This window comes from Massilia rubra (assembly GCF_011682065.1).
GTDB classification, from domain to species: Bacteria; Pseudomonadota; Gammaproteobacteria; order Burkholderiales; family Burkholderiaceae_D; genus Telluria_A; species Telluria_A rubra.
Genome location: NZ_VUYU01000039.1, coordinates 1 through 57,671, shown reverse-complemented (window position 1 = coordinate 57,671; position 57,671 = coordinate 1). Strand labels below are relative to the sequence as shown.

At 62.0% G+C, this 57,671-nt stretch carries 46 protein-coding genes, 3 tRNA genes and 1 pseudogene (1 of these 50 running past the window's edge); 45 read left to right on the top strand and 5 right to left on the bottom strand.

Annotated features, from left to right (window positions below; genetic code table 11):
- From F0185_RS31785 to F0185_RS31775, 3 genes are all read right to left on the bottom strand, one after another.
- Positions 1 to 84: the beginning of a DUF8082 domain-containing protein gene (locus tag F0185_RS31785; RefSeq protein WP_166895743.1), read on the bottom strand. Its footprint begins 507 nt before the window's first position; the window shows 84 of its 591 coding nt (coding positions 1-84); its start codon is at positions 82 to 84; its stop codon lies beyond the left edge, outside the window.
- Positions 85 to 105: 21 nt separating this feature from the next.
- Entirely contained in the window at positions 106 to 1,182 is a 1,077-nt protein-coding gene (locus F0185_RS31780) for a cache domain-containing protein (RefSeq protein ID WP_167232350.1), read from the bottom strand.
- A 404-nt stretch (positions 1,183 to 1,586) separates the two neighbouring features.
- Entirely contained in the window at positions 1,587 to 2,663 is a 1,077-nt protein-coding gene (locus F0185_RS31775; protein WP_167232347.1) for a cache domain-containing protein, read from the bottom strand.
- A 668-nt stretch (positions 2,664 to 3,331) separates the two neighbouring features.
- On the opposite strand from F0185_RS31775, the gene aceA reads away from it, so the two are divergent.
- From aceA to F0185_RS31750, 5 genes are all read left to right on the top strand, one after another.
- Positions 3,332 to 4,630, top strand: a complete 1,299-nt coding sequence (aceA, locus tag F0185_RS31770) for an isocitrate lyase (RefSeq protein ID WP_099877013.1) — start codon at positions 3,332 to 3,334, stop codon at positions 4,628 to 4,630.
- 333 nt (positions 4,631 to 4,963) lie between these two features.
- Positions 4,964 to 6,091, top strand: a complete 1,128-nt coding sequence (locus F0185_RS31765) for a 23S rRNA (adenine(2030)-N(6))-methyltransferase RlmJ (protein ID WP_229477291.1) — start codon at positions 4,964 to 4,966, stop codon at positions 6,089 to 6,091.
- Between the two features lie 54 nt (positions 6,092 to 6,145).
- On the top strand, positions 6,146 to 7,405 hold the full coding sequence (locus tag F0185_RS31760) for an EAL and HDOD domain-containing protein (protein WP_167232342.1): 1,260 nt from the start codon (positions 6,146 to 6,148) through the stop codon (positions 7,403 to 7,405).
- 238 nt (positions 7,406 to 7,643) lie between these two features.
- Positions 7,644 to 11,888, top strand: a complete 4,245-nt coding sequence (locus F0185_RS31755) for an RHS repeat-associated core domain-containing protein (protein ID WP_167232341.1) — start codon at positions 7,644 to 7,646, stop codon at positions 11,886 to 11,888.
- Positions 11,885 to 12,226 carry a hypothetical protein gene (locus F0185_RS31750; RefSeq protein ID WP_167232339.1) on the top strand — a complete coding sequence of 114 codons (342 nt, stop codon included), beginning with the start codon at positions 11,885 to 11,887 and terminating at the stop codon, positions 12,224 to 12,226. The genes F0185_RS31755 and F0185_RS31750 overlap by 4 nt, the downstream gene beginning before the upstream one ends.
- A 255-nt stretch (positions 12,227 to 12,481) precedes the next feature.
- On the opposite strand, the gene F0185_RS31745 is transcribed toward F0185_RS31750, so the two are convergent.
- Entirely contained in the window at positions 12,482 to 13,237 is a 756-nt protein-coding gene (locus F0185_RS31745) for an SAM-dependent methyltransferase (protein ID WP_167232337.1), read from the bottom strand.
- A 5-nt stretch (positions 13,238 to 13,242) separates the two neighbouring features.
- On the bottom strand, positions 13,243 to 13,845 hold the full coding sequence (locus F0185_RS31740; RefSeq protein WP_167232335.1) for a Maf family nucleotide pyrophosphatase: 603 nt from the start codon (positions 13,843 to 13,845) through the stop codon (positions 13,243 to 13,245).
- Positions 13,846 to 14,025: 180 nt separating this feature from the next.
- On the opposite strand from F0185_RS31740, the gene F0185_RS31735 reads away from it, so the two are divergent.
- From F0185_RS31735 to F0185_RS31535, 40 genes and pseudogenes are all read left to right on the top strand, one after another.
- Positions 14,026 to 14,523 carry a YceD family protein gene (locus F0185_RS31735; protein ID WP_187362707.1) on the top strand — a complete coding sequence of 166 codons (498 nt, stop codon included), beginning with the start codon at positions 14,026 to 14,028 and terminating at the stop codon, positions 14,521 to 14,523.
- 220 nt (positions 14,524 to 14,743) lie between these two features.
- The gene (gene rpmF, locus F0185_RS31730; RefSeq protein ID WP_008449924.1) at positions 14,744 to 14,926 is read left to right on the top strand and encodes a 50S ribosomal protein L32; all 183 of its coding nucleotides are present in this window, start codon (positions 14,744 to 14,746) and stop codon (positions 14,924 to 14,926) included.
- Between the two features lie 196 nt (positions 14,927 to 15,122).
- Entirely contained in the window at positions 15,123 to 16,184 is a 1,062-nt protein-coding gene (gene plsX, locus F0185_RS31725; protein ID WP_167232333.1) for a phosphate acyltransferase PlsX, read from the top strand.
- 10 nt (positions 16,185 to 16,194) lie between these two features.
- A complete protein-coding gene (locus tag F0185_RS31720; protein WP_308624943.1) occupies positions 16,195 to 17,181 on the top strand; it encodes a beta-ketoacyl-ACP synthase III in 987 nt (328 codons plus the stop codon).
- Between the two features lie 99 nt (positions 17,182 to 17,280).
- A complete protein-coding gene (gene fabD, locus F0185_RS31715) occupies positions 17,281 to 18,228 on the top strand; it encodes an ACP S-malonyltransferase (RefSeq protein ID WP_167232331.1) in 948 nt (315 codons plus the stop codon).
- A gap of 45 nt (positions 18,229 to 18,273) precedes the next feature.
- The gene (gene fabG, locus F0185_RS31710; protein ID WP_167232329.1) at positions 18,274 to 19,011 is read left to right on the top strand and encodes a 3-oxoacyl-ACP reductase FabG; all 738 of its coding nucleotides are present in this window, start codon (positions 18,274 to 18,276) and stop codon (positions 19,009 to 19,011) included.
- A 179-nt stretch (positions 19,012 to 19,190) separates the two neighbouring features.
- Entirely contained in the window at positions 19,191 to 19,430 is a 240-nt protein-coding gene (gene acpP, locus F0185_RS31705) for an acyl carrier protein (protein ID WP_018059410.1), read from the top strand.
- Positions 19,431 to 19,458: 28 nt separating this feature from the next.
- Entirely contained in the window at positions 19,459 to 20,706 is a 1,248-nt protein-coding gene (gene fabF / locus F0185_RS31700; protein ID WP_166895724.1) for a beta-ketoacyl-ACP synthase II, read from the top strand.
- A gap of 188 nt (positions 20,707 to 20,894) precedes the next feature.
- Positions 20,895 to 21,392, top strand: coding sequence for a protein YgfX (locus F0185_RS31695; RefSeq protein ID WP_308624939.1), 498 nt, complete (start codon positions 20,895 to 20,897; stop codon positions 21,390 to 21,392).
- Between the two features lie 69 nt (positions 21,393 to 21,461).
- Positions 21,462 to 22,064, top strand: coding sequence for an RNA polymerase sigma factor RpoE (rpoE, locus tag F0185_RS31690; protein ID WP_166895720.1), 603 nt, complete (start codon positions 21,462 to 21,464; stop codon positions 22,062 to 22,064).
- Positions 22,065 to 22,126: 62 nt separating this feature from the next.
- Positions 22,127 to 22,780: an RseA family anti-sigma factor gene (locus tag F0185_RS34335; RefSeq protein ID WP_187362706.1), complete on the top strand. Its 654-nt coding sequence runs from the start codon at positions 22,127 to 22,129 to the stop codon at positions 22,778 to 22,780.
- Positions 22,781 to 23,240: 460 nt separating this feature from the next.
- The gene (locus tag F0185_RS31680) at positions 23,241 to 24,713 is read left to right on the top strand and encodes a DegQ family serine endoprotease (protein ID WP_167232308.1); all 1,473 of its coding nucleotides are present in this window, start codon (positions 23,241 to 23,243) and stop codon (positions 24,711 to 24,713) included.
- A 61-nt stretch (positions 24,714 to 24,774) separates the two neighbouring features.
- Positions 24,775 to 25,035 carry a glutaredoxin family protein gene (locus tag F0185_RS31675; protein WP_166895713.1) on the top strand — a complete coding sequence of 87 codons (261 nt, stop codon included), beginning with the start codon at positions 24,775 to 24,777 and terminating at the stop codon, positions 25,033 to 25,035.
- A 258-nt stretch (positions 25,036 to 25,293) separates the two neighbouring features.
- The gene (gene lepA / locus F0185_RS31670) at positions 25,294 to 27,087 is read left to right on the top strand and encodes a translation elongation factor 4 (RefSeq protein ID WP_166895712.1); all 1,794 of its coding nucleotides are present in this window, start codon (positions 25,294 to 25,296) and stop codon (positions 27,085 to 27,087) included.
- Positions 27,084 to 27,998 carry a signal peptidase I gene (gene lepB, locus F0185_RS31665; protein WP_167232306.1) on the top strand — a complete coding sequence of 305 codons (915 nt, stop codon included), beginning with the start codon at positions 27,084 to 27,086 and terminating at the stop codon, positions 27,996 to 27,998. The genes lepA and lepB overlap by 4 nt, the downstream gene beginning before the upstream one ends.
- Positions 27,999 to 28,016: 18 nt before the next feature.
- Positions 28,017 to 28,424, top strand: a complete 408-nt coding sequence (locus F0185_RS31660; protein WP_167232304.1) for a DUF4845 domain-containing protein — start codon at positions 28,017 to 28,019, stop codon at positions 28,422 to 28,424.
- Between the two features lie 26 nt (positions 28,425 to 28,450).
- On the top strand, positions 28,451 to 29,287 hold the full coding sequence (rnc, locus tag F0185_RS31655; protein WP_229477290.1) for a ribonuclease III: 837 nt from the start codon (positions 28,451 to 28,453) through the stop codon (positions 29,285 to 29,287).
- On the top strand, positions 29,284 to 30,186 hold the full coding sequence (era, locus tag F0185_RS31650) for a GTPase Era (protein WP_166895706.1): 903 nt from the start codon (positions 29,284 to 29,286) through the stop codon (positions 30,184 to 30,186). Before rnc ends, era begins: the two co-directional genes overlap by 4 nt.
- An 18-nt stretch (positions 30,187 to 30,204) precedes the next feature.
- Positions 30,205 to 31,020, top strand: a complete 816-nt coding sequence (gene recO / locus F0185_RS31645) for a DNA repair protein RecO (RefSeq protein ID WP_167232302.1) — start codon at positions 30,205 to 30,207, stop codon at positions 31,018 to 31,020.
- Positions 31,021 to 31,059: 39 nt separating this feature from the next.
- On the top strand, positions 31,060 to 31,815 hold the full coding sequence (gene pdxJ / locus F0185_RS31640) for a pyridoxine 5'-phosphate synthase (RefSeq protein WP_167232300.1): 756 nt from the start codon (positions 31,060 to 31,062) through the stop codon (positions 31,813 to 31,815).
- A 14-nt stretch (positions 31,816 to 31,829) separates the two neighbouring features.
- Positions 31,830 to 32,222 (top strand): holo-ACP synthase, encoded by a 393-nt coding sequence (gene acpS / locus F0185_RS31635; RefSeq protein WP_166895699.1) that lies wholly within the window; start codon positions 31,830 to 31,832, stop codon positions 32,220 to 32,222.
- Positions 32,223 to 32,248: 26 nt separating this feature from the next.
- Positions 32,249 to 34,135 (top strand): excinuclease ABC subunit UvrC, encoded by a 1,887-nt coding sequence (uvrC, locus tag F0185_RS31630; RefSeq protein ID WP_187362705.1) that lies wholly within the window; start codon positions 32,249 to 32,251, stop codon positions 34,133 to 34,135.
- A gap of 122 nt (positions 34,136 to 34,257) precedes the next feature.
- Positions 34,258 to 34,842 carry a CDP-diacylglycerol--glycerol-3-phosphate 3-phosphatidyltransferase gene (gene pgsA / locus F0185_RS31625; protein ID WP_167232298.1) on the top strand — a complete coding sequence of 195 codons (585 nt, stop codon included), beginning with the start codon at positions 34,258 to 34,260 and terminating at the stop codon, positions 34,840 to 34,842.
- Between the two features lie 92 nt (positions 34,843 to 34,934).
- Positions 34,935 to 35,010: transfer RNA gene (locus F0185_RS31620), tRNA-Gly, on the top strand.
- Between the two features lie 76 nt (positions 35,011 to 35,086).
- Positions 35,087 to 35,162, top strand: a tRNA-Gly gene (locus tag F0185_RS31615).
- A gap of 66 nt (positions 35,163 to 35,228) precedes the next feature.
- Positions 35,229 to 35,302 (top strand) — tRNA-Cys (locus F0185_RS31610).
- Positions 35,303 to 35,481: 179 nt separating this feature from the next.
- Positions 35,482 to 35,913, top strand: a complete 432-nt coding sequence (locus tag F0185_RS31605) for a hypothetical protein (RefSeq protein WP_167232266.1) — start codon at positions 35,482 to 35,484, stop codon at positions 35,911 to 35,913.
- Between the two features lie 523 nt (positions 35,914 to 36,436).
- A complete protein-coding gene (gene pigA / locus F0185_RS31600; protein WP_167232296.1) occupies positions 36,437 to 37,585 on the top strand; it encodes a prodigiosin MBC biosynthesis dehydrogenase PigA in 1,149 nt (382 codons plus the stop codon).
- A 127-nt stretch (positions 37,586 to 37,712) separates the two neighbouring features.
- Positions 37,713 to 42,089 carry a prodigiosin ligase PigC gene (gene pigC, locus F0185_RS34330; protein WP_187362704.1) on the top strand — a complete coding sequence of 1,459 codons (4,377 nt, stop codon included), beginning with the start codon at positions 37,713 to 37,715 and terminating at the stop codon, positions 42,087 to 42,089.
- Positions 42,090 to 42,141: 52 nt separating this feature from the next.
- Positions 42,142 to 44,583 carry a prodigiosin MAP biosynthesis protein PigD gene (gene pigD / locus F0185_RS31585; protein WP_167232294.1) on the top strand — a complete coding sequence of 814 codons (2,442 nt, stop codon included), beginning with the start codon at positions 42,142 to 42,144 and terminating at the stop codon, positions 44,581 to 44,583.
- A 112-nt stretch (positions 44,584 to 44,695) separates the two neighbouring features.
- The gene (gene pigE, locus F0185_RS31580) at positions 44,696 to 47,209 is read left to right on the top strand and encodes a prodigiosin MAP biosynthesis aminotransferase PigE (RefSeq protein WP_167232292.1); all 2,514 of its coding nucleotides are present in this window, start codon (positions 44,696 to 44,698) and stop codon (positions 47,207 to 47,209) included.
- A 19-nt stretch (positions 47,210 to 47,228) separates the two neighbouring features.
- A complete protein-coding gene (locus tag F0185_RS31575) occupies positions 47,229 to 48,245 on the top strand; it encodes a methyltransferase (protein WP_223164615.1) in 1,017 nt (338 codons plus the stop codon).
- Between the two features lie 44 nt (positions 48,246 to 48,289).
- On the top strand, positions 48,290 to 48,571 hold the full coding sequence (locus tag F0185_RS31570) for an acyl carrier protein (RefSeq protein WP_167232288.1): 282 nt from the start codon (positions 48,290 to 48,292) through the stop codon (positions 48,569 to 48,571).
- Positions 48,568 to 50,508, top strand: a complete 1,941-nt coding sequence (locus F0185_RS31565; protein WP_167232286.1) for an aminotransferase class I/II-fold pyridoxal phosphate-dependent enzyme — start codon at positions 48,568 to 48,570, stop codon at positions 50,506 to 50,508. Before F0185_RS31570 ends, F0185_RS31565 begins: the two co-directional genes overlap by 4 nt.
- Before the next feature lie 152 nt (positions 50,509 to 50,660).
- Complete coding sequence (locus F0185_RS31560; RefSeq protein WP_167232284.1) at positions 50,661 to 52,289, top strand: D-alanine--poly(phosphoribitol) ligase; 1,629 nt, start codon at positions 50,661 to 50,663, stop codon at positions 52,287 to 52,289.
- Positions 52,282 to 55,011: a beta-ketoacyl [acyl carrier protein] synthase domain-containing protein gene (locus F0185_RS31555; protein ID WP_167232282.1), complete on the top strand. Its 2,730-nt coding sequence runs from the start codon at positions 52,282 to 52,284 to the stop codon at positions 55,009 to 55,011. Before F0185_RS31560 ends, F0185_RS31555 begins: the two co-directional genes overlap by 8 nt.
- Positions 55,012 to 55,026: 15 nt before the next feature.
- Positions 55,027 to 55,347 carry a RedY/HapK family protein gene (locus F0185_RS31550; protein ID WP_167232280.1) on the top strand — a complete coding sequence of 107 codons (321 nt, stop codon included), beginning with the start codon at positions 55,027 to 55,029 and terminating at the stop codon, positions 55,345 to 55,347.
- On the top strand, positions 55,344 to 56,090 hold the full coding sequence (locus F0185_RS31545; protein WP_167232277.1) for a 4'-phosphopantetheinyl transferase family protein: 747 nt from the start codon (positions 55,344 to 55,346) through the stop codon (positions 56,088 to 56,090). Before F0185_RS31550 ends, F0185_RS31545 begins: the two co-directional genes overlap by 4 nt.
- Positions 56,091 to 56,099: 9 nt before the next feature.
- On the top strand, positions 56,100 to 57,251 hold the full coding sequence (locus F0185_RS31540; protein ID WP_167232268.1) for a nitroreductase family protein: 1,152 nt from the start codon (positions 56,100 to 56,102) through the stop codon (positions 57,249 to 57,251).
- A gap of 160 nt (positions 57,252 to 57,411) precedes the next feature.
- A pseudogene (locus F0185_RS31535) lies at positions 57,412 to 57,543 on the top strand (IS6 family transposase); the annotation flags it as partial.
- Between the last annotated feature and the right edge of the window lie 128 nt (positions 57,544 to 57,671).

The window sequence follows — 57,671 nt, the reverse complement described above, 5'->3', positions numbered from 1 at the left end:
CGCAGTCCCACTGACGCGCTGCGAGCAAAAGCCAGCGATCTGGTCGACCACGTCGATAAATGGCATGAATTCCGGTTGTGACATATCAGTAACCTCTCATCGGTATCAAACCTTCTTACGCAGGCGATCCATTGCCAGCTGGATGCTCACGCCGAGGCGATCAATGGCACGGGCCAGCGAACCGATCTCGTCGCCGCGGGCCGTTTGCGGAATGTTGACTTTCAGTTCGCCGTTGCTGAGCTGAACGGCAATCGCGGTCAGATCGTTGATCGGACGGGTCAGGGCCTTGCCGAAGAAAATGGCGACGCCGATGACCAGGAGGACGGCCGCGGCGATCAGGATGCGCGCGTCGCGTTGCATCTTGTGCATGGTGGCGAAGGCTTCATCGTAGTCCTGTTCAATCAGCAAAGTCCAGCCTTGTGGCAATTTACGCATGAAACCCATGACTTTACGGTCTTCGGCGGTATAAGCGACCGGCGCGTCGACGATGCCGGCCACTTTGAGCGCCGGGTAGGCGCTGAAATCTTGCAGCGCGGTACGCACCTTGGACGAGTCGCCGTGGGCGATGACCTTGTTGTTGCCGTCGAGCAGGATCGCGCGGCCAGTCTCGCCGATGCGGATATCGGTCACGATCTTGGAAATATCGGCCAGGTTCATCGACATGGCCAGCACCCCGACCAGGGCGGCGTTGACGTCGCGGATCGGGGTGGCCACGATCAGCGCCGGCTTGCCGGTGGTTTTGCTGATCGCTACCTGGCGGCCGACCGGCTGGCCCTTCATCACGGCCTGGAAGTACGAACGGTCGCCGTAATTGATCGGGGCGCCGCCGTCATTACGGGCCGTGTTCGAACCATCCGGTGCGATCGTAAACATCAGGAACGACCATTCGTAGGCCTTGCCGGTCGCTTTCAGGATCGGCACCTGGCGCTCGGTCTTCATCGACACCACGTCGGCCAGGCGGCTGGTCTGGCCCATGGCGTGCAGATTGGTCTCGTCCCACGCGTTGATGCCATTGGCAACGGTGTTCATGGTCAGGACCAGGCTTTGCGACACGTTATCGGTCAGTTCGCGCTGCGCCGCCCTTTCGCTGATCAGCCACAGCGTACACAGCGGGATCAATGTGGCTGCGAGCAAGGTAATCAGTACCTTGTGAAAAATATTGAGAGTAAATTTTGAGTTCATACTGCGCCTTCGTAATATAGGTCTGCTTGACGTGGCAGATCGGCCAGCGTATCGGACATCAAGATACCGATTGCTGGGCCGACATTAAAACAAGGTGTCGGACTTTTGTATCTGGCAATCCCGTTCGCTTGGCGCGCAACGGGATCGGACATTCGGGGGGCACTGTTGGAAGGATTGCACTGTCCGTCATGGAGCGCGCCGCCCTTGTTCAGCGACATCGGAGCGCGATCTTCAGCAGTGGATTAGGGTTGCTCGTAAGCACATTATTATACCGGTCTTTACCAAAAGCATGGGTTTTCGGGCAATTCTCGTTGTATTTCGTGAGAATGACATCGTATTGTGTCTTTGGTGCAACAATTTCTTTCGCTGAAGATAGAACAGGCGGCAACATGCCGCCGTCTCGCTCAGCTCTTCTTGCGCAGGCGATCCATGGCCAGCTGAATACTGACGCCGAGGCGTTCGATGGCGCGCGCCAGGGCGCCGATTTCGTCGCCGCGTTCGGTCTGCTCGATGGTGACCTGCAATTCACCATTGCTGAGCTGACGGGCGATCGTGGTCAGTTCGTTGATCGGACGGGTCAGGGCCTTGCCGAGGAAAATCGCGACGGCGATCACCAGCACGATGCTGATCGCGATCAGGATGCGCGCCTCTTTTTCCATGCGCTTCATGGTAGCGAACGCTTCGTCGTAGTCTTGTTCAACCAGCAAGGTCCAGCCTTGCGGCAATTTGCGCATGAAACCGATCACCTGGCGGTCTTCCGAGGAATAGACGACAGGGGCGTCGGCCAGGCCGGCCACCTTGAGTGCCGGATAGGCGCTGAAATCCTGCAGCGCGGTACGTACCTTGGAGGAGTCGCCGTGGGCGATGACTTTGTTGCTGGCGTCGAGCAGGATGGCGCGGCCGGTTTCGCCGATGCGGATATCGGTCACGATCTTGGAAATATCGGTCAGGTACATCGACATGGCCAGCACGCCGACCAGGTTGGCGTTGGGGTCCTTGATCGGGGTGGCCAGGATCAGCGCCGGCTTGCCGCTGGTCTTGCCCATGACCACCTGGCGGCCGACCGGCGCGCCCTTGATGACTTGCTGGAAGTAGGAGCGGTCGCCGTACGGGGTCAGGGCGCCGCCATCGTTACGGCCGACGTTGGAGCCGTCCGGCGCGATCGTAAACATCAGGTACGACCATTCGTAGGCGGTGCCGGTGACCGACAGGATCGGGTTCTGCAACTCGGCCTTCATGGAAATCATGTCGTCCAGGCTGCTGGCCTGGGTCATGGCGCGCACGTTGGTGCTGTCCCAGGCTTCGATGCCGTCGGCCACGGTATCCATGGTCAGGACCAGGGATTGCGAGACATTCTTCGTCAACTGGCTCTGCGCTGCCTTATTGCTGACCAGCCACAGGGTAATCAGGGGTATCAAGGTCACCGCCAGCAGGGTGATGAGTACTTTGTGGAAGATGTTAAGAGTAAATTTTGAGTTCATGAGGTGCATTCGTAATGTAGGTCTGCTTGACGTGGCAGATCGGCCAGCGTATCGGACATCAAGATACCGGTTGCTGGGCCGACACTAAACAGCGTGCCGGGCTTTTATCTGGCAATCATCCCGCTCCTCGACGCAAGGGGCTAGGGATGAGGAAATGTTGGCAGGAGTTGCACTGTGCGCCATGGAGTGCGTCGCAATCTGCCTGGAGACATCATGTGCGTCGGGTGGCAGTGACTAAGGATTGCCTGAGAGCACATTATCCTACGGGGCACCAAGGGAAGCATGGGTTTTCGCGTGATTCCTGTTGTTTTCCGTGAGTATTATACCCTCGTGTGTCTTCTGTGCAACACCAGATGCCCTATTTTGGTGCGCCTTCGGTCGTGCCCTGCCGCCGATCGGCATCCCCGCCGCAAAAAGGCTGCCGGATTTCATCAGGCGCGGAGGGTATTTCATAATGCGAAATGACGTGGTGCGTTTGCACCATCGCGCTCTTCCATTTAGAGAAATTCCATCCCGTATCATGAAAAACAAATTTCAAGTAATTGATTTTTAAGGAATTAAATTTAGTTATATGTCTTATATAAGAGTGTTGTTGCAGCGCGCAAAACGGTCTATCATTTGTTCAAGGCATTTCATTTCTTAACTCGGCTTTCAATTAGGAGAACACCATGGCAACTCGTGAACAGCAAGTAGCAGAACTGCAAAAAGATTGGGACACCAACCCGCGCTGGAAAGGTGTTGTACGTAACTACACCGCCGCGGACGTGGTGCGCCTGCGCGGCTCGCTGAAGATCGAGCACACGCTGGCCAAGCGCGGCGCGGAAAAACTGTGGGACCTGGTGAACAACGAGCCCTTCGTCAACGCCCTCGGCGCCATGACCGGCAACCAGGCCATGCAGCAGGTCAAGGCCGGCTTGAAAGCCATCTACCTGTCCGGCTGGCAAGTTGCCGGCGACGCCAACGTGGCCGGTGAAATGTATCCCGACCAATCGCTGTACCCAGCCAACTCGGTGCCGCTGGTTGTGCGCCGCATCAACAACACCTTCCAGCGCGCCGACCAGATTCAATGGTCCGAAGGCAAGGATGACATCGATTACTTCGCACCGATCATCGCCGATGCCGAAGCCGGTTTCGGCGGCGTGCTCAACGCCTACGAACTGATGAAGTCGATGATCGACGCGGGCGCCGCCGGCGTTCACTTCGAAGATCAGCTGGCATCGGTCAAGAAATGCGGCCACATGGGCGGCAAAGTGCTGGTGCCAACCCGCGAAGCCGTTGAAAAGCTGACCGCCGCGCGCCTGGCGGCCGACGTGATGGGCACCTCGACCCTGGTGATCGCCCGTACCGACGCCGAAGCGGCCGACCTGTTGACATCCGACGTGGACGACAACGACCGTGAATTCTGCACCGGCGAGCGCACCGTGGAAGGCTTCTATAAAGTCCGTCCGGGCATCGAGCAAGCCATTTCGCGCGCCATTGCCTACGCTCCGTTCGCCGACCTGGTCTGGTGCGAAACCGGCAAGCCGGACCTGGCTTTCGCCAAGCAGTTCGCCGACGCCGTGCACGCCAAGTTCCCTGGCAAGATGCTGGCCTACAACTGCTCGCCATCGTTCAACTGGAAAAAGAACCTGGACGACGCCACCATTGCCAAGTTCCAGAAAGAACTGGGCGCCATGGGTTACAAGTTCCAGTTCATCACCCTGGCCGGCTTCCACGCCCTGAACTACGGCATGTTCAACCTGGCGCACGGCTATGCGCGCCGCCAGATGTCGGCCTTCGTCGAGCTGCAGGAAGCCGAATTCGCCGCCGCCGACAAGGGCTTTACGGCCGTCAAGCACCAGCGCGAAGTCGGTACCGGCTATTTCGACGCCGTCACCCAGACCATCCAGCAAAACCAGAGCTCGACCACCGCGCTGCATGGTTCGACCGAAGATGAACAATTCTTCGACGAAAAGAAAGTAGCCTAAAAGCTATTGATCCGCAGCGCTTCCAAAAGGAGCGCCGCCAGCGCGACGGCCGGCACAGTTACCCGGACAAGGGCCGTCGCGCGCCCCCGCGGGTGCAAACGCACAGCGCCTTCCCCCTTGTTCGCGGCATGCTCACGGCGCGCGGACAAGGGGGAGGGCGTTGTGCATTTACGCGCTTTTTGCGTCGAATCCCTCTTTATAGGAGATAATGGCGTCCCAGATCCCCCTTTTTTATGGAATTCCCACGTTATGTTGAGCTACCGCCACGCCTTTCACGCGGGTAATCACGCCGACGTCCTGAAGCATTTCGTGCAGATTCAGCTGCATGAATATATGAATCAGAAAGACACGGCCTACACCTATATCGACACCCACTCCGGTGCCGGCGTGTATGCGCTCGATGGCGGTTACGCGTCCAAGAACGCCGAATACGAAACCGGTATCGGCCCGCTCTGGGAGCGTAACGACCTGCCCAAGCCGCTGGCCGAGTATGTCAAGCTGATCAAGGAACTCAATCCGAGCGGCAAGATGCGCTACTACCCGGGTTCGCCGTACTGCGCCGACAAGGTCATGCGCGAGCACGACCGCCTGCGCCTGTTCGAGCTGCATCCGGCCGACAGCAAGATCCTGGCCGACAATTTCCGCAAGGTGGCGGAGCATGCCGCCGCCCAGGGCGAGCGCCCGAGCGCGCGCGGCCGGCGCGTGCTGATCGAGCGCGGCGACGGCTTCCACGCCCTCAAGACCTTGTTGCCGCCGCCCTCGCGCCGCGCGCTGGTGCTGATCGACCCGCCCTACGAAGACAAGCAGGATTACCGCAAGGTGCGCGATGCGCTCGACGATGCGCTGGTGCGTTTCCCGTCGGGCATCTATGCAGTCTGGTATCCGGTGCTGCAGCGCATGGAATCGCGCCAGTTCGCCGACAAGCTCAAGCGCCTGGCGGCCAAGGACTGGCTCAATGTCACCCTGACCATCACCACCCCGGGCCCCGATGGTTTCGGCCTGCACAGCAGCGGCATGTTCATTCTCAATCCGCCGTACACGCTCGAGCCGACCCTGCGCCAGGTGATGCCTTACCTGGTGCAAGTGCTGGGCAAGAATGCCGACGCCACCTACGTGATCGAAAAAGGCACGCAAGTGACCGGCACGGCTGCCGCCCGTACCGGCGCCAATGGCGCTGCGCGCATGCCGGTCGGTAACGCCCGCAAGGCCAGCCCGACCGCCGGCACCGGCAGCCTGCGCCTGCCCGGCCAAGCTCCCGCCGGCACCCCCGGCGCGGCTGGCGGCGCACCACGCGCGCCAGCGGTCAAGCGCTCCAGCATTGCCGCCGCCGCGGCCGGCAAGAGCGCCCGTCCCACCGAAGCCGGGGTCACGCGCAAGAGTGCGCGCCCTGCCGACGCTGGCACGGCGGGCAAGAGCGCCCGTCCGACCGGTCCACGCAACAGCGGTCCACGCCGTCCTTAGTAGTATAGTCATCGCAGGGCGCCGTTGTTGGCGCGCCTGTTTTCCGGATTTCCCATGCCTATTGATACCGTGGCCGAGCTGGCGCTGCCGTCCGACGATTTTTTTCTCGCGCGCCAACCGATTCTCGGACGTAACCAGCGACTGGTTGCCTTTGAACTTTTATTTCGCAGCGCCAATGGCGGCGACGCGAATGTGACCGATCACGCCGCCGCCACGGCGGCCGTGATTTCGCACGCGTCCCAGCTGGGCATGGCCAAGGTGGTCGGCGAGCGCCTGGCGTTCGTGAATGTCGACGATATCGTCTTGATGAGCGACTTCGTGCGCTTCCTGCCGCACGACAAGGTCATCCTCGAAATTCTCGAAACCGTCCAGGCCACCCCGGCATTGGTCGCCCGCGTGGCCGAGCTCAAGGGCTTTGGCTTCACCTTTGCGCTCGACGATGTGGTGGAAGAGTCCGACGACCTGCGCAAGCTGGTCGACCTGGTCGATATCATCAAGGTCGACGTGCAGGCGGTGGCGGCGGCCGACCTGCCCAAGCTGGTGGCGGCCCTGAACGGGCGTCATAAAAAGCTGCTGGCCGAAAAGGTCGAGACGGTCGAAGAGTTCGAGATGTGCATGGCGCTCGGCTTCGAATATTTCCAGGGTTATTATTTTGCGCGCCCGGCCATCCTCAGCGGCAAGAAGATAGCGCCGTCGGAACTGGTCATCCTGCGCTTGCTCGACCTGATCAATTCCGATGCCGACAATGCCGAGATCGAACGCGCGGTCAAGCGCGATGCCCTGATCAGCCTGAACCTGCTGCGCCTGGTCAACACCCCGGCGGCGGGCGCGCGCGGGCGTATCGATTCGCTGAGCGAAGCGCTGTATGTGCTGGGGCGCCAGCAATTGCAGCGCTGGTTGCAGATTTTGCTGTACGCCAAGCCGGGTGCGGCGGTCGAACTCAGTTCGCCGCTGTTGCAGATGGCCACCACGCGCGGCAAGCTGATGGAACTGATGACGCAGAAAGTGCCGCCCGAGCGCCGCGTCAGCGCCGAGGCCGGCTTCACGGTAGGGATCATGTCGCTGATGGATGCGCTGTTTTCGATGTCGATGCAGGATATTCTTAACACCGTGGTGGTGGCCGACGAAGTGCGCGCCGCCTTGCTCGAGCGCGAGGGCGTGCTGGGCGAGATGCTCAAGGTGGTCGAGCTGGTCGACAACCCCAAGCGCGGGACGGAACTGGCCAGGGCGCTCAAGACGCTTGGCTTGAGCGCCAAGACCATGCGCGAGATCGAGATGGAAGCGTTTGGCTGGGTGAACGAACTGGTCACCTGAGACCTGCGCCATCCGGAAAAGGCTGGCAGCGTAGCATCGTGCTCGCGCTGACAATCGGTAAGGCGCAGTTCACCTTGCAAGCAACAGAATAAGCTCGGCCCGCGGGAGCAAATGCCGAGTTTCTGATTAACCGCAAGCAAACGTGCATCAGCGCTTGTTGGTCATCCGTGTGTTTCATACAGTCGAATGTCCGAGCCGTGCTCGGGCGGGTATTTTTGCAATTTACCTACGGCTGACCATGAAACCGAAAAAACTCAGTTTCGTCCTACCGCTCCTGCTTTTTTCTTGGACCGCTAGCGCAACCAATACCGAGGGCGTCGTGCCCCGCGCCTCGGATTCGGGCGGCGGGGGCATGCAGCAAGTTTTCATCAACGAAAAGCGGCTTATAGGGGAAGAGCCACGTTTCGGCAGGCTGGAATACTTTCCCAGGTTCGCATATTCCAGGCCATCGCGATCCGGCGGGGCGCCAGTCAAGGCGGCGCCACCGTCGAAAGACAATTCCAACAAAGAGTCCGAAGAAAGTTGCAAGTCAACCGACAATCCCGTCGTGATCGCCACTGGCGAAAAACACAAGGATGAGTCTGATTTTGAATCACAGGGATTGTACGGCCTGTCGCTTACCCGCACTTACCGCAGCCGGCATGCCGAGGGCAGGTTGTTCGGGAAGCACTGGCTATCGAGCCTGGACCCGCCGAAGCTGGTGCGCGCCACGTGTTTCATTCCGAGTCCGGGTTGGCAGTGCGTGCCGCAGTCGATCACCCATGTCGATGAAAACGGATCGTCCTATGTGTATACCTATGCCGGTAACGGACCGCTCGAGCGTCCGAACGATGCCACCACACCGCCGGGTGGTCAAACGAACCCTGGCGCAAATCCCCCTCCGGGCTCGCCACCACCGGCCAGGCCCAACGAATTCTACTATCGGACCGGCGAGAACTCCCCGAAGTTAACGTGGAAAGCAGGAACCCAGCTCATCCTCAACAGAAACAAATTCATTTATCGTTTTGATGCGCAAGGCCGCGTGCTGAGTATCGCTACCCTGTCCGGGGCGCTCCTGCGCGGCTACGACTATACGCCCTGGGATGCGCCGGGGGGATCGCGGCTGAGCGCCATCCGCAATGCACCCGGTCAGAGCGTCAAACTGAGCTGGGGCGCCAACGGGCTGGTGTCCAAAGTCCAGGATACGAACGACGCCATCTGGGACTATCAATATAACGCGCAGGGCATGCTGACCAGGGTGACATCTCCCGGTGCAGGTCCCGACCTGCGCGAGTATCACTACGAAGCGCCCGATCCGACCTTGCTGACCGGGATATCGATCGGCGGCATACGCTACAGCACCTACAGCTACCACGCCGACCGTCGAATCCATATCAGCGCACTCGCCGGCAATGAAGAAAGGGACGTCTTCAATTACGGCGACAAGCTGACGGTTGTCAGCGATGCGCGGGGACAGGAAACACACTACCGTTTCACCCAGATCCAGGGAGAACTCAAGATCAGCAGGATCGACCGGCGCCCTACAGCGACCTGCTCGGGCGCAAGCGCATCGACGCAATACGACGCGCGAGGCTACCTGACGGAGACGCGCGACTGGAAGAACATCCCGACTCGCTATGCGTATGACGGCAATGGTCACCTGCTGCGCAAGGACACCGCGGCCGGCACGCCCGACGAGCTACGCCTGGAACATCGCTGGCAGAACGACGACCTCGTCGAGACGGTGTATAAAAGCGCAAGTGGCGATCCCCAGGCGAGCATCCGCTATGCCTATCACGCGGCCGGCCACGCCACCGGGAGGATTGCGGAAACCAGGATCAGCGACCTGAATACAGGCCGCCAGCGCATCACCAGATATGCCTACGGATTTTATCCGAACGGTACGTTGGCGCAGATCGTGACGATTCTGGAATCGAGTACCGGAGAGATCAAGACGTCTGAAAATTACGATGCGTATGGCCGCGTGATTTCAGTTGTCAATGCGCTTGGGCAAAGCGCGACGATGGGCGGCTATACGGGCCTCGGCATGCCGGGAACGAGCACGGATGTGAATGGCGCCACTACCAGCTACACCTACAACCCGAACGGCACGGTGGCGACGATGACCGAACCGGGCAATCGCGTTACCCGGATTACCTACAACGGTGCGCGCCAGCCGATTGTCATCAGCCAGCCCGATGGCAGCGTGCAGCGCTTCGTTTATACCGCGTCCGGGCGTCTTGAATCGGTTGGCAATGCGCAGCATCAGTACGCCACGATCAGGTACGATGTCGGCGCCAATTCGCTGCGCAGCACGTCGGCGCGCAGCGTGCCATCGGCAGGTGTGGGTGGCCCGACCGGCACGCCAGGCGGCGAGTTCAGTAGCGTGACGCTTCTCGATTCCCTGGGACGGCCGTATCAAAAGATAAACAGCAAGGGAGAGCGCGAAGACACCCGTTACGATCCGAACGGGAACGTCGAAGCGGAATACGGCGGCGACGGGCGCGGCACGTTCTACGAGTACGATGCCCAGAACCGGCTGGTGAAGCAGACCGCGCCCGATGGCGGCATCACCTTGTTCGATTATGACGCGGCCGGACGGCTGGAGGTCGTCGTCGACCCGCGCAACGTCAGGACCAGCTACGCCTACAACGGTTTCGGCGACATCACGGGCATATACAGCCCGGATACCGGGGCGAGCACGTTCGAGTACGACGACCTTGGCCGGCGCATCAGCGAAACGCGCGCGGACCAGAAGGTGATCCTTTATGGATGGGATGCTCTGGGACGCATGCGCTGGCGCCACAGCGGCGGCACCACCGAATCGTTCAACTACGACGAAGGCAATTTCGGCAAGGGAAAGCTGACGAGCATTGCCGATGTCACCGGCCGCACCGATTACGCCTACGACGTGGCCGGCCGGATCGTCAGTCAGAGAAACGATATCTACGGCGTCAAGTTCGCAATCTACTGGGGATACGACGCCGCCGGCCGCAAAAGCGCCATGAGCAATTCGAGCGGCTTTGGCGTCGGGTACGACTATGACGCGTACGGGCGCCTGTGGCGGATGCGCAGCACCCTGGGCGGCAAGTGGGCGACCCTGACGAACGGATTCATCTACCAGCCGGCGACCGACCGCCTTTACGGCTGGCGTTTCGGCAACGGCTTGCCGCGCATGCTGACGTTCGACCAGGACGGGCGCCTGGACCAGCTCGCCACGCCGGGCGTGCATAGTCTGGGATTCGATTACCACCCGAAAGGGACCATATCCAAAGTCGTCGATGCGGTGTTTCCGGAACTGACGACGGATTACGGCTACGACGAGGCCAGCCGGCTCTCCACTGCGACGCGCAGCGGGGACAACCAGTATTTTGCGTGGGATGACGCGGGCAACCGGCTCAAGCACAGCCGGCAAAGCCAGGGCGATTACACCTATGTGCTGTATGCAAACACCAATCGCCTGCATGGCTGGGCCGGTGGGGGACAATCGCGCCGGTTCGAATACGACGCGGTCGGTAACGTGAGTACCGAGTACCGCCACGATGGCCAGCGCAAGTATCTGTACGACGCCTTCAACCGGATGAGCGGCGCGATCATCAATGGTGTTCAGGTGGGCGACTATCGCATCAACGCATTGAACCAACGCGCCCTGAAGATATCAAAGGGAGTGGGTACGAGAGCAATCTACGGTCCGGATGGCGAGTTGCTGGCGGAAATCGGCGGCACGACGACGAACTATGTATGGCTGGAAGGCCAGTTGCTGGGAATCGGGCGAAACGGCACGTTCTATGCGAGCCATAACGACCAGGTAGGGCGACCGGAAGTGCTCACCAATGCCGAAGGGGTCAAGGTTTGGCGTGCCGCCAACGCTGCTTTTGACCGGCGCGTCGTCACCGATACTATCGGCGGCTTAAATGTGGGATTTCCAGGACAATACTATGATGGGGAGACAGGACTTTGGTACAACTGGCATCGCTACTACGATTCCATTCTCGGCAGATATTTGCAGAGTGATCCGAGTGGGCTCGACGGCGGCATGAACACCTACGGGTACGTGAACGGAAATCCGATTAGTTACATCGATCCGCTGGGGTTGGAAACATGCTTGCTTACGACAGTTGGCCCTGGCGGTATCCGAGATCATGCTGCCGTGTTCACCTCGCGCGGGGATGGCAGTGGTGGGCCGGCGATCTACGACCCCGCCGGGGCTTATGGCCCCGCGAATCAAGCCGGTAGTGGTGACCTGATCACCGGAAGTGCTGCCAGCATCCAGAAATACAGGGACTTCCACAAGGGGCAGGAGGTCGAGTCAACCTGTAAGAATACTTCTCGCGCTGAAGAGCAGAGCATTATCGATACAGCGGCGAACCTTCCTACAGCCAGCCCGTTCAGTTGCGCCAATCGCAGTTCCATGGCCTTAAGCGGACATAAATCCTTTCCGTATGTTGAGGCAGGAACCTTTTGGCCGGGCAACTTGTTGCGCCAAGTCAGGAGAGTTAAATGAGCATAGCCTTTGAGAGCGCTGCGGTCTATTTGCTCGGTTTTGTTGGGCTAGCTGCGGCGGGTCTCCTGCCGTATCGATCCTGGTTGCTGATGATCGACGTGTTCAAAACCGAAGTGCCGCTAGCTCGGAAGCGCTCGGTGCTCGTCGTCGCGGCACTGACCTCCGCCATTGCGCTATGGAGCGACATCCAGGTCGTCGGTCGAGTCTTTGCATGCCTCACTGAAGCCTACTGTGGACCGGGTGTCGCAAGCGGTTGGGGATATCTCGCAATGCTTGGTGCTGTTTACTTTGCCTTCGAGGCAGTGAGCTACCTGCTGTGCAAGGCGAATGGGAAGTAAGTTGCCATATTGTGAGTCATCCATCCTGATGAAGAGCGGGTAACAACACCACGTCTTAGGGCGAGTGCTGCTGGTGCAGAAACACCCGCGCGGGGGGGGGGCGGTACGGCAATTGACTCTGCACCAGCTCAGCTACGCATCGCGTGCATTGCGTAGCGTCCCTCGAGCCCATTCAGGCTGCCCAGCCCATTGTCGACAAAATGCCTGTAGGCCGCCGGGAAATAGCGGGATGTCGTCGTCACGGCGGGCCTCCTTTTATGCCAGCAGCAAAAACACGGTCGGCTTCTTGTGGAAATCCGGCGCCTTGCCGGCCGCCAGCAGCGCCTTCCATTTGCCGCCATTCAAGGTGCGGATCGATTCCGTCGGCAGGCTCAAGTCGGTCGCGACGCAGATCAAGGTGCCCGGCTGGCAGGCGCCGACCAGCGCTTCGAGCATGGCGCCGTTGCGGTAGGGCGTTTCGATCAGCAGCTGGGTCTGCTTTTCCGCGCGCGAACGTGCTTCCAGTTCCTTGATGCGCTTGGTGCGCAGGGCGGCGTCGGTGGGCAGGTAGCCGTTAAAAGCAAAACTCTGCCCGTTCAAGCCGCTCGCCATCACAGCCAGCAGCAGCGAGGACGGTCCGACCAGCGGACGCACCTGGATGCCGCGTTCGTGCGCCAGGCGCACGAGGTCGGCGCCGGGATCGGCCACCGCCGGCACGCCCGCTTCAGAGATCAGTCCGGCATCGCGCCCGGCCAACAGGGGCTCCAGCAAGCCGGCCAGCGCTTGCGCCGGGGTATTCACGTTCAGTTCGGCAATCTCGATTTCCTGCAAGGTCTTGGCCAGGGGATGGCGCAGCGCAATCAGTTTCAGGAAGCCGCGTGCGGTCTTGGCGTTTTCGGCGACAAAGTAATCAAGACGCGCGGTCAGGGCCTGGACTTGCTCGGGGATGATGTGGGCGAGCGCATGGTCGGCCGGGTCGGCCGGGTCGGCCGCGCCGAGGGTGTTGGGGATCAGATATAAAGTGCCGGACATAATGCTCACGATTGAAAAAAGGTAAAACCGGCGCGCCGCAGCATGCCGGTCAGGGCGATCAGGGGCAGGCCGGTGAGGGCGGTCGGGTCGGTGCTGTCGATGCGCTCCAGAATGGCGATGCCGAGCGCTTCGTTCTTGGCGCTGCCGGCGCAATCGTAGGGTTGTTCGATGCGCAGGTAGGCGTCCAGCTCGGCGTCCGGCAGGTCGCGCACGGTGACAAACGTTTGCACGTTCTCCACCTGCGCCGTGCCGGTGCGCCCGTCCCACAGGCACAGGGCCGTGTGGAACACCACGCGCCGCCCGCGCATGGTTTGCAGTTGCAGCAGGGCGTTGGCGTGGTTGCCGGGCTTGCCGATCTGGGCGCCGTCGAGCGTGGCGACCTGGTCGGAACCGATGACCACGCTGCCGGGCGCGCGCGCGGCCACCGCTTCGGCCTTGGCGCGCGCCAGGCGCAGGGCGGTCGCTTCGGGCAGTTCGCCGCCCAGCTGCGTTTCGTCGATATCGGGCGCCAGCACGTCGAACGGCAGGCGCAGGCGCTCAAGTAATTCGCGCCGATAAGCGGAACCCGATGCAAGAATTAGCCGCGGCGCGGTGGAAGTTGGTATCATGTCGTACTTAAGTCCTGTTGGCTGGTCCGGTTAGCGGGCGCAGCGGGATTCATCCGGCGGGCGCGGCGTGCACGCGCCAGCAACAGCGCGCGGGTCCTTGCCCAAATAATCGCGCTAAGTCTTTGACTCCACAACGAGAAGCCTGTTATTATCGCAGGTTTTCCGGGGAAAATTTCTGCAATGAGTGCTTTTGTCATCGACGCTTTTGAGTTTTGTCGAAGCAACGGCCATCGCGAAGGCGTCACGCCTGTCGCTGAAATGAGCCGGTTGAACAAGGATTGTGCCGACCAGTCGGGCCAGATCGCCTGGACCATCGATGGGTCGACCAGCAAGTTGGGTTATCCGCAGTTGAGCTTGTCGGTTTCCGGCACGGTCCAGCTGGTATGCCAGCGTTGCCTGGCCCCGTTCGCTTACGAGATGGATTCGTCCACCGTGCTGATGCTCGGCAAGGATGACGAGCATGCGGACGAGATCGAAGAGATCCTGGACGACGAGAGCATCGACGTCATCGTCGGCAGCCGCGAATGCGATGTGCGCGACCTGTTCGAGGACGAGGCCTTGCTGGCCCTGCCGCAAGTGCCCAAGCACGACGTGTGCCCGGACAACAAGCTGCTCGATGCGGTCAAGTCCGACAAGCCATCGCCGTTTGCGGGGCTGAAGAACCTCAAGCCGGAATAGTCGGAAGCCGCGACCGGCGAGCCGCGAGCGGCTGGAATACAGAACAAGCAGTAGTGAAGAACGTGTCAAACGCGTGTTGTAGTCGAGTATGGCATTGGTAGTAAAAGGTAGGTCGGCGTTAAACATGTCGGTAAGAAATTTTGCCGCTGGGATACTCGATTCGCATGTATTTGCTGATCGATTGTGTTAGAATTTTAGAACTTATGTATTAGGAGTCATCATGGCTGTTCAGCAAAATAAGAAATCCCCTTCGAAGCGCGGTATGCACCGTTCGCACGACTTCCTGGTCGCGCCACAACTGGGCATCGAGCCAACCACCGGTGAAACGCACCTGCGTCACCACATCAGCCCTAACGGCTTTTACCGTGGTCGCAAAGTTCTCAAAACCAAAAACGACGAGTAATCGACGTTTTAGTTTGAGTAAGATAAAAGCGGTGCAACGACTATTTTGTGCGTCGCACCGCTTTTTCTTTGTCCCCGGCTGCAAACCAGCTTTGCACACCGTCATTTCGAATTACGCAGACTCTGCTTGGCGTTCGTCCACATACAGATCGCATCCTGCCGCCACACGCTGTTGAGTCGCGGTACGAATCCACAAAATGACAATTAAAATTTCCATTGACTGCATGGGCGGCGATCATGGCCCCTCAGTTACTATCCCCGCAGCACTTTCTTTCCTTTCCAGCGAACCTGAAGCAGAACTGATTCTGGTCGGCCTGCAGGACGAGTTGCGCGCAGAACTTAAAAAACACAAAGCCGACAGCCATCCGCGCCTGTCCATCCTGCATGCCTCGGAAGTGGTGACGATGGATGATCCCATCGAAATCGCGCTGCGCCGCAAGAAGGATTCGTCGATGCGCGTGGCGATCGAGCTGGTCAAGGACGGCAAGGCCCAGGCCTGCGTGTCCGCCGGCAATACCGGCGCCCTGATGGCGGTCTCGCGCTATGTGCTCAAGACCATGGCCGGGGTCGACCGTCCCGCCATTTGCTCGATCCTTCCCAACCAGAAAAACGGCCCGACCTATATGCTGGACCTGGGCGCGAACGTCGACTGCGAGCCGCATCACTTGCACCAGTTCGCCATCATGGGCTCGGTGCTGGTCTCGGCCATGGAAGGCATCAAGCGTCCCACCATTGGCTTGCTCAATGTGGGCACCGAAGAAATCAAGGGCAATGAAGTGGTCAAGGCCACCGCCAAGCTGCTGCGCGAAGACCATGAGCGCGGGGCCCTGAATTTCTTCGGCAATGTCGAGGGCAACGATATTTTCAAGGGCACCACCGACATCGTGGTGTGCGACGGTTTCGTCGGCAACGTCACGCTCAAGGCGGCCGAGGGCCTGGGCCGCTTCGTCAAGGATGCGCTCACCACCGAGTTCAAGCGCAATCCGCTGACCATGCTGGCCGCCTTGATCGGGCGCGGTGCTTTGAAGAAATTTTCCAACACGTTCAATCCTTCGCGCTACAACGGCGCCAGCCTGCTCGGTTTGCGCGGCCTGGTGTTCAAGAGCCATGGCGGCGCCGATGCGTACTCTTATGAGTGGGCGATCAAAAGGGCGTTTGACGCGGCAAAATACAATGTGCAGGAGCAGCTCTCGGCCATGATCGCCGAGTTGATGCCCCGCACGCCTGACCCGGAAGTGCCAGGGATAACCCACTCGTAGGACGGCCAGCATGACCTTGTACAGCAAAATTATCGGCACCGGCAGCTATCTGCCGGCCAAGCGCGTCTCCAACGGCGACCTGACCGAGCAACTGGCGGCCAAGGGCATCGAAACCTCGGACGAGTGGATCGTCTCGCGCAGCGGCATTTCGAACCGGCATTACGCAGCGCCCGACGAATTGTCTTCCGACCTGGCCGTCGCGGCCGCCAGGCAGGCGCTCGAGATGGCCGGCAAGCATGCCGAGGAAATCGACCTCGTCATCGTGGCCAGTTCGACCCCGGACTTTCACGGCAGCTTTCCCAGCACCGCCTGCATCGTCCAGCGCAAGCTCGGCATGCATAACAATAGCGCCGCCTTCGACGTGCAGGCCGTCTGCAGCGGCTTCGTGTATGCGGTCTCGGTGGCGGACGCCTTCATCAAGTCGGGCGCGCACAAGAACGTGCTGGTGATCGGCGCCGAAGTGTTTTCGCGGATTCTCGATTTTAACGACCGCACCACCTGCGTGCTGTTCGGCGACGGCGCCGGCGCCATCGTCCTCTCCGCCTCGGAAGAGCCGGGCATCCTCTCGACCAAATTGCATGCCGACGGCCGGTATTCCGACATCCTGAGCGTGCCCGGCACCCTGGCCGGCGGCGTGATCGCCGGCAGCGGCTTCTTGTACATGGATGGCCCGGCCGTCTTCAAGCTGGCCGTGACGGTGCTCGAACAGGTGGCCAAGGAAGTGCTCGAGCACGCCGGCATGACGGCCGACCAGGTCGACTGGCTGGTACCGCACCAGGCGAATATCCGCATCATGAAAAGCACGGCCAAAAAGCTCGGCTTGCCGTTAGACAAAATGGTGGTCACGGTCGACCAGCATGGCAATACCTCGGCCGCGTCGATTCCGCTGGCGCTCGACATCGCCGTGCGCGACGGCCGCATCAAGGCTGGCGAGACCGTCATGATGGAAGGCGTCGGCGGCGGCTTTACCTGGGGCGCCGTGCTGGTGCGCATGTAAGGCCCGGGCGGCGCCCGCGCCGCTCCGCCATAATTTCTTGCCCGCACCAGTCCTTGGTGCGGATGCCGCCATAAAAACAAAACAGGAGGACATCATTCCATGAATAAATTCGCGTTCGTATTTCCCGGCCAGGGTTCGCAAGCCATCGGCATGTTGAATGGCTTCGCCGGCAACCCGGCGGTCGAACACACCATCGCCGAAGCCAGCGAAGCGCTCGGCTTCGACCTCGGCAAGCTGATCGCCGACGGTCCCAAGGAAGAGCTGGACCTGACCACCAACACCCAGCCGATCATGCTGACCGCCTCGGTGGCCGTGTACCGCGCCTGGATCGCGGCCGGCGGCGCCGTGCCGTCGGTGGTGGCCGGGCACAGCGTGGGCGAGTATTCGGCCCTGGTGGCGGCCGGCGTGATCGCCTTCAAGGATGCGGTGCCGCTGGTGCGCTTTCGCGCCCAAGCCATGCAGGAAGCGGTGCCGGTCGGGCAGGGCGGCATGGCCGTCATTCTCGGCCTGCCCGCCGACGAGGTGCGCGCGGTCTGTGCCGAAGCGGCGGCGGCGAACCCGGCCGAAGTGGTCGAGGCCGTCAATTTCAACGAACCGACCCAGATCGTGATCGCGGGGCACAATGGCGCCGTCGAGCGCGCCTGCGAACTGGCCAAGGCCAAGGGCGCCAAGCGCGCCATGAAGCTGGCGGTGTCGGCGCCGTTCCATTCGTCCTTGCTGAAACCCGCTTCGGACCGCCTGCGCACGTACCTGAAAGACGTGCCGTTCGCGGCGCCGCGGATCGACTTGATCAACAACGTCGACGTGGCTATCCTGAACGATCCCGACGCGATCAAGGATGCGCTGGTGCGCCAGGCGGCCGGCGCGGTGCGCTGGGTCGAAACCATGCAGAAAATGGCGGCCGACGGCGTCACCCAGGTGATCGAATCGGCGCCGAGCAAGGTGCTGATCGGCATGGCCAAGCGCATCGATGCGCAATTGGTGGGCGAGGCGCTGGTCGACCAGGCTTCGCTCGAGCGCGTATTGAGCAGTCTCAATCAGGCGTAAGCTGTTAAGCGCAGTATCGCAGAACGTCAGCATAAAAGGATCTCAATGAATCTGGAAAATCAAGTCGCCCTGGTCACGGGCGCGTCGCGAGGCATCGGCAAGGCCATCGCACTCGAACTGGCCCGCCAGGGCGCCAAGGTGGTCGGCACCGCCACCACCGAAAGCGGCGCGCAGGCGATTACCGCCTATCTGGCCGAGTTCGGCGGCAAGGGCGCCGTGCTCAATGTGACCGACGCGGCGGCCTGCGCCGCCATCATCGACGATGTGCAAAAGGGCTGCGGCAGCCTGTCGATCCTGGTCAACAATGCCGGCATTACCCAAGATCAATTGGCTATGCGCATGAAAGACGAGGAATGGGACAGCGTCATCGCCACCAACCTGTCGGCCGTGGGGCGCCTGTCGCGCGCGGTCCTGCGCGGCATGATGAAAGCGAAACATGGGCGTATCATTAATATCACCTCGGTGGTCGGCTCGGCCGGCAATGCGGGCCAGATGAATTACGCGGCGGCCAAGGCCGGCGTGGCCGGCATGAGCCGGGCGCTGGCGCGTGAAATCGGCAGCCGCAATATCACGGTGAACTGCATCGCGCCTGGCTTTATCGATACCGATATGACCCGCGCGCTGAGCGCCGAGCAGCATACCGGCTTGCTGACGCAGATTCCGCTGGGACGCTTGGGCGCGCCGGAAGATATCGCGCACGCGGTGGCCTTCCTGGCGGGGCCGCAGGCGGCATATATCACGGGCACGACCTTGCACGTGAATGGCGGCATGTATATGAATTGATGTTGACATCCCTTTGTCCGCTCCCATTTGTGGGTGTGCGCACGGAGAGAATAAAGGGAATTCTCGTCATTTAGCAGTACGTTCGGTGGAATTTGCGGCAGACACCGAAATTAGTTTTTCGCCGCGCAAACCTGATAAAATGCGCGCACTTTCCGTAACACACACAATGGAGCCATAACATGTCGGATATCGAACAACGCGTTAAAAAAATCGTCGCTGAGCAACTGGGCGTTGCAGAAGTAGACATCAAAATCGAATCCTCGTTCGTTGACGATCTCGGCGCTGATTCCCTCGACACGGTCGAACTGGTGATGGCGCTGGAAGACGAATTCGAAATGGAAATCCCTGACGAACAAGCTGAAAAAATCACCACCGTGAAACAGGCGATCGACTACGCTACGGCGCACGTCAAGGCCTAAGTTTTACAATTTTTCTCGGGAGAATCGCTTGAGCCGTTCACGAAATCGTCGTGTCGTCATCACCGGGCTGGGCGCCGTTTCACCTATCGGCAACACGGTTGCCGACACGTGGAACGCCGCACTGGCCGGCAAGTCGGGCATTGCCAACATCACCAGGTTTGATGCGCAGCCTTTTTCGACCCACTTCGCGGGCGAAGTCAAGGGTTTCAATATCGAGGATTACATCTCGGCCAAGGATGCCCGCCACATGGATACGTTTATCCATTACGGCATGGCGGCGGGCATGCAAGCCATGCGCGACAGCGGACTGGTGGTCACCGAAGAAAATGCCGACCGTATCGGCGTGATCGTCGGGTCCGGCATCGGCGGCTTGCCGCTGATCGAAGACACCAAGGAAGACTACAGCAAGCGCGGCCCGCGCCGCATTTCGCCATTCTTCGTCCCGGCCTCGATCATTAACATGATTTCGGGCAACCTGTCGATCGAGTACGGCTTGCGCGGTCCGAACCTGGCCATCGTCACGGCCTGCACCACCGGCCTGCACAGCATCGGCGCGGCTGGCCGCCTGATCGAGTACGGCGACGCCGACGTGATGATCGCCGGCGGCGCCGAAGCGACCATCTCGCCGCTGGGCCTGGGCGGTTTCGCCTCGGCACGCGCGCTGTCGTCGCGCAACGACGATCCGGCTACCGCCTCGCGGCCGTGGGACCGCGACCGCGACGGCTTCGTGCTGGGCGAAGGCGCCGGCGTGATGGTGCTCGAAGAGTACGAGCACGCCAAGGCGCGCGGCGCCAAGATCTACGCCGAACTGCTCGGCTTTGGCATGAGCGCCGACGCCTATCACATGACCGCCCCGGTCGAAGACGGCAGTGGCGCGAGCCGCTGCATGCAATCGGCCCTGGCCAACGCCGGCATCAACGCCGACCAGGTCAATTATGTGAATGCGCACGGTACCTCGACGCCGCAGGGCGACGTGGCCGAAGTGCAGGGCTTGAAGAAGACCTTCGGCGCGCATGCCGGCAAGCTGGTGGTCAATTCGACCAAGTCGATGACCGGCCACCTGCTGGGCGGCGCCGGCGGCCTGGAAGCGGTGTTTACCGTGCTGGCGATGCATCACCAGATCTCGCCGCCGACGATCAACATCTTCAACCAGGACCCCGCTTGCGACCTGGACTTCTGCGCCAACACGGCGCGCGAGATGAAGATCGACATCGCGGTGAAGAACTCGTTCGGCTTCGGTGGCACCAACGGCACTCTGGTATTCGGCAAGGCGTAAGCTACGTCGTTCGCTTTATCCATGGTGCAATGACGCGCAGGAAAATATTCGCGTCATAGCATGAACTTTCGGCGCCCGCACTTGTCTCAAGTGTGGGCGTCGATGAAACGCCGGCGGCACTCGCCGGGGTCCGATTTGCCCAGTGCATCCTTACGCGCTGGCGCCCCGCAGCACCTTTCCTACTGATTATGTCGATTGCGGTTTCCGCCTGCATCAGGCCGTCGCGCTTGTTGCGCCTGGTCCTGCTTGGCTACGCCGCGCTCAATCTGGCTGTGGCTCTTGCGCTCGTCTGGCGCTGGGCCGCGGGCATGGGCGCGGCCGGCGTTTGGACGGCAGTGTCCGCCGGGGCTTGCGCCTTGGCAGCATTGCTTGCATGGAGTGCATCGAAGCAGGGGGAAAAGCGGCGCAGGATTGATATTTCTGGACTCGGCGAGATTCGCCTGACGGTACAACAGAGCTTGAGCGCAGTACCGGCGCAAGCGGATGTGCTGCAATTGCTTCCCGGATCGACTATTTGGCCGTACAGCCTGCTCCTGCTGCTGGGTTCACCCACCGGCGAGCGCATCACTGTGCAGCTCATCTGGCCGGACAGCGTGCCCCGCGAGCAGTTTCGGGCTTTATCGGTCGCTGTACGGGCCATTGCCGGGCGGGACAAACAATTTGTCGGAAATAACAAAATACTTTGAACTTATTGCAAGCGGCCAACTCTATAGACATAGGGACGGTTCGCTGCCGCAGCCAAGAGGGCAGGGTCAGTGACGACAGAACGCGAGTGTGATCAACTGCTGGTTGAGCGCGTCCAGGCTGGCGAGAGGCAGGCGTTCGACCTGCTTGTCAGCAAATATCAGCGCAGGCTGATGCGGCTGGTGTCGCGCCTGGTGCATGATCCGGCCGAGGCCGAGGACGTTGTGCAGGAAACATTTATCAAGGCGTATCGTGCCTTGCGGCACTTCAGGGGGGATTCCGCGTTTTATACCTGGTTGTACCGGATCGGAATCAATACGGCGAAGAATTTTCTCGTCACACAGGGCAGGCGTGCGCCGACCTCGACCGAAGCCGATGCCGAGCGCGCCGAAGCGTTTGACGATGCGGAAAGTTTGCGAGACATCAACACGCCGGAATCGGTGTTGGCAAGCAAGCAGATCGCGTACACGGTCAATGCCGCGATGGAAGCATTGCCGCTGGAATTGCGGACCGCGATTGTCCTGCGCGAAATTGAAGGCTTGAGTTACGAGGAAATATCCGAAGTCATGTCCTGTCCTATCGGAACGGTGCGCAGCCGGATCTTCCGGGCGCGCGAGGTCATCGCCGACAAGTTGAGGCCCTTGCTCGACTATCCGGTTGACAAACGACGTTAGGTGTAGCAATGATCGCTCTAATCGGTTAACTTTTGGTCACACTTACAGTGATGGAAATATCGATGGACACCCCGAAAACCATCCGGGAGCAGATCTCGGCCTTCAGCGACCACGAACTGGCGCCTTCCACGCTTCCCGACGACGCGCTGCGCTCGGCCGAGGGCGAACATGCGTGGCATGCCTACCACCGCATCCGCGACGTCATCCGCGAGCAGGGCGCGCCACACCTGTCGGCCGGTTTTGCCGACAAACTGGCCGCGCGCCTGGCCGCCGAGCCGACGCCGGCCAAGCGCCTGCTGCGCGCCGCGCCCGAGGCGCTCGCGCGGCGCGCCCCGGCGGTCACGCCGCTGGCGGTTGCCGCCGGCGCGGCCGGGCCGGTAACCGGGATCGGCGCGGCGCCGGGCGAGTCCGCCGGCGCCAGTGCCGGCGCGATCAGCGAATCGCCGCTCGACCTTGACGGCCAGGCGCTCGCCGCGGCGCCGCACGCGCCACTCGACGCGCTCGACATCAGCGGCGCCGCCGCCGAGGCCAGCATCGCGCCGGGGGCCGCGGCGGTCACCATCGCCGTGGTCAAGGCGGCGGCCAACGGCGCCGCCGACGTCGAGCTCAACGCCGGCGGCGCAGACGTGGAGGCCGGCGCGGCCGACGGGGTTGAGGGTGGCGCCGACCCCAAGGCGGACGTCACGATCAAGCCGCCCATCACCTCGGTATCCTGAGAGGTTGAGAGTCTTTCGATCATGCCCGCTCATCACGCCAGAAAGCGCCCGCTCGTCGTTGCAAATGCTCGCCATAGCCCGAGCTATGGCTGTGCTTTGCGCCTAGCAGCCTGTCGGACTTGGGATCGTCGGCTGCAAAAATACCTGGGACGGCCCATATTTCGCCGCTTTCTCGGCCAATAGCTCGCTATTGGCACTGCGAAATCGTCAAAATCTGGCCTCGCCCAGCTATTTTTTCGCTTCGACTCCCCAAGTCCGACAGGCTGCTAGCTCGGCCACTCTCTGGCGCGCTGCTCGGGCACGCTCGAAAAACTCTCAACCTCTGAGCTGCAGCGCTGGCCAGCGGCGTTTTCCGGCAAAAAACCCGCTTGCCAGCCGCCCGCGCGGCACGCCGCGACAAGGATGGCGTTTTGGCTTACCATAACGTCAATCTTTGTTCCGATTCCCCACTCCGATGACCATGACACTTTCCGCTGGCAACAAGCTGCTCTCTTCCCTGTTTATCGCCACCTCGGCCCTGGCCTTCGTCCCCACTGCGGGCGCGGCCGCCGTTGCCGCCGCCGCCGCCGGGGCGCCGCTGGTCAAGGGCTTGCCCGATTTTACCGACCTGATCGACAAGGTCGGGCCGGCGGTGGTCAACATCCGCACCACCGAAAAACTCAAGCAGGGGCAGGGCAGTCCCAATGAAGAGGAAATGCAGGAATTCCTGCGGCGCTTCTTCGGCGGCGCCGCGCCGCGCGGCCAGGACCCGCGCGGACGGCGCTCGCCCCAGCAGCCGCAAGAGGAAGAAGTCCAGCGCGGGGTCGGCTCGGGCTTTATCGTCTCGCCCGACGGTTTCGTGCTGACCAACGCGCACGTCGTCGATGGCGCCGACGAAGTGCTGGTCACCCTGACCGACCGCCGCGAATTCAAGGCCAAGGTGCTCGGCTCGGACAAGCGCTCCGACGTGGCCGTGCTCAAGCTCGAAGCGCAGCAGTTGCCCAGCCTGACCATCGGCGACTCCAACAAGATCCGGGTCGGCGAATGGGTGATCGCCATCGGTTCGCCATTTAATCTGGACAACACCGTCACGGCCGGCATCATTTCGGCCAAGTCGCGCGACACCGGCGAATACCTGCCGCTGATCCAGAGCGATGTGGCGGTCAATCCCGGCAACTCGGGCGGCCCGCTGATCAATATGCGCGGCGAAGTGATCGGCATCAATTCGCAGATCGCGACCTTGTCCGGCGGCTACAACGGCATTTCCTTCGCCGTGCCGATCGATGAAGCGATGCGCGTGGCCGACCAGCTCAAGAAGACCGGGCGGGTCACGCGCGGTCGCCTGGGCGTCGAAATCGGCGAAGTGAGCAAGGAAGTGGCCGAGTCGCTCGGACTGGGCAAGGCGCGCGGCGTCGAAGTGGCGCGCGTGGAAGCGGGTGGGCCGGCCGACAAGGGCGGTATCAAGGTCGGCGACATCATCCTCAAATTCAATGGCCAGGATATCGAGCGCAGCGCCGACTTGCCGCGCCTGGTCGGCTCGACCGCCGTCGGCAGCAAGGCGGTCGTGACGGTCTGGCGCCAGGGCCAGCAAAAAGAGATCCCGGTCAATATCGTCGCCCTCGACGACGACAAGTCGGCGCGCAAGCCGGCCGTCAAGAAGCCGGCCCCCGAGCAAGCCGCGAACGCGGTGGGCCTGCACGTGTCCGACCTGAGCGAGGCGCAGCGCAAGGAGCTCGAGATCGCTTCCGGCGTGCTGGTCGACGCCAGCGAGGGGGCGGCGGCGCGCGCCGGCCTGCGCCCGGGCGACCTGATCCTGCAACTGAACAATGTCGAAGTCAAGGATGCGAAGCAATTTAACGCCATGGTCGCCAAGCTCGATCCCAAGAAAAGCGCCGCCGTGCTGGTGCGCCGCGACGAGAGCACGCAATACGTGGTGATCCGCCCGCGTCAATAAGGGCACAGGCAAGCCTCCCCGGCGGGCCGCGCGCCCGCCTTTTTTCTTTCGTCCCCGTCCCATGATCCCATTTACCCTGTATTCCCGTGGTTACTGCCACCTGTGCGACGACCTGCTGGCCGCCCTCGAGGCACTGCAAACCGACACCGTCCGCTTCGCCGTGGAGGTGATCGATGTCGATGCCGACCCGGCCCTGGTGGCGCGTTTCGACGAGCTGGTGCCGGTGCTGTTCGGCGACCCGGCCCAACCCGAGCTGTGCCACTACTTCCTCGACGCGGCGGCGGTGCGCGGCTACCTGGCCACGTTCGATGTATTGATTTAACAATGTTTACGCGGAATTCGGCATTAAGCCGGCTTTCTACCCTGAAATCCGGTAAAATGCGGGGGTCGGAAATAGCTTCTGTCCTGAGCTTGACAGCTTCTCTTGCTTGATAAGGCGCTCGCCTGGGGATTGCCATGGCCCCCACGGAGCGCTTTTTTCGTCTGGGGCGGCGTCGCCCCGATACGGCAAGCCGGCACTGCAAAGAGCGCGCGACCACCCCGAATGTCGTCCTTCCCTACTTGGTTTTGAATTGCATTAATGAACAACATACGTAACTTTTCCATCATCGCCCACATCGATCACGGCAAATCGACCCTGGCCGACCGTATCATCCAGATCTGCGGCGGCCTGTCCGACCGCGACATGGAAGCCCAGGTGCTCGATTCGATGGACCTGGAGCGCGAGCGCGGCATCACCATCAAGGCCCAGACCGCCGCCCTGCATTACAAGGCGCGCGACGGCCAGGTGTACAACCTGAACCTGATCGACACCCCCGGCCACGTCGACTTCAGCTATGAAGTGTCGCGCTCGCTGTCGGCCTGCGAAGGCGCGCTGCTGGTGGTCGACGCTTCCCAGGGCGTGGAAGCGCAGACCGTGGCCAACTGCTACACGGCGCTCGACCTGGGCGTCGAAGTGGTGCCTGTCCTGAACAAGATCGACTTGCCGCACGCCGATCCGGCCAATGCGATCGCCGAGATCGAAGACGTGATCGGGATCGATGCGACCGACGCCGTCAAGTGCTCGGCCAAGAGCGGCTTGGGCGTGGAAGACGTGCTCGAGTCCTTGATCGCGCGCGTGCCGCCGCCCAAAGGCGATCCGGACGCGCCGCTGCAGGCGCTGATCGTCGATTCGTGGTTCGATAACTATGTCGGCGTGGTGATGCTGGTGCGCGTGATCAACGGCACCCTGAAACCGAAAGAAAAAATCCTCCTGATGGCGTCCGAATCGGTGCAGCTGGTCGAGAGCGTGGGCGTGTTCAGCCCGAAATCGCAATCGCTGCCGCAGATTTCGGCCGGCCAGGTCGGTTTTGTGATCGCCGGCATCAAGGAGCTCAAGGCCGCCAAAGTGGGCGACACCGTCACCCACGCCGCCAGGCCGGCCGCGGCGCCGCTGCCAGGCTTCAAGGAGGTCCAGCCACAGGTGTTCGCCGGCCTGTTCCCGGTCGAAGCGAACCAGTACGACGCGCTGCGCGACTCGCTCGAAAAGCTCAAGCTGAACGACGCGGCCTTGATGTACGAGCCGGAAGTGTCGCAGGCGCTGGGCTTCGGCTTCCGCTGCGGCTTCCTCGGCCTGTTGCACATGGAAATCGTGCAGGAACGCCTGGAACGCGAATTCGACATGGACCTGATCACCACGGCGCCGACCGTGGTGTACGAAGTGATCATGCGCGACGGGTCCCTGATCCGGGTCGACAATCCTTCCAAGATGCCGGACCCGTCCAAGATCGAGGAAGTGCGCGAGCCGATCGTCACGGTCAATCTGTACATGCCGCAGGAATACGTCGGCTCGGTCATCACCCTGTGCATCGGCAAGCGCGGCGTGCAGATGGACATGAGTTACCACGGCCGCCAGGTCAAGCTGATCTACGAAATGCCGATGGCCGAGATCGTTCTCGACTTCTTCGATCGCCTGAAATCGACCTCGCGCGGCTATGCCTCGATGGATTACGAGTTCAAGGAATACCGGGCCGCCGACGTGGTCAAGGTCGACATGCTGATCAACAGCGAAAAAGTCGACGCGCTGGCGATCATCGTGCACCGCGCCAACAGCCAGTTCCGTGGCCGCCAGGTGGCCGCCAAGATGCGCGAGCTGATTCCGCGCCAGATGTTCGACGTGGCCATCCAGGCCGCCATCGGCGCCAACGTCATTTCGCGCGAGAACGTCAAAGCCTTGCGCAAGAACGTGCTGGCCAAGTGCTATGGCGGCGACATCAGCCGTAAGAAGAAATTGCTCGAGAAACAAAAAGCCGGTAAAAAGCGCATGAAACAGGTTGGCTCGGTGGAAATTCCACAAGAAGCCTTCCTGGCAATTTTACAAGTGGACGATAAATGAACCTGCAGTTTATCTTAGGGAACTTTGCGCTGATCCTGTTCGTGGCGATGGTGCTCACGGGCATTATCTGGTGCCTGGATGTGTTTTACTTTGCGCGTCAGCGGCGCGCCGCGGCCGATGCGGCCGTGGCCGCCTTCGACGCGCGCAATGCCAAGCTGACCGCCGAAGGCATCAAGGTCGACAACACCAGCCGCGACGCGATCGCTGCGGCGATCCTGCGCCAGCCGACCTGGATCGAGTATTCGGGCAGCTTTTTCCCGGTGATCGCGCTGGTGTTCATCTTGCGTTCCTTCCTGTACGAACCGTTCAAGATTCCGTCGGGCTCGATGGTGCCGACCCTGATGATCGGCGACCTGATCCTGGTGAACAAGTTCACCTACGGCATCCGCTTGCCGGTGCTGAACCAGAAGGTCATCGACGTCAACGACCCGCAACGCGGCGATGTGATGGTGTTCAAATACCCGGAAGACATGACGCAAGACTACATCAAGCGGGTGGTGGGCGTGCCGGGTGATAAAATCACCTATGCCAACAAGCGCCTCTCGGTCAACGGCAAGGAGCTCGCGTACGCGCCGCTGGACGACTACCTCGACGATGAAAAGCTCGTGTACCATAAGCAATTCACCGAAAACCTGTCGGAGCCGCCGCACCGTATCCTCAACGAGCCGGGCAAGTTGACGTATAACCCGGAGCAGGTAAAGAACTTTCCGCAACACGAAGCCTGTACTTACAGTGCCGAGCAATTTACTTGTGTCGTACCTGCGGGCAATTACTTTATGATGGGTGATAATCGCGACAACAGCGCCGACAGCCGCTACTGGGGATTCGTCCCGAACAAGAATATCGTCGGCAAGGCGTTTTTTGTCTGGATGAATTTCAGTAGCCTCAAACGCATCGGCAGCATTCACTAACATCACCGGGAATTGACTATGTACGGACCGAAACCGGCCAATCTGGCACAACAGCAAGGCATCTCCCTGGTCGGGCTGATCTTTGTGCTCGGCATCATTACCTTCATTGCCATGTTTGCCATGAAAGTCTTTCCGACTTTCCTGGAATACCGCTCGGTCAAGGCCGGCGTTCTTTCGGCCAAGCGTGCCGATGGCACGGTGCGTGAAATCCAGATCGCTTTCGACAAGCACGCCGATATCAACAGCATCAACTCGATCAAGGGTAACGAATTGATCATCACCAAGGATACCGGCGAGACCCAGGTCGCGTTTGCCTACACCGCGCGCATCCCGCTGATCACCAATGTCACCCTGATGATCGATTATTCCGGCACCACCGATCCAAGCGGCAAGATCCCTGAAAAACCAGCTGAACCCGTCCGTTAAGGCAGTCCAACCAAGAAGTCCGACACATGAATCTTCAGTTATTGCAAACGCGCTTAGGGTATACGTTCCAGGATGCTGGCCTGTTGCAGCAAGCCTTGACGCACCGCAGCCACAGCAGTTTGCATAACGAGCGCCTCGAGTTTTTGGGCGATTCGATCCTGAACTGCGTGGTGGCCTCGGTCCTGTACGAGCGCTTTGCCGCCATCGACGAGGGCGACCTGTCGCGCCTGCGCGCCAACCTGGTCAAACAGCAGTCGCTCTACGAAATCGCCCAGAAACTGGAACTGTCGCAGTTCCTGCGCCTGGGCGAGGGCGAACTCAAGTCGGGGGGCTTTCGCCGTCCCTCGATCCTGGCCGATACGCTCGAAGCGCTGCTGGGCGCGATTTTCCTCGACGCCGGTTTCAACGCCGCGCGCGACGTGATCCGCGCCTTTTATATCCCCATTCTCGACTCGGTCGACCCGCGCACCCTGGGCAAGGATGCCAAGACGCTCTTGCAGGAATTCCTGCAAAGCAAAAAAATCTCTTTGCCGACTTACAATGTCGTGGCCACGCATGGCGCCGCGCACAGCCAGGAATTCGAAATCGAATGCCTGGTGCCCAAGCTCGGCATCCAGGTCTACGGCCGTGGCGGCAGCCGCCGCGCCGGCGAACAGGCCGCCGCCAAGCTCGCGCTCGAGGTGGCCGAGCAAGCCCTGCTGAAGACGCCAGCGGCCGGCCGCAAGGCCAAGCCGCGCGCGGCCCAGCTCAAACTGGCCGGCATCGCCACCATCCAGAGCGATGGCGACCACGACGACGACGGCGCCTTGCCGGTCGACGCCAAAACCCCTAAACACCCGCATCCGGAAACGAAATCAGCATGAACGCCACAACCACCCCAGAAAACTTCCGTTGTGGCTATATCGCCATCGTCGGCCGCCCCAACGTGGGCAAATCGACCCTGATGAACGTGCTGATCGGCGCCAAAGTCTCGATCACCTCGCGCAAGGCCCAGACCACGCGCCACCGCATCACCGGCATCCAGACCGTGGACGACGCCCAGTTCATTTACGTCGATACGCCGGGCTTCCAGACGCGCCACGCGAATGCGCTCAACAAGACGCTCAACAAGACGGTCACCAACACCCTCATTTCGGCCGACGTGATCCTGTACCTGATCGAAGCGGGCACCTTCGGCCCGGCCGACCAGCAAGTGATCGACCTGTTGCCGACCGACGTGCCGTGCATCCTGGTGATCAACAAGTCGGACCGGGTCAAGGACAAGGCGGCGCTGATGCCGTTTGCCCAGCAGATCGCGGCCAAGCATGACTTCGCGGCCATCGTGCCGGTATCGGCCAAGCTCAAGTTCCAGCTCGACGGCCTGCAAAACGAAATCAAGCGCCTCCTGCCCGAGAACGCGCCGGTGTTCGGCCCGGACGACATTACCGACCGCAGCGAAAAATTCCTCGCTTCCGAAATCGTGCGCGAAAAACTGTTTCGCCTGGTGGGCGACGAGCTGCCGTACACCAGCACCGTCCTGATCGAAAAATTCGAACAGGAAGGCGACCTGCGGCGTGTGTTCGCCGCCATCCTGGTCGAGCGCGACACCCACAAGTCCATGGTCATCGGCAACAAGGGCGCGCGCCTGAAGGAAGTATCGACCCAGTCGCGGCTGGACATGGAAAAGCTGTTCGGCGGCCCGGTGTACCTGGAAATCTGGGTCAAGGTCAAGTCCGGCTGGGCCGACAATGAAGCCGGCCTGCGCGCCTACGGCTACGAGTAAGGCGTCCCCGCCCGCCGCATGCCCACCAACGACGCCGACCTGACCGTCGCCGTAGCGGCCAGCGCGGCGCCGGCCGCGCAGACACCCGCGGCGCCGCCCGCGCGGCGGCGCGCGCCCCAGCGCGTGGAGAAGGTGAACGGCCAGCCAGCCTTCGTGCTGCACAGTTATCCCTACAAAGAAACCAGCCTGATCGTCGACATGTTCACGCGCGACTTCGGCCGCGTGGGCCTGGTCGCCAAGGGCGCCAAGCGGCCGCTGTCGAAACTGCGCGGCGTGCTGCAAACCTTCCAGCCGCTGCAGGCCGCCTGGAGCGGCAAGTCCGAACTGCGCACCCTGATCGACGCCGAGTGGGTGGGCGGCATGCTCCCGCTCGAAAAGACGGCGCTGCTGTGCGGCTTCTACCTCAACGAACTGCTGGTCAAGCTGATCGCGCGCGACGACCCGCACCCGGCCTTGTTCGACCACTACGTCTCGACCCTGAACCAGCTGGCGCATAACGAACCGGCGCCGGTGGTCTTGCGAAAATTCGAACGGGCCTTACTTAAAGAGACAGGCGTGGCCGCCGACCTGACCCGCTGCACCAGCACGCGCGCGGCGGTCGAACCCGATGGCGACTACGTGGTCGACCCCGAGCGCGGCGCGCGCCCGGCGCGCGGTAGCGACAGCTGGCCCGTGGTGAGCGGCAAGACCCTGCTCGACATGGAACGCGAAGACTACGGCGACCCGCTCACGCAGGCGCAGAGCAAACTCCTGCTGCGCTTTCTGCTGGCGCACCAGCTCGGCGGCGCCACCCTGAACACGCGCCAGATCCTGATCGACCTGATGCAGTTATAGATTAACCACGCAACCTCAGCAAGCGAGCAACCAACCAAGATGAGCTTCCTCCAACCGAATGGCCCGGTCATCGACCTGGGCGTGAACATCGACCACGTGGCGACCTTGCGCAATGCGCGCGGCACCGTCTATCCCGACCCGCTGCGCGCGGCCATGTTGGCCGAGCAGGCCGGCGCCGACGTGATCACCCTGCACCTGCGCGAAGACCGGCGCCACATCAAGGACGCCGACGTGATTGCCCTGCGCCCGCAACTGATGACCCGCATGAACCTGGAAGCGGCCGTCACGCGCGAGATGATCGACTTTGCCTGCTCGGTGCGCCCGCAGGATGTGTGCCTGGTGCCGGAGCGGCGCGAGGAAGTGACCACCGAAGGCGGCCTCGATGTGATCCGCTACCAGAAAGAAGTCGAAGCGGCCGTCAGGCAGCTGCAAGGGGAGGGCATTCGCGTCAGTCTCTTCATCGACGCCGACGAAGCGCAGATCGGCGCGGCCGCCGACATCGGCGTGCCGGTGATCGAACTGCATACGGGGCGCTACGCCGAAGCGGGCCCGGACGAGCTGGCGCATGAACTCGAGCGCATCCGCCTTGGCGCGCGCTATGGCGTCGCGCGCGGGCTGAAGGTCAACGCCGGCCACGGCCTGCACTACCAGAACGTACAGGCGATCGCCGCCATCGCCGATATCGGCGAACTCAATATCGGCCACGCGATCGTCGCGCACGCGCTGTTCGCCGGCTTCGAGAACGCGGTGCGCGAGATGAAGGCGATCATGGTCGCGGCGCGCCTGGCTGCGTGAACCGCGGCGCGCTGGTGATCTACGGGATCGGCACCGACATCGTGCAGGTCGCGCGCATCGACGCGGCGCTGGCGCGCAGCGAGCGCTTTGCCGGCAAAATTCTGGGCGACGACGAACTGGCGGTGTTCCGCCAGCGCCGCGCGCAGAACCCGGTGCGCGGCCTGCGCTACCTGGCCACGCGCTTCGCGGCCAAGGAAGCGTTCTCGAAAGCGCTCGGCCTGGGCCTGCGCCTGCCGATGGCCTGGCGCAGCGCCCAGATGCTCAATACGCCAGGCGGGCAGCCCGTCATGGTCTGCAGTGGCGCGCTGGCCGACTTTATGCGGCAAAATGGGCTTTGCGCCCAGGTGACGGTGAGCGATGAAGCCGAATACGGCGTCGCTTTCGTGATCGTCACCCGGCAAGCCTGATTGAATTGACCCGGATTGATTGTGTTATGACCGATGTGACTCCCGAACTTCCCGGCGCCGCCGACCCCGGCGCGGCGGCCGCGCGCGAACAGGTGCTGACCACGGTGGCGAAGCTGCCCAACCTGCCGGGCGTGTATCGCTATTTCGACGCGCTTGACGCGGTCCTGTACGTGGGCAAGGCGCGCGACCTCAAGAAGCGTGTGTCGAGCTACTTCCAGAAGAATTTGTCCAGCCCGCGCATCGCCATGATGGTCGAGCGCATCGCGCGCCTCGAGACCACGGTGACGCACAGCGAAGCCGAGGCGCTGATCCTCGAAAACAACCTGATCAAGACGCTCAAGCCGCGTTTTAACATCCTGTTCCGCGACGATAAATCGTATCCCTACCTGAAGATCAGCGGGCAGGACGTGCCGCGCATGGCCTACTACCGCGGCGCGGTCGACAAGAAGAACCAGTATTTCGGGCCGTTTCCGAGCGCCTGGGCGGTCAAGGAATCGATGCAGATCTTGCAGAAGGTGTTCATGCTGCGCACCTGCGAGGACAGCGTGTTTTCGAACCGCACGCGCCCCTGCCTGCTGCACCAGATCGGGCGTTGCAGCGCGCCCTGCGTGGACCTGATCACGCGCGACGAATACAAGCTCGATGTCGACAACGCCGCCAGATTCCTGCGCGGACGCCAGAGCGAAGTGATGGCCGACCTGGAAACGAAGATGCACGCCTTCGCGGGCGAACTCAAATTCGAGCAGGCCGCCGCGGTGCGCAACCAGATCCAGTCGCTGGCGCGCGTGCTGCACCAGCAAAGCATGGAGACCGGCGGCGACGCCGATGTCGACATCATCGCCGTGGTGGTGCAGGGCGGGCGTGCCTGCGTCAACCTGGCCATGGTGCGCGGCGGGCGCCACCTGGGCGACCGCGCCTATTTTCCGACCCAGGTCAGCGACGCCGCCGCGATTGCGGAAGGGGCGATCGAAGTCGAGGTGCTGGCCGCGTTCCTGGCGCAGCACTACAGCGAAAAATTCATCCCCGGGGTGCTGATCCTGAATATCGAATTCGACCAGCCGGCCCTGATGGTGGCGCTCACCGAGCAGTGCGGGCACCGCATCAACCTGATTTTCCAGCCGCAGGGGCAGCGCCGCCAGTGGCTCGAGATGGCGCAGAAGGGCGCCGACATTTCGCTGGCGCGCCTGTTGTCGGAACAGGGCTCGCAGCAATCGCGCACGCGCGCGCTGGCCGAAGCGCTGGCGCTCGACGCGAGCGACCTCGATGCGCTGCGCATCGAGTGCTTCGACATCAGCCACACGCAAGGCGAGGCCACGCAGGCCTCGTGCGTGGTGTTCCATCACCACGCCATGCAGAATGGCGAATACCGGCGCTACAACATCAACGGCATCACGCCGGGCGACGATTACGCGGCCATGCGCCAGGTACTGATGCGGCGCTACGAAAAAGTCGCCAACGGCGACGGCGTCATGCCCGATGTGGTGCTGATCGACGGCGGCAAGGGCCAGATCGAAATGGCGCGCCAGGTATTCGCCGAACTGGGCCTGGACATCTCGCTGATCGTCGGCGTGGCCAAAGGGGAGGGGCGCCGGGTCGGCCTCGAGACCTTGATGTTTGTCGACGGGCGCGCGTCGCAGGAGCTGGGCAAGGAATCGGCGGCGCTGATGCTGGTCGCCCTGATCCGCGACGAGGCGCACCGCTTCGCCATCACCGGCATGCGCGCCAAGCGCGCCAAGACGCGCCAGACCTCGCGCCTGGAAGAGATCGAGGGTATCGGCGCCAAGCGCCGCCAGAAGCTGCTGGCGCGCTTCGGCGGGCTGCGCGGCGTGGTCGACGCCAGCGTCGAAGACCTGATGTCGGTCGAAGGCATCTCGACCCAGCTGGCCGAAGAGATTTACAAGCAGCTGCACTGACGATGTTGACGCAGGGCCGTGCGCGCCGACCGCGCGCACGGTCCAAACTGGTTAAAACACCGTGGGCAAGGTAGACTAGCGGCGCAAGCATCTATCAACGCTTAACCAGTGCGCCCGCCTCTATGCCCTTTAATATCCCGATTCTCCTGACCTGGTTACGTGTAGCCCTGATTCCGCTCGTCGTCGGCGTGTACTACCTGCCGGTCCACTGGCTGCCGCGCTCCGACCAGGACATGGCGGCCACCCTGGTATTCATCATCGCCGCCGTCACCGACTGGTTCGACGGCTTCCTGGCGCGCCGCTGGAACCAGACCTCGGCCTTCGGCGCCTTCCTCGATCCGGTGGCCGACAAATTGATGGTCTCCGGCGCGCTGCTGGTGCTGGTGCACCTGGACCGGGTCGACCACTTCCTCGCCTTCATCATCATCGGCCGCGAAATCGCCATCTCGGCGCTGCGCGAATGGATGGCGCAGATCGGCGCGTCGCGCTCGGTCGCGGTCAGCTCGATCGGCAAGATCAAGACCGCCGCGCAGATGACCGCCATCCCGCTGCTGCTGTGGCACGACATGCTGTTTCGCTTCATCGACACCCAGCTGTTGGGCGAATACCTGATGGTGCTGGCCGCCGTATTGACCGTCTGGTCGATGTTTTACTACATGCGCCTGGCCTGGCCGCTGATCAAGGAAAAAGGCGGCATGATGGATTGATCGCAGTAATTGGCTGTCGATCCTTGACAGGGCGTTCAGATCATCTATAATGCCGGCCTGTTGTGACGAAGTTGTAACGATGTGGTGGCAGCGCGGGAGTAGCTCAGTTGGTAGAGCGCAACCTTGCCAAGGTTGAGGTCGAGAGTTCGAGACTCTTCTCCCGCTCCAGTCAGTCGGAAAAAACGTCGTAAGGTTATCCTTGAAATGTTGCTCAGTTTCTGCGATAATCATGGTCTTGAAAAATGCGGGAGTAGCTCAGTTGGTAGAGCGCAACCTTGCCAAGGTTGAGGTCGAGAGTTCGAGACTCTTCTCCCGCTCCAGAATTCGAAAGGGAAGCATCGCTTCCTTTTTTTGTCACCCCACCGAGGGTGGCGCAGCAAGTCTCTGGCGAGGTAGCAAAGAGGTTATGCAGCGGCCTGCAAAGCCGTTTAGACGGGTTCGATTCCCGTCCTCGCCTCCAGAAAATCAAGGACTTAGCTCACTCTGAGCCTGTTCGAACAGGGTTCGCACCTCCCGGTACGGGAGGTGCGCCTCCCTCACAACGGCCTGCTGGCCGTTTGACTTTTGAGCGTTTGAATCCTATCTTGGATTCATGGCCTTGACAAAAAAACCACTCCCTCAAGTACCTATCAGCTCAGTGTGAAGAGCAAGCTGTTGCCCAAAACATTCTGGGCCACGTTTGACACTGTCGACGAAGCACAGCGCTATGGGCAGCAGGTGGCCGGTCCCAACCTGGAGCTGCGGCAAGGATGGAACCGGCTGCGCGCCAGGATGGGCGCACAATTTCATGCCGTCGTCGACGCTGTGGCGCAGGCCATGGCCCAGACACCGCGCTCGAGCGCGCTTGTCGAGCATCTGAACTCAAAGTTGCGAACCTACTTCACGCTGCGTCGCCAGTTCGGCGGCGCGTACCTGGATCTCCTGCTGTTCTTCCTGAACCATCGCTGCTTTCTGCGCAGCAGGGTTCCGCAGCGAGTCGGTAAAAGTCCGGCCCAGCTGATGACCGGCCAAGACCATCCCCACTGGCTCACGCTCCTCGGCCTGGGCCCGCTTCAGCTGCAGCTAGCCTGATCAACCGGAGGCATCTCGCCTCCTGGACCCACTTCCGGAGTGCTGAAATTCCATTGCTTAAGTGAAAGGAGTTTGATAATTATCAAACATGGTGCTGCGCAATGTTGCTATTCTGGTATTTGCAGCGCCAAAGTGCTTGGGAGATGGTCGGAATTAACTTCCCGATGTTGACGCACCTGATGGGCGCGCTACGGCCTTGCGCCTCGTTTGTGTGGCCCGTTCTGCTACGACGAACAACGCAGCCAGGGAGTCGAAAAAGTGTGCAATCGACCCTGTAGCGCTCTCACCGAACTGGTGAACGGTATCGAAGCAGCGAAAGTGAATGCTCATGCGGATCTTCAGATGGAAGCGCTTCGAAATTGAGCGGTTCCAGGTGGAAAGATCTCGAACAGGCTGTTAGGCAGTAGCACAGTGCAATTGTAGCGGTACGGATCGTGCAGGCGTGATGATGCATTGCCAAGGGAGCTTCCAGTAAAAACATGTGCAGCCGCTATTGCCGCTGCACCAAATATAGGGCAGGTGCATGGATTTTCGTCTCAGCAGCGAGCAGCAAGAAACTGTTTCACACATCCATCGTTTTGCCCGCGACGTGTTGTCCGCCTCGGCCAGCGAACGCATCGCGTCTTCCCATTTCGACCGCAACAAGTGGACGCAGGCGTCAGAGATCGGCCTGGCCGGTTTGCCGTTGCCTGAAGAGTGGGGCGGTTCCGGCTTTGGTGCGCTCGATACCATGCTCGCGGTGGAGGCGCTCGGCCAGGGTTGCGTCGACATGGGGCTGGTGTTCTCCTTGTGTGCACACATGTTCGCTTGCGCTGTGCCGCTGTGGCGCCATGGTTCGCGCGAGCTGCACGAGCGCTACCTGTCTGGCATGGCGAAAGGCAGCCTGATTGCCGCCAATGCGATCACCGAGCCCGGCTCCGGTTCCGACGCATTCGCCATGCGCAGCAGCGCGCGGCGCGACGGCGAGCACTACATCCTCAACGGCGAAAAATGTTTCGTCACCAATGCGCCGGTGGCCGATGTCTTCCTGCTGTATGCGAAGACCGATGCGCACCAATCCTATTTCGGCATCAGCGCCTTTTTGATCCCGCGCGCAACGCCTGGCCTCACAGTCACTACCGGTGAGCGCAAGTCGGGCCTGTGCACCTCGCCCTGGGGCAGCGTCCATTTGGACGACTGCAGAGTACCCGCATGGGCGCGCGTGGGCGACGAAGGCGCGGGCGCGACCATCTTCCAGGACTCCATGATCTGGGAGCGCGGCTGCCTGTTTGCCGCCTATGTCGGCGCGATGGAGCGCGTGCTTGCGCAATGCGTTACGCAGGCGCGCGAACGTCAGCAGTTCGGCCGTCCGATAGGACACAACCAGGCGGTGTCGGACCGGCTGGTCGACTTCAAGCTGCGCCTGGAAACATCGCGCCTGCTGCTGTACCGCGCCGGCTGGCTCTATGACCAGGACCTGCCGCATGAAGAGGCGATCGCACAAAGCAAGCTGTGGGTGTCCGAGTGCGCGGTGCAATGTGGGCTGGACGCGATACAGATCTTTGGTGGCGCCGGTGTCTGCAGCGAGACCGGCATCGATCGCTTGCTGCTCGATGCACTGCCGGCGCGCATCTTCTCCGGCACCAATGAAATACAGCGCGAGTTCATCGCACGGCACATGGGGCTGCGTTAGCCCGAATCATTCGGTTTCGCATACGCGCCGGACACATGGCTTGTCCGTGGCTAGTTGCAATCCAACGTTCTGCAAAGCTGGCTTTTTGAAGGCAGCTGTTCAACCCAGGAAAAGGTAGAGACAGAAAATGACAACGCAGAAAAAGTTTCCCAGCAAGGATTATGAAGAAGGCGCAGCGGCCATTCCCGTTGCCGACGATCGCGGTGTACGGGAAGGCGAAGCGCTCGGCGCTTACGACGTGGTGGTGGTCGGCGGCGGGCTGTCCGGCCTCGTGGCAGCCTGGAAGCTTGCTGGCCATAGCGTGCTGGTGCTGGAGCGGGAGACCACGGTGGGCGGCGCGGCGCGCAGCGGGCAGCGCGGTGAACTACGCTTCGCCACAGCAGGCAGCTGCTTCCAGGAGCCGGTGCCCGGTTCGGACACGGCGCAATTGCTGAGCGGGCTCGGCTTGTCCAATGCATGGCGCTCCACCGGCGACAGTCAATTCGTGCTGTTCAACACACGCCATCTGCTGCGCGGTCTGGGGGAGGTCACGCTGGGGCTGCTGAAGCAGCCGAAGGAGTTGCTGAACCCGGCGATGTATGGACTGACATGCAACTTGCTCGGCGCCGCATTGCGTGGCAAGAAATTCATCGCGGCGCCGAAGAAGCTGGGCGATCCGGTGTTTGCGGAACTATATGCCTACCTGCAGCGCTTCCGCAAGGATGGCGGCAAGTATCCGGCGGTACCGTGGCAAGCCGGATGCGGCTGGACGCGCGAGGAGATGGAACAGTTCGACTCGATGTCGCTGGCCGAACTATTGTTCGATGAGAAAGCGCGTGCGCGGCTGCCAACGGCGCTGGTGCCGGATGCGAAGTTCGGCCCGCTGGTGCGCGATGCGGTCGAGACGACCCTGAAAGTGGAATGTCTGTCGGCGGCGGATGTGTCCGCCTATGTCGGGCTGCACTTCCTGGTCGGCTACTTGTATGGCACCTTGGTGACCTTCCCCGGCGGGAACGGTTATCTCAGCGAACGTCTGCAGGCGGCGTTGCGCGAGCGTGGCAACTGCCGTATTGAAATCGGTGCGCGCGTGCAGACGGTTGCGCGTGATGGCGAACGTTACCGCATCACCTTCGAACGTGGCGGCGTGCAGCGCGAGGTCAGCGCCGGCGCGGTGGTGTGGGCCGCGCCCAAGCATGCAGCACTCGATGCGGTCTCCGGTTTGCCGGCGCAGCAGCAGCATGCGATACGTCAGATCCAGCACCGCGACTACTGCATCGCGAACGTCTACCTGCGCAACGCTGCCTGGACTGAATACTTCGGCGGCTATGTGATCGAAGGAAATACCGCCGCCGCTGCGCCGCTGGCCTGGTGCCGCAGCCGCGTGTGCGTGGTCGCCAACTGGCTGGACCGCGACGACGGTAAGAAAGCCGGTGTGCTGACCTTGCTGAAGCCGGTGGCGGAACTGCTCGACCAGGGCAAACTCGGCAAGACAGATTTTGCGCAGCTGCAGCAGGCGACCTTGCAAGAAGTGTCGGAAATGCTGCAGGCGAAGGGACTATCCACTGACGAGGTGGAAGATATCCGGATCTGGCGCTGGTCGCGTGCCTTGGTGGTCGCTACGCTCGGGCAAATGAAAGCCGACTTGTTTGTACGGGCGTCGCAGCCGGTGGGTGGGGTTTCCTTTGCGAACCAGGACAGCGTCGGCATCGGCAACCTGGAGAGCGCAGTGAGCGCGGGGTGCGATGCGGCGCAACAGGCGCAGGCATACCTGCAGCGCACGGCGGCCGCTACGACGGTGGTGCAAGCACTGGGCTCCGGCCTGCATGTGATGGAAATTGCCGGCAACCCTGCGAGCGGCGTGCAGCGTTTCGGCGGCAAGGCTAACTCGCTCAATACATTGATCGGCGCCGGCTTCCCGGTGCCACGCGCCTATTGCGTGACGGTCGATGCCTGTCATGCTTTTTTGCAGGCATCCGGATTGGCGGCCTGGATCGACGGCATGGACAAGGTCGACCGCGACACCTGCGCCGACATCCGCGCACGCATTGCGCATGCGCCGTTGCCGCCCGCGCTGCAGGATGCGATCGTCGCCGCCTATCGCGAACTCGGTAGCGGCCCGGTCGCGGTGCGATCCTCCGCCGTCAATGAAGACGGCGATGCACAATCATTCGCAGGCCAGTACGACACCTTCCTGCACGTGGAGGGCGAGAGCGCGCTGCTCGATTGCGTCAAGCGTTGCTGGGCGTCGTTGTGGAACGAACGCGCGCATGCCTACCAGGGGCGCAACCGCGCCGACGGCGGCATCGCGGTGGTGATCCAGCAGATGATCGTTGCCGATGCTGCCGGCGTGTTGTTCACCGCCGACCCGATCAGCGGCGATGCCGGACGCACGGTGATCGAATCTTGCTGGGGATTGGGCGAGGGCGTGGTGTCGGGCCAGGCGAGCACCGATACCTATGTGGTGGACAGCGACAGTCATGCGCTGATGGAACGGTTTGTCCGGGCCAAGCCGGTGATGTGCGCGCGCACTGCGGATGGCGTCGCGATGCAGGAGGTACCGCCGCAATTCGTCGATCAGCCGAGCCTGAGCGATATGCAGGCATCCGAACTGGCGGCCTGTGCCGCACGCATTCGCCGCCATTACGGCTGCGAACTCGATATCGAATGGGCACTGAAGGATGACAGTATCTGGATACTGCAGGCGCGGCCGATCACAGTGACGGCTTCCATCGCCGCCAAGCTGTACGGCGACGAGCAGGAAACCAATCAGCAGGTGCGCGAGAACACGATGTTTTCGCGCATGGACACCGGCGAAATCCTGACCGGGCTGATGACGCCGCTCGGACTGTCCTTCACCCGCTTCTACCAGCACCACGTGCACGGCCCGGCAGTCAAGACCATGGGCTTGCTCGACATCGGCAGTTCGCAGTATTACGTCGGCTACCTGCAGGGTCATGTGTACCTGAACATCTCCGCATCGGCGCGGCTGCTGACGCAATGCCCTCCCACGCACGAGCAGATGAAGTTCACGCGGCGCTACGCGACCCCCGACGTCGACTTCACCCACTACAAAAACCCCTACGGCGAACCGGTGTCCGGGTTCCAGTTCTTCAAGAGCAGCCTCTACTGGCTGGTATGCCAGGTGCAGAATCTGGCCACTGCTGGCGGCACGGTGAACAAGATGATCGCCTTGCGCCAGCGCGAAACCGAGCGCTTTGGCAAGCTGGAGCTCGAGAAGATGAGCCTGCCGCAGCTCGATGCCGAACTGCAGCGCATCGACCGCTACTTCCTCGAATCCTGTGCCGCCTACATGCCGTTCTTCCTGCAATCGTTCGCGCTGTACGATGCGCTGGCGGAGCTGTGCGAGAAGTGGCTGGGGAACGAAGGAAAAGGGCTGCAGAACCGCATCAAGGCATCGATGAACAACCTGCGTACCATCGAGGTGACGCGTGGCGTGTGCGAGCTGGCAGCGCGCGTCGACCGCTTGCCGGTGCTGCGCGCACTGTTCCTGGAGACGCCGCTGGCGCAGTTGGCCGATACCTTGCAGCAGCATGCGGAGGGTCGCCGTTTCTGGAACGAGGATTTTGGCGCCTTCCTCACGGACTTCGGTTCGCGTGGTCGCCAGGAATTCGAACTGAGCATTCCGCGCTGGAACGACGATCCGACCTATCTGCTGCAAATCATCCGTCTGTACCTGACCAGCGATGTGCAGCTTGAAGCGCGTCTGGCGACGATCGGCAAGGCGCGCGAAGAAGACACGCGGCAGTTACTGGACAAACTGCCGCTCAAGGCAAGGATGACATTCCGCTTCGTGATCGCCGCCTACGCGAAGATGGCGGAACGGCGCGAAGCGACGCGTCCGACCTTCATCGCCGAGACCTGGTTCTACCGCAAAATCATCGTCGAGGTGCTGCGCCGCGTCGAGGCGGAGGGTGTGTCTGGCATACAGGACCTGCCGTACATCGATTTCAACGAATTGCGCGATTACGTGGCCGGGCGCAAAACGGCGCAGCAGGCATTTTCTCCGCAACTGATTGCGCGCAACCGTCAGCAGCATCTGCTCAACGAGCGCCTGAAGGAACCGCCAATGGCGCTGATCGGCGGCCATGTGCCGCAGCGCGACGATCAGGTGTTGCTGGACGCGGCGCAGGGCGACTTGCTGCATGGCCTGGGCGCGAGCCCCGGCGTGGCGGTGGGGCGCGCCCGCGTGATCACCGACCTGAACCGCCAGGCGGGCGAATTCCGCCAGGGCGAAATTCTGGTGGCACGCTTTACCGATGCATCGTGGACGCCGCTGTTCGTGCTGGCGGCCGGGGTGGTCGCAGACATCGGCTCGGCCTTGTCGCACAGCTCCATCGTGTCGCGCGAGTTCGGTATTCCGGCGGTCGTCAATGCGAAGCAGGCGACGCAGACCATACGCACCGGCGACCTGATCTACCTCGACGGTGACGGCGGCGTGGTGCGCATCGAGGAACGCGTTGCCGATACCGACGAATCGCTGGTCGAGCAGAGAGCAATCGCATAAACATTCGGTAGTGATCTCCGCAGATTTCAATTTTCCACTAAAGGACAGAAATATGGATATGACGGCTATAGGCGTGGTTGTTGTCACGCGCCGCCGCGAGTTCTTTGAAACCGGTTTTAGTGTGTTGAACGATGTGCGCGGCGAGGTATTCCAGCACGTGGAAATTGATGCCGACATCGACTATGCACCAGCGCAGTCGGTGTCGCACCCGGTATATCGCGAGGCGTGCGACAAGGCGGTGCGCTTCCTCGCCGCGCGCCGGGAACGCCTGGCGATCAAGGTAATCCAGGCCGACAGTCTGGAGGCGGCGTTCGACAAGATTACCGCCGCGCCCACGCAGGGCGGCTTCCAGATTGGCATGCTGTTCATCGATTACGCCGATCCGCTGTACGATGGCATCAGCCCGCAAGAAATCGACGAGCAGCTTGTCAGCTTCCACGCGCGCCTGCAGGAGGCGGCGGTGCCGGCATTCTGCTCGTCGTTTTCGACGGCGGTATTCACCTCGCCGCACGAGAACCGCATCCGCTACCAGCCGATGGAATACATCGAATGCATCCTGCCGTCCGACAGGGCGGTGCTGCAGACGGAGTTGCTCTGCCTGTGGATGGATTTCCTCGAACTCAGTTATGTCAATCGCCGCGCCAAGACCGACACACGCGGCCTGCGCAGGAATACGCTGGCCGGCTTCCTGACCGGCTTCCTGTCCGGGCGCGCCGGCAGTGACTGGCTCGGTTTTTACTTCACCGGTTCGCTGGTGTCGAATCTGATCAGTTATTTTGAAGTGGAAGCGAACCGGCTTGGCGCGCTGGTGCTACGTGGACCGAGCGAACACAGCCTGGCTTGCGGCGCGATGGCCAACTGGCAGCTCTACAAGAAGCCGTTCGCAGTGATCGTTACCAGCGGCATGATCGACGAATTCCGGGGTACGCTCGCCAACCTGCGCGAGGCGCGCGCCAAGGGCTTCATCGTCTGCGCGGAAAACCGTGCCAGCCAGTGGTTTGCGTTCCAGGGCACGATTTCCCGCGACGAGGATACGCGTGCGGTGCTGCAGGCGCGCGGCATTCCTTATGTGTACATGGAAGACGCCGAGAATATCGCTCAAGACCTTCGACGCGCGGTGGCGCTGTACGACGCAGGGCAGGGGCCGGTGGTGCTGTTGGCGACGCAGGCAGTGCTCGACGCCGGCGACGAACTCGATCCGGCCCTGTTTGCACCCGCGCTCGACGCGTGCGCGGCAGCGCCCGACGAGGCGATGCAGGATGTGTTGCAGGACGTGATGCAGATCATCAACCAAGGGCCGGAACGGCTGCTGTGGCAATGCGGGCCGATGGATGAGGAAGAACTGGCGTTGACCTTGTCGATCGCGGAGCGTGCCGGCATCGCGCTGACCGACTCCCTCACCCATCCCGGTTCGGTGCCGAAGTACCGCGACGGCAAGCGCATTCCAAATTACCTCGGCACGCTGGCAGTGTATGGCTACAGCCCGCGCGTGTACAACTACTTGCATACCAGGGACAAGCTCAATCCGCAGTCGCAGCAATGCCTGTTCTTCATGAAAAGCAAGCTTGGGCAGGTCAGTACGCCGTTTTCGGAAGGCCGGCTGGCGCGCAAGCTGAGCATCGTGCAACTGACCCGCAACGCCGCCCACATGTCGCCCTTTACCGACCATGGGCTGGTGATGGACTACCGTAGCTTCCTGCGCCATGTGGAGCGCCACCTCGACGTGTCGCCGGCCTTGCGCGAACGCCGCTGCCGACTGATGGCGTCGGTGCCGGACACGCCGTCGGATGTGGCAAGCAAACTGCCGGCGACACCGATGAGTCCGAACTATTTTTTCGCGCGCCTCAATCACCTGGTGGAAAAGCTGATCGTCGAGCGCGCTTACGACTACACCGGCCTGTACGACGTCGGCCGCTGCGGCATCTCGGCGATCCGCAATGTCGCGCGCACCCGGCGCGGCTTTTCCGGTTGGTACGGACGGGCGCTGATGGGTGATGCGCTGCAGGCCACGCTGAGCGTCGCGTACACCAGCGGCACCAACGTTGTCGCCTTCATCGGCGACGGCGCCAAGGGCCTCGTGCCCGACATCCTGCCGAGCTTTATCGAGAACGCGCTCAATTATCCGGACCGCATGCGGAAGAACTTCACCGTCTTCTACTTTATGAACGGCGGCCACTCGGTGATCAGCACCTACCAGGAGCGCATCCTGTTCAACCGCACCTCGCGCCAGATGCGTCTGGTGAACCTGATGTCCGCGGACTGGGAAGAAGACATCTGCGGTCTGGAGGTCTGCGCGCGCACGCTCGACAGCTTCGACGCCGACATGCTGGCCGAGGCGCTGCAAAAGCCCGGGCGCATCAATCTGTTCTCGGTGGTGGTTGGGCATAACAACGAAGGCGACGGGATCAGCCTGGCGACGGCGACGGGATGGCAGCGCGATGAGATGCAGGTTGAGCCGGCTGCCGTGGCGGACGATGCGCCGTTGGTTGTGTGACGCTAGACAACCCGTGCGCGGGCGGGCTCCTTTCCCCTGCCAGGAGGAGGGGAAAACGTGTGACGGCGGCTAAATTAATGATCTCCATAAGAAACAAACATCAGGAAAAACAATGAAATTTGGATTCATCGCACATCCGACGTCGGTCGGACTCAAGCGTTACGTGAAGATGCTCGACCTGCTGCAGCGTCAATCGAAAGACCTGCAAAGCGGCTACCAACGTGACTTGTGGCGCCGCGAAAACATGGTTCCCTTCGTCGACTTCGGCCAGATCCGTTCCGCCGCCGGCGCCACCTGCGAAGGCATCGTGCACTACCTGCCGCTGACCGCCGATGAAATGCTGGCGTCGGCGCGCGAGGTGCAGGAACGCATCTTCGAAGGCATCGATACGCTGGGAAAACAAGGCGCACACCTGGTCGGCCTCGGAGGCTTCACGTCCATCATCGGCAAGCGCGGCCTGGTCACCGCCGAGCGCGCCAGCCTGCCGGTCACCAGCGGCAATTCGCTCACGACCTATGCCGCTTACAAGGCCCTGCTGCAGGTGTTCGAATGGCTGCAACTACGCCCGCAGGAGGCACAGGTGGCGATTGTCGGTTACCCCGGCTCGATCTGCCTGGCTCTGGCGAAACTGCTGCTGGCGCAAGGCTGTCGCCTCGACCTGTTGTACCGCAGCGGCAGCGCCAGTCGGGAAGAATTGCTGGAACACCTGCCGTCGAGATGGCATGCGCAGGTGACGCTGCGCGACAGCATCGACGACTGCTATGCGAACAACCGCATCTTCGCGTCGGCTACCTCGTCCGGCGATGTGATCGACGAGGCGCGCCTGCTGCCGGGTTCGATCGTGGTCGATATTGCCTTGCCGCGCGATGCGGTCCGCAGCGCGCCGCCGCGTACCGACACGCTGGTGATCGACGGCGGCTGCATGACCGCCTCGCCGCAGGTGAAGCTGGGCGGGGAATCATTGAACATGGCGATCAAGCAGCAGATCAACGGCTGCCTGACCGAGACCATGGTGCTGGCCCTGGAAGGGCGCGCCGAGTGCTTTTCCATCGGGCGCACGCTGGAGCCGGAAAAGGTGCTGGAGATCGGTGCGCTGGCTGAGCGCCACGGCTTTTACGCATTCCCGCTGGCGTCCTGGGGTGAGCGCATCAATGAGAAAATCATCAGCGGCCTGGCTCGTTACCACCGGCGCCAGGAGTCCGCTCCGGCACAGGCGGATGACGGCGAACAGCGTCGTACACAGACGCTGCAGCGCTACCGCAGCCACATCAATCCCATGCTGGCCGACTTCCTCGGCATGCAGCGCTGCGATCATGTGTTCGATCGCGCCGAGCAATGCACGCTGACCGATACCGAAGGCCGGCAATTCCTCGACATGGTGTCCGGTTACGGTTGCCTGAACCTCGGCCACAATCCGCGCATCGTGACCGATGCGATCCGCAAGTTCCTGACCGATTCGACGCCCAACTTCGTGCAATACGTGTCGTTGCCGCAGGAGACCTCAAAGCTGGCCGAGCGCTTGTGCGCGATTGCGCCCGGCGAACTCGAGCGTGTGTTCTTCAGCAACTCCGGCACCGAAGCGGTGGAGGCGGCGCTGAAACTGGCGCGTGCCGCCACCGGCCGCACCCGCTTCGTGTACGCGGAAAACAGTTACCACGGCAAGACGCTGGGCGCCTTGTCGGTGACCGGCCGCGAAAAGCACAAGAAGCATTTCCGGCCGCTGGTGCCGGGCTGTGTCGGTGTCGCTTTCGGCGATCTCGAGGCATTGCGCAGCGAATTGATGTCCGAAGAGGTGGCGGCCTACATTGTCGAACCGATCCAGGGCGAGGGTGGCGTCAAGCTACCGCCGGCCGGTTACCTGGCGGCGGCGCAGGAGATCTGCCGCCAGACCGGCACGCTGATGATCGTCGACGAGATCCAGACCGGGCTGGGACGCACCGGCCGCATGTTCGCCAGCGAGTGGGAAGGACTTGAGCCGGACATCATGGTGCTGGCGAAATCGCTGTCGGGCGGCTTGATCCCGATCGGCGCCACGCTCAGCACCGCGCAGGTATGGGATGCCGCCTACGGCACCATGGGCCGTTTCCTGCTGCACACATCCACCTTCGGTGGCTGCAACATCGCCGCGGTCGCCGGCCTGGCCGCGCTCGACGGCCTGCATCAGCAGGGCCTGGCCGAACGCGCGGACGAACTCGGCACCTACTTCAAGGCGGAGCTGGAAAAAGCCACCGAGCACTATCCGTTCATCGCCGAAGTGCGCGGGCGCGGCCTGATGCTCGGCATCGAGCTCGACAACGATTTCGCAGGCGCGGTGGAAGCCTGCGCACGCGAATTCGGCACGCGCCTGCCGGGCGACTGGCACCTGACCTACCGTTTCTTCCCGGATGAAGTGAAGCAGCACCTGGCCGCTGCGATGAGCAAGATGGAAGAGTCGCTGGCCGAGATGTTCTGCATGCGCTTCGTCACCAAGCTCAGCAATGACCACGGCATCCTCACCTTCGTCACGGCCAATAGTTCGACCGTGATCCGCATCCAGCCGCCGCTGGTGATCAGCCGGGAAGAAATCGATCACTTCGTGCGTTCGTTCGCGACCGTCTGTGAAGAAATGTCCACTTTCTTAAATTAATGGGAACCGTTACATGGAAATGAATAAAGAGCAGATCGTTGACTTGATGATGGGATTTTTCAAGACCAAGACGATTACTTCCGCCCTGGAACTGAAAGTCTTCGACGCGCTGGAGCAAGGCCCGGCAACGGCAGAAGCCATTTGCGCGCACCGCAACATTCCGCTGCAATCCGGCAAGCGCCTGCTGATCGCCTTGACTGCCATCGGCCTGCTGGCGAAGGAGGACGATCATTTCTGCCTCACTCAGGCTGCGCGCGACTACATGGTGAGTGGTTCAGCGCAATGGCTGGGCTGGCTCGGTCGCCATATCGATACCTTCCTGTATCCGCTGTGGTCACATACGGCGCAGGGGGTGCGTGAGGACAAGGATCAGCGTCAGGCGGCTTTCGGCGATGACCGCAGCTGGTTCAGCATCCTGTACCAGAACCCGCAGGATGTCGTTGATTTCCAGGAATTCCTGGGCATTTTCGCGAAACCCTTTATCGAGGGCATGCTGCAGGGATTCGATTTTTCCGGCTACAGGAAATTCATGGATATCGGCAGCGGCATCGGCACCTTGCCGATGGCTGTCGCTGCGCGCTATCCACAGCTTGGCCTGAGCATCTGCGAACTGCCGCAGGCGACCAGCTTCGTGCGCGACAAGATCGCCGAGAACGGTTATGCCGAGCGCATCAAGATCGTGGCGGGCGACGTCATCAGCGGCACCATCCCCAAGGGGGAACACGACCTGATTCATCTCGGCTGGATGCTGCACGACTATGCGCCGGACATCCAGATGCAGATCCTGCGTCACATCCACGAGGCGCTGCCGCCGGGCGGCACCTTCATCGCCAGCGAGACACCGTTGGCCGATGACGAAAGCGGCCCACTGTTCACGTCGCTGCTGTCGATCAACATGCTGGTGTCCACTGACGGCGGCATCGAATCGACCTGCGCGCAATACCTGCAACGCTTCACAGAAGCGGGCTTCGTCAATGCAAGGGTGCAAGCGATACCGGGGCCGCGCACCTTGTTCATCGGCGAAAAGCGGACATGAGCGGCTGTCAGCAACCTGAAAACATCATCTAAGCAGAGGACACCATGTTAGGAAACAAACTTCTCGCGTATATCGCGGAGAACTACCTCGGCGGCGAGTCCCAGCAGTTTGCGCTGGACACGCCCTTGCTGGAATTGAACATCATCGATTCCAGTGCCTTGTTCGATCTGGTCGACCTGCTGCGGCGGGAAGCCGGCGTGACGGTGCCTCTGAAGGCGGTCGTCCCGAACAATTTCAAATCGGTGCAGCACATGCTCGATCTGGTCGAGCGCCTGCAAAGCGAAAGCCGGCCGGCACTGGCACAGGCAGCGGGGGGAGCACGATGAATGACCAGGTAATCGACCACATCGCAACGCCGGACGCAGGACTGCAGGCGTATGTGCTGGACATGTTCCAGACCCACACCGGCTACGCACGCGCCGACCTTGTGCCGGATGCCAATTTCGAGAGCGACCTCGGGATCGACTCGGTGACGCTGGCCACCACCCTTGCGGAGCTGTACAAGGCGCTCGGCCTGTCCAGCCGGCAAAATCCGCAACACACAAGCACGATTGCGCTCGTGCTGGCGCATATCGGGCAATGCCTGGAACAGGATGGAAAGACGCTTGCCTTGCCGCAGCGACCCTGCCTGCCGGAGCACGCAGCCGATGCGCTGACGATGGCGGTCATCGCCGCCTACAGCCGGCACACCGGTTACAAGCCGGGCGACCTCGCGCCGGATGCCGAGCTCGAGAGTGATCTCGGCATCGACTCCGTTACCCAGGCAGCCGTGTTGTCCGAGCTTCCCAAGTTGCTTGGGATTGCCGCCATCACCTTTCCCGCAGGGTTGACCAGCATTGCACGGGTCATCGCGCATCTGCGGCCTCTCGTGCAGCCAAGCATGCTGGAACCGGCAGCGCCGGCAATGGCAGTGCCGCCGGCGACGGAAGAAAAGAAGTGGTCGGAGTTCATCGATAACCTCAGCCATGCTGACGCCAGCGCGCTTTCCGTGGCGGCGGAGCCGGCAGCGGACGACGCTCGTACGATGAGGGATTTCGTCCACATCCCGCATCGCGACCTGTTCCATAAGGCCCGCGAGTTCAATACCTTCTATCAGCGCAAGCAGCAAGAACAGTTGTACTGGTACGGCATGCCGCTGGAATCGCGCTGCAGCAACCGTGCGATGATCTACGACGAGGTCAGCGGCAAGCGCCGGGAATTCCTGATGTTTGCGTCGAACAATTACCTGGGCCTGGCGAATCATCCGGAAGTGATCGAGGCGATCGTCAAGGGCGTGCGCGAATACGGCGCCACGAATACCGGCTGCCGCCTGATCGGCGGCACCAATGTGCTGCACATGGAACTGGAGCGGCGGCTGGCGAAGCTCAAGGGCAGGCAGGCATGTATCGTCTATCCGTCCGGCTATTCCGCCAACCTGGGTTGCATTTCCGCGCTGGCCGGGCAGAACGATCTGATCTTTACCGATGCACTGAACCACATGAGCATCCAGGACGGCTGCAAGCTGGCCGGCGCAGCGCGCAAGATTTATCCGCACGACCTGGACGGACTGGAAAGAATCCTGCAGAAATATGCCGACCACGACGGCGGCAAGCTGATCGTCACCGACGGCGTGTTCAGCATGCACGGCGATGTGGTCGACTTGCCGCGCCTGGTCTCGCTGGCGAAGCAATACGGTGCGCGGGTCTTGGTTGACGATGCGCATTCCACCGGTGTGCTCGGCCGCACCGGTTCGGGCACCACCGAGCATTTCGGCATGAAGGGCGCGGTGGACCTGGAAGTCGGCACCATGAGCAAGACCCTGGCTGGCGTCGGCGGCTTCGTTTGCGGCGACGAGGAGGTGGTCGATTACCTGCGTTTCTATTCGCATTCCTATGTGTTTGCAGCCACGATCCCGGCGGCGGTCGCGGCCGGCCTGATCGCCGCGATCGACGTGATGGAGCGCGAGCCGCAGCGCATCAGCAAGCTGTGGCGCAACGTCCATCACTTGCGCGGCCATTTGCTGGAAGCTGGGTTCGACCTTGGGCATTCCGCCAGCGCGATCCTCCCGGTGGTGGTCGGCGATGATCGCAAGACGCTGGAATTCGGACGCGCGGCGCGTGCACGCGGCATGTATTGCCAGACCGTGGTGTTCCCCGGCGCCGCTGTCGGCGATGCGCGTTTGCGCATCAGCGTGAGCTGCGAGCACACGGCCGATGATCTCGATGAGGCGGCGCAGATACTGGTGGATGCGGCGAAGGAGGTGGGGGTGGCGGTGCGGGGATAGGTGTTCAGGTGAAGGACTGACGGTTCCTCCCCTCTGTAAGGGGGAGGCGCCCTATCCCGGATAGCCATGTGCGTGCACGGGAACGGCAAAGGACCGGTGACCCTCTTTTCTTACAAAGAAGTGAAGCCCCTCAATCTAATTGACAGAAGAACATGAGCACTCCAACCTTCACCCCAGTCATTGATTACCTGCGCACCTCGGCGCAGGAACACCCCGATCGTCTTGCATTCGTTGATCCTGACGACATCAGTTATAGACAGTTCTACCAGTCCGTGCGCCAGCGCGCTGCCCATTTTGCGCGCCATGGAACACAGCCTGGCGACCGCGTCGCCATCTGGCTGCCGAAATGCCGGGACTATGCCTTGTCGCTGTATGCGGCGATGGAAATCGGCGCCGTCTATGTGCCACTGGACGGCACCCAGCCGGCGGAACGCGCAAGGAAAATCCTGGACAGCGCCGAACCGACGGTGCTGGTCACGGATGCCGCGCATTTCCGTGCGCTGGACGGATGGCGGCGCGATACGCTGAAACTGATACTGATCGTTGATGATGTGCCGGGCGAATATGCGCCGCTTGCTAACACGGCGATCATGAAGCTTGCCGCACTACAGCCGTCGGTCGAACTGCCGCCACCATTCGCCGCCGCTGTGGACGATCTCGCCGCCATCCTGTTTACCTCCGGCTCCACAGGCGTGCCGAAAGGCGTGCAGATCAGCTACGGTAACCTGCACAGTTTCATCGCTTGGGCGCTGGCGGAATTCAAGCTGACGCCGCACGACGTCTTCGCCAACCATGCCGGTTTTCATTTCGACCTGAGCACCTTCGATTACTTCGCCGCCGCCGCAGTTGGCGCTGCGGTATGGATCGTGCGCGAGGACGAGCAGCGCGATCTTGCGGCGCTGATCGCCGGCATCCGGCGACACCAGGTCAGCGTCTGGTACAGCGTGCCGTCGGCACTCGCGCTGCTCGCCGGCAGCGGCGAGCTGACATCTGAGCTTACCGCATCGTTGCGCCATGTGCTGTTCGCTGGCGAGGTATTCCCGATACGGCAACTGCAGGCATTGAAATCCTGCCTGCCTGCGGCGTGCGCGCTGTATAACCTGTACGGCCCGACCGAGACCAATGTCTGCCTGTACTACCAGGTGCGCGACGATGACATGGCGCGCGATAAGCCAGTCTATATCGGCAGCACGCTGCCCGGCGTGATGGCGGAAATTGTCGACGCGGACGGGCAGCCGGTCAGCGGCGAACATGCGATCGGCGAACTGGTCGTTTCTGGCGCGTGCGTGACGCCTGGCTACTGGCGCCGGCAGGAACCGGCCGCTCACGTCAACCACCTGCACGGGCGGCATGCCACAGGCGACCTGGTCGGCATCGAGAACGGCTTCCTGTACTACCACGGCCGCAAGGACCGCATGCTCAAGCTCAACGGCAACCGTATCGAGCTGGGCGAAATCGAAGCGGTGCTGGGCGCGATGCCGGGTATCGCGGAAGTCGCGGTCGTGGCGGCGTGCGCGGGGGATACGCAACACATCGTTGCCTATTACACGCTGCGGCATGCCGGCGAACGACTTGGCGTGCTCGATATCAAGCGCTACTGCAGCGCCCGGCTTCCGCGCTACATGATCCCCAGGCTTGCCCGGCAACTGGAAGAATTGCCGAAGAATGCGAATGGCAAGATCGACTACCGCGCGCTGGAGCAACACACTGGCAGCACCAGCGAGAGCGCAGCCATGCCGCATGCGGACAACCGCAACGACATCGTCACCGCCGATGCATAAGCCGCCGCCTTTCGAGCCGATCGCGATCGTCGGCATCGGTTGCCTGTATCCACAGGCGCGCGGCAAGGATGCGTTCTGGCGCCAGCTGCAGGCGGGGGAGTCGCACTTTGCGCCGCTGCCGCTGGCACGTTACTGGGACACTGACGACAACGTGCGCGACCAGTTGCGAGGATGGCACGGCGCCTTTTTCGACGAGATGGAATGCGATTTCAAGCGCTTTCGCATTCCGCCGGTCTACCGCAAATCGGTATCGCACATGATGTTGATGCTGTTGCAGGTGGCGGACGAGTGCGTGCGCGATGCCGGGTATGACAAGCGCGATCTGCCGCGCGATGACGTGGCCGTTATGTGCGGCACCTGCTTCGGCTTCGACAGCACCATCGCCAACGCATTGAAGGTGGAAGGCGTGCGGCTGGCGCATGAACTTGCTGGCAGCGCCGATCAGTTTTCGCGCCTGAAGGAGGCATTGCGCGAGCGCTTCGGTTCCTCCTCGCATGACCGGGTCGGCGAAATGGCAAGCAGCATTCCGGCGCGCATTGCATCCTTCCTGTCGCTGCGTGGTCCGGTGCAGGCAATGGAATGCGCGGATGCGACCGGCTACGCGCTGCTGGAGGCGGCCAGCCTGTCGCTTCACAGCGGCCAGAGCAGGGCAGTCATCGTCGCCAGCGGACAACGCATCGAGAGCCTTCTGACGCCGTTGGCACTGGCAAGAAAGGGTTTTACCGGCGCCTGCGGCGGCCACCCTTTTGCGCAGGACGGCGCAGGCACGCCCATGGGCGAAGGCGCCACCGCGCTGCTGCTCAAACGCTTGTCCGATGCGCGACGCGACAACGACCGCATCTACAGCGTGCTGCGCGGCATGGGTGCGGCAAGGCAGGACGTGCCGGGGGCATTGGCGTATGCAGTGGATGCCACGGCGGCGTTCCATGTGATCAATGAAGCTTGTGCACAGGCGGACGTGACGGCGGCGGCGCAACAGTATATCGACTGCGTGCTGCCCGGCATCGGCAGCCAGGCGCCGCAGTTGTTGAGCGTCTTGAGCGATGCCTGTGCGCAAGGCAAGCAGCGGCCGCTGCACCTTGGCGCCAGTGTCGCCACATTCGGTCATACCTTTGCCAATGCGGCACTGGCCGCGGTAGCGGGCAGCAGCCTGGCCTTGCACGAAAAAATCTTGCCGCAGATGCGCGGTTCGGCAGCGCTGCATGCGCGTGCCGGTATGGCGTATCCCGGTGCCGCTATTGCCTGGCCTGGCGACGCGCCGCAGCTTGCCGGCGTCTTTGGCAGTAGCCTGACCGGCGTGCAATGGCATCTGCTGCTGTCGGCGCCCGACAGTGCCAGTCATGCATTATCGTCCGATATGGCGCCTGCGCAAGAACAGCAGGAAGCGATTGCGATCGTCGGCATCGGCGGTGCCTTCGGTCCCTGCAGCAATAGCGCCGACTTCGCGCAGCGCCTGTTCGACGGCCTTGATGCAGTGCAGCCGCTGCCGGAAAACGTGCTGCCGCGCGCCGCCTATTTTGGCGAAGGCGAGGCCGCTGTGCTGTCGAGCTATGCGCAATACGGCGCTGACCTCAAGCGGCGCGAGCATTACGATGCCGGTCTTGCCGCATATAAAATATTCCCGAAGCGCGCCGCCGCGCTGGATATCGCGCAAAAGCTGACCCTGCATGTCGCCGCCGAAGCACTGGCCGATTTCGGCCTGGCGCACAAGCGCGGCAAGCTCGGCCGCACCGCGGTGATGGTCGCCTCCAATCTCAGCCTGGGCCGCGAGCGCGAACTCGCGTGCCGGCTGCACGCGCCTGAACTGGTGCGCACCTTGGGAAGCGCGCCCGATGCCGCTACGGCGGACAAGGGCATCGATCATTTCACGCTGGACGGCTACCTTGCCAGCGGCAGCGCGGCACTGGTGTCGGCCTGCTTCGGCCTTGCCGCGATGCCGGTCGCGGTGGAAGCGGCCTGCGCGTCGTCACTGGCGGCGTTCAACAATGCGGTGCTGGCCTTGCGTCGGCATCGCTACGACCTGGTGCTGGCCGGCGGCGTCGAATTGCCGGCCAACCTGCGCGATCTGGTGCTCTGTTCGTCGCAAATGATGCTGTCACAACAAAGGATTGCGCCGTTTGCCGAGCATGCCGACGGCTTCTCGCCGGGCGATGGCGCGGCGCTGTTCGTGCTCAAGCGGCTCAGCGATGCGCTGCGCGACGGCGACCGTATTCATGCGACGATCACCGGCGTTGGCGGCTCCGCCGATGCAGTGTCGATGACCGCGCCCGATCCGGACGGGCAGGCGCTGGCGATGCGGCGCGCCTTCGCGCAGGCCGGCTATGCGCCAGCGACCGTGCAGTACGTCGAAGCGCACGGTACCGGCACGCGCCTGGGCGATCTGGCGGAACTGACGTCGATCGGCAGCGTGTACGGCGGCGCGCGCGCAGTGCCGCTGCGCATCGGTTCGGTCAAATCCAACATCGGTCATACCTTCGCCGCCGCTGGCGCCGCCGGCTTGCTGAAAACGGTGCTCGCCTTGCAGCGGCATGCGCTGCCGGCCACCTTGCTGCGCCGCCGGATCGATCCGCAGTTGCCGCTGGCGGGCATCCCGGCCGAACTGGTGACCGCCAACACGCGCTGGGATGCGATCGATGGCAGCCGGCGCGCGGCGGTCAGTTCCTTTGGCACCGGCGGCATCAATTACCACCTGCTGCTGCAAGCGGATGGCAGCGTTCACTAACCACGGGAGTCTCACATGCAATCCATCGTCCATAAAATCCGCCTGCTTGACATCGGCCATGCGCAGGCTTTCGAAAACTGGGTACTGGACACCGACTATGCGACCTGTCCGGAATTGCCGAGTGTGCGCAGTTTCGACGTGTGCCGGGTCAGTAGCGCGCATGATGCGCCGTTCCACTATATCGAGGTAATCAAGGTGAGCAGCAACGAGGCATTCGAGCGCGACATGGGCAGCGCGAGCTTCGCGCGGCTGGTGCAAGGCTTTTCCACGATGGCGGAAGTGGTGGAGGAAGTCGCCGGCACGCAGCTCGGCGCCGGTTACCGGGCGCCTGCATGAGCGGCATTGCCGCCATCATGTTGCCTCAGACGGAAACGCCTTGCACAGTGGGCATCGGTGACTGCGTTGTCAGCGCAGTGTCGGTCGACGCGGTAGCGCGGCGCGAAAATGATCCTGGTTATCTCGCACGCATGTTTGGCAATACCGAGCGCGAGCGGCTGCACGGATTGCGGCTGGCCAAGCGGCGCCGCGAATGGATGGCCGGGCGCGTCGCCGCCAAGGCCGCATTACAGCATCTGCATGCGCAGGCCGGTGCCGAATCGCCGTTGCATGCGCTGGTCATCGGCAACAGCAGTGCCGAACATAATCGCGGCCAGCCGGAGGCAGCCGGTGCCCATGTCAGCATCAGCCATTCGCACGGATATGCGGTGGCTGCTGCCAGTGCTTATCCGGTCGGCATCGACATAGAGCGTGTCAGGCCGTTTCCGGATGCGGCACGCGAGATGGCATTTACTGCGCATGAATTGCGCGTCAGCGCCGCCGGCGGCGATGCCGTCCGTACTGCGGTCTGGGCCTTCAAGGAAGCCTTCATGAAGGCACACGGGAAAAGCATATTCGGTTGGTTTGCCGACATCGAGCTGGAAGCAACCGGCTGCGACGGCCGCTTGTCATGGCGCGTGTCGCCGCGCCTGGTGGCACAGTTGCCGAGCAGCCAAGGATCGCAGCTGAGCGGCTACGGCGGGCTGATCGGCGATTACGCGCTGGCGCTGGTAGGACAGTGCGTGTCACACGGGGACGGGTAAAGGACGGTTATGGAATTTGAAGAAAACCTGCTGCAAGCAGTCGACATTGCGCGCCAGGCGCCGTCGTCGCACAACTGCCAACCATGGAAGCTGGTGCACATCGAAGACAGGCGGATGCGGGCGCAACTCATGCCGGCACATGCTTGGCCGGAGCACGGGCAGTTGCTGCTGCTGGGCATCGATCGCAAGCGTACCTTGAGAGCATTACCCAGTCTTGCGCTGGAAATGCAGCTCAGTTGCGGCATGTTCCTCGGCTTGTTGAGCGCGGCCTTCGATGCGCTGGGCTTTGACTGCAACTGGCACTGGCTGGATACGCTCGATACACAGGCCCCGGCAGCCATGCCGTTCTTGCAATCGCTGGAACAAGGGCATGGCTGCCGGGGCCTGGTGTTGCTTGCTCTGCAGCCGCAGCGCGTTCCAGATGCCACGGCATTAGCCGGATTGCAAGACAGCGTCCGGCAGCGCCGTACGCATCGCGCGCCGTTTGCCGAGGGCAGTTGCAGTGACATGGTGCTCGCGCAATTGCTGGAACGGCACTGGCCGGAACAGCTGACCGGGGACCAACTGCATATCCGGGTGGAACGCAGCCCGGCCTTCATTGCCCGTGCCGCCGATTTGGTACGGCAGTTCGCGGCGCTGGACTTCTCCAGCTACCGCGCATGGAAGGAAACCTACCGCTACCTGCATTTCGATCCGCGCAAGCCGGCCGAGGACGGTTTTTATCTGCATAGCCTGATGGGACCGATGTCGCCGCTGCGTACGCGCATCATGCAATGTGTGCTGGCACCGGAGGTCATGCAAGTGCTGCGCATCGTGCGCGTGCCGCATAAGATGGCGGCGCAACTGGCGGCGCTGGTAGAAGACTCAGCGCAACTGCTGTCGTGTAGCCTGCCGTCGGACGAGCTTGCATCGCCGGTGATGGTCCAGGCCGGCGCGCGCCTGATGGAAGTATGGCTGAACGCGCAGCGGCTCGGCCTTGCGCTGCACCCGCTCAGCGTGATGCTGCAGCACGACCGGGCGCGCGGTGAATTGCAGCGCCTGGCCGGCGGCGACCGGCGCATCGTTTTCTTCGCGCGCCTCGGTGCGATCAGGCAGCGGCACGGCGAATGCCTGCGTAGGCCACTTGCCGCCATCATTGCAACCCACGGCGAGGCAGTCTGATCCTCCCGCCATCAGTAACCGGTAAGCCCGCGGCGTTATGTTCATCGGCCAGCATGGCCAGCACAATCTCCTCACGGTCAACAACACGGGGGGCTGTCATTAGCGAACGTCGGCGGGGCAATCATGTAAACTGCGGCGCCCGAACCCAAGACGAATCGACATGCTCAACGTCAAAGGGATGCGCTTTCCTATCGATGTGATCCTCGTCTGCATCCGCTGGTATGCCGGCTATCCAATGAGCTACCGGCACTTCGAGGAAATGATGGAAGAGCGCGGCGTGTCGGTCGACCATTTAGCCTGAATGTTTCATAAACTGCCACCGCAGTGCCGGTTCGGCGATACATGAGCTCCCCAGTGACGATCACGATGTCGCGGGCAATAGCCCCCTACCCGATTGAACGGGACATCGAATGGAGCGGT

Excerpts from the sequence above, each read along its gene's own strand:
- rnc (WP_229477290.1), top strand. The coding sequence starts at position 28,451 with ATGAATCTTCAGTTATTGCAAACGCGCTTAGGGTATACGTTCCAGGAT.
- plsX (WP_167232333.1), top strand. The coding sequence starts at position 15,123 with ATGACAATTAAAATTTCCATTGACTGCATGGGCGGCGATCATGGCCCC.
- F0185_RS34335 (WP_187362706.1), top strand. The coding sequence starts at position 22,127 with ATGGACACCCCGAAAACCATCCGGGAGCAGATCTCGGCCTTCAGCGAC.
- rpmF (WP_008449924.1), top strand. The coding sequence starts at position 14,744 with ATGGCTGTTCAGCAAAATAAGAAATCCCCTTCGAAGCGCGGTATGCAC.
- F0185_RS31780 (WP_167232350.1), bottom strand. The coding sequence starts at position 1,182 with ATGAACTCAAAATTTACTCTCAATATTTTTCACAAGGTACTGATTACC.
- F0185_RS31540 (WP_167232268.1), top strand. The coding sequence starts at position 56,100 with ATGGAATTTGAAGAAAACCTGCTGCAAGCAGTCGACATTGCGCGCCAG.
- F0185_RS31555 (WP_167232282.1), top strand. The coding sequence starts at position 52,282 with ATGCATAAGCCGCCGCCTTTCGAGCCGATCGCGATCGTCGGCATCGGT.
- recO (WP_167232302.1), top strand. The coding sequence starts at position 30,205 with ATGCCCACCAACGACGCCGACCTGACCGTCGCCGTAGCGGCCAGCGCG.
- F0185_RS31565 (WP_167232286.1), top strand. The coding sequence starts at position 48,568 with ATGAATGACCAGGTAATCGACCACATCGCAACGCCGGACGCAGGACTG.
- pdxJ (WP_167232300.1), top strand. The coding sequence starts at position 31,060 with ATGAGCTTCCTCCAACCGAATGGCCCGGTCATCGACCTGGGCGTGAAC.
- F0185_RS31550 (WP_167232280.1), top strand. The coding sequence starts at position 55,027 with ATGCAATCCATCGTCCATAAAATCCGCCTGCTTGACATCGGCCATGCG.
- pigD (WP_167232294.1), top strand. The coding sequence starts at position 42,142 with ATGGATATGACGGCTATAGGCGTGGTTGTTGTCACGCGCCGCCGCGAG.
- F0185_RS31740 (WP_167232335.1), bottom strand. The coding sequence starts at position 13,845 with ATGATACCAACTTCCACCGCGCCGCGGCTAATTCTTGCATCGGGTTCC.
- F0185_RS31755 (WP_167232341.1), top strand. The coding sequence starts at position 7,644 with ATGAAACCGAAAAAACTCAGTTTCGTCCTACCGCTCCTGCTTTTTTCT.
- F0185_RS31720 (WP_308624943.1), top strand. The coding sequence starts at position 16,195 with ATGACCTTGTACAGCAAAATTATCGGCACCGGCAGCTATCTGCCGGCC.
- acpP (WP_018059410.1), top strand. The coding sequence starts at position 19,191 with ATGTCGGATATCGAACAACGCGTTAAAAAAATCGTCGCTGAGCAACTG.
- fabG (WP_167232329.1), top strand. The coding sequence starts at position 18,274 with ATGAATCTGGAAAATCAAGTCGCCCTGGTCACGGGCGCGTCGCGAGGC.
- lepB (WP_167232306.1), top strand. The coding sequence starts at position 27,084 with ATGAACCTGCAGTTTATCTTAGGGAACTTTGCGCTGATCCTGTTCGTG.
- F0185_RS31750 (WP_167232339.1), top strand. The coding sequence starts at position 11,885 with ATGAGCATAGCCTTTGAGAGCGCTGCGGTCTATTTGCTCGGTTTTGTT.
- fabD (WP_167232331.1), top strand. The coding sequence starts at position 17,281 with ATGAATAAATTCGCGTTCGTATTTCCCGGCCAGGGTTCGCAAGCCATC.
- era (WP_166895706.1), top strand. The coding sequence starts at position 29,284 with ATGAACGCCACAACCACCCCAGAAAACTTCCGTTGTGGCTATATCGCC.
- F0185_RS31735 (WP_187362707.1), top strand. The coding sequence starts at position 14,026 with ATGAGTGCTTTTGTCATCGACGCTTTTGAGTTTTGTCGAAGCAACGGC.
- F0185_RS31560 (WP_167232284.1), top strand. The coding sequence starts at position 50,661 with ATGAGCACTCCAACCTTCACCCCAGTCATTGATTACCTGCGCACCTCG.
- F0185_RS31675 (WP_166895713.1), top strand. The coding sequence starts at position 24,775 with ATGATCCCATTTACCCTGTATTCCCGTGGTTACTGCCACCTGTGCGAC.
- pigC (WP_187362704.1), top strand. The coding sequence starts at position 37,713 with ATGACAACGCAGAAAAAGTTTCCCAGCAAGGATTATGAAGAAGGCGCA.
- F0185_RS31760 (WP_167232342.1), top strand. The coding sequence starts at position 6,146 with ATGCCTATTGATACCGTGGCCGAGCTGGCGCTGCCGTCCGACGATTTT.
- pigA (WP_167232296.1), top strand. The coding sequence starts at position 36,437 with ATGGATTTTCGTCTCAGCAGCGAGCAGCAAGAAACTGTTTCACACATC.
- F0185_RS31545 (WP_167232277.1), top strand. The coding sequence starts at position 55,344 with ATGAGCGGCATTGCCGCCATCATGTTGCCTCAGACGGAAACGCCTTGC.
- F0185_RS31775 (WP_167232347.1), bottom strand. The coding sequence starts at position 2,663 with ATGAACTCAAAATTTACTCTTAACATCTTCCACAAAGTACTCATCACC.
- aceA (WP_099877013.1), top strand. The coding sequence starts at position 3,332 with ATGGCAACTCGTGAACAGCAAGTAGCAGAACTGCAAAAAGATTGGGAC.
- F0185_RS31680 (WP_167232308.1), top strand. The coding sequence starts at position 23,241 with ATGACACTTTCCGCTGGCAACAAGCTGCTCTCTTCCCTGTTTATCGCC.
- F0185_RS31575 (WP_223164615.1), top strand. The coding sequence starts at position 47,229 with ATGAATAAAGAGCAGATCGTTGACTTGATGATGGGATTTTTCAAGACC.
- lepA (WP_166895712.1), top strand. The coding sequence starts at position 25,294 with ATGAACAACATACGTAACTTTTCCATCATCGCCCACATCGATCACGGC.
- F0185_RS31695 (WP_308624939.1), top strand. The coding sequence starts at position 20,895 with ATGTCGATTGCGGTTTCCGCCTGCATCAGGCCGTCGCGCTTGTTGCGC.
- F0185_RS31745 (WP_167232337.1), bottom strand. The coding sequence starts at position 13,237 with ATGTCCGGCACTTTATATCTGATCCCCAACACCCTCGGCGCGGCCGAC.
- uvrC (WP_187362705.1), top strand. The coding sequence starts at position 32,249 with ATGACCGATGTGACTCCCGAACTTCCCGGCGCCGCCGACCCCGGCGCG.
- pgsA (WP_167232298.1), top strand. The coding sequence starts at position 34,258 with ATGCCCTTTAATATCCCGATTCTCCTGACCTGGTTACGTGTAGCCCTG.
- pigE (WP_167232292.1), top strand. The coding sequence starts at position 44,696 with ATGAAATTTGGATTCATCGCACATCCGACGTCGGTCGGACTCAAGCGT.
- F0185_RS31765 (WP_229477291.1), top strand. The coding sequence starts at position 4,964 with ATGAATCAGAAAGACACGGCCTACACCTATATCGACACCCACTCCGGT.
- F0185_RS31570 (WP_167232288.1), top strand. The coding sequence starts at position 48,290 with ATGTTAGGAAACAAACTTCTCGCGTATATCGCGGAGAACTACCTCGGC.
- F0185_RS31660 (WP_167232304.1), top strand. The coding sequence starts at position 28,017 with ATGTACGGACCGAAACCGGCCAATCTGGCACAACAGCAAGGCATCTCC.